This window comes from Sinosporangium siamense (genome assembly GCF_016863435.1).
GTDB classification, from domain to species: domain Bacteria; phylum Actinomycetota; class Actinomycetes; order Streptosporangiales; family Streptosporangiaceae; genus Sinosporangium; species Sinosporangium siamense.
Map to the genome: position 1 here is coordinate 1 of NZ_BOOW01000010.1, position 57,671 is coordinate 57,671.

Genomic DNA, 57,671 nt, shown 5'->3' on the forward strand with positions numbered 1-57,671 from the left:
TCAGAGACCCGCCCGCGTCGTCGGGTACGGCGCGGCCTCGTCGGCCGGTCTCTGCCACCCTGCAGCGGTGGTCGCGGGCCTCTGACGCCCGCGCCCCGGTGGGGTGGCCGGGGCGCGGCCGGCTCCAGGATCAGGGGGGTGGGACTGCGGGGGTGAGGCGTTCCAGGACGGGGACGGCGCGGTGGGCGTAGACGGGGTCTACGGGGAGGACGTGGGCGCCCCACCAGCGGGCGCGCTGGGGGGAGGGGGAGGCTTCGGCGAAGCCGGGGGCGTAGTCGTCGTAGGGCGGGTCGTAGAGGTAGCCGGTGGAGACGCCGCGGCGTTCCAGGTCGGCGATGGCGCGGTCGCGGTCCTCGACCAGGAGGGGGACACGGAACAGCGGCTGGTTCAGATTGGCGCGCACGCCTTTGGCGACGCTCGGTAGGGTGGCGAGTGTCTGGACGCCGGCCAGGCGGGCGTCGCGCTGCTTGGGGAGAGCGGCGAGTTTGCGCCGGTGATACCAGCGGGCGAGGCGGCTCCGGTCGGCCGCGTAGTCGTGCAGGTCGGCGCGGATCCACGAGTTGAAGGGGCTGAGGGCGGGCGCGTGCGGGAGGGCCGACCGGAGTTCGGCGGCGCGCAGCGCGATGCGGTAACCCTCGCGTTCCTCCTCCATGCCGAGCATGCGTGCGATGCGCAGCGCGGGGCGGACCATGTTGAGGCGCAAAGCCGCGTGGCGGGCCATCGAGGTGGCGATGCTCCACAGTTCGCGCCGGAAAGAGCCGGGCTGGAGCAGGCGGTCACGTTCTGCGGCCAGCGCCTTGGCGTCGGCGGCGCTGTCGACGGCGAGCACGCCGCCCGACCCGGCCGCCGCGTGCTTGGACAGGCTGAACACCCCGGCCAGCCCGAAGGTGCCGATGGGGCGGCCGTCGACCGTCGTCTCGGCGGCGTGCGCGACGTCCTCGATGAGGACCTTGTGGCGGAAGGCGTGGACGTCGTCGGGCAGGCCGTACAGGTTGGTGGTGAGTATGGCGTCGACCGCCCCGAGGTTGGTGCGCGCGGTGTCGATGTTGCCCGTCGCGGGGGACAGCGGCGCGATAACCGGCCGCAGCCCGGCGGCGATGACGAGGAAGAGGATCTCGTCGGCGGAGATCGGCGACATCAGCAGGCGCTGCCCGGGGGAGCACCAGTAGCGCAGCGCGATGTAGAGCCCGAGCCGGTTGGAGGGCAGGTAGACGCAGTGACGGCCGGTGCGGGCGGCGATCAGGGCCTCGGGGCTGCCGTCACCTTGGGCTCCACCGGGCGCCGCCGTACGCCCGGGCGTCACGGCTTGAGCACCGAACGTACGCGGGCGAATGTCTTGAGCACGCGGTCGGCGGTTCTGAACAGCGCCGGGTTGGCCATGACCGTGCCGCGTGCGGTGCGGATCGGCACCCGCAACACCCAGTGCACGCCCGCGGACGCGCCCACGCGGGCGAGGCGGCCCTCACTCACCAGGTATTCGCCGTTCTTCAGCTTCTCCTTGTATTCCTTCTCACCTCGCCCCATGTCGATCACATTGATCCCGGCCTTGGCCGCGCGTTCGGCCATCGCCAGGTGGTGGATCAAACCGGGGGAGTACTTCGAGAACTCGGTGTCGTAGGCGGGGAACCATCCCGCGAGGGTGGTGGCGGTGCGCAGGCCGAAGTGCCCGGCGAGGGGGCGCCCGTCGACGTAGAGCATGTCCAGTACACCGCCGAACGCCGGGTTGTCGATGTGCAGCAGGCGCTGCACGAGTTCGACGATCCACGGCTGGGCGAAGCGGTCGGTGCGTCCGGTGCGGCGGTATTGCTCGGTCTTCCAGCCGAGCAGCGTCTTCATGGCCTCGGCGTCGACGGTGCCGTAGTCGTGGTGGAGCGGCCCGATGTCCCGCTCGATCTTGCGGCCCTTGTAGACCGTGCTCTTGTACGTCTTGGCGGAGTTGGCCTTGATCGTCGCGACGTAGGAGTCGTATCCCTCGCTGAGGTCCATGATGGGCGAGGAGTGGTAGTCGCCCTTGCCGTCCTCCAGGGGCTGGCCGCCGACCAGGTGGTCGAACTCGTAGACCGACAGCCGGCAGGCACGCAGGAGCCGGAGCGGGGAGAACTCCAGGCCTTTGGCGTAGACCATGCCTTGTGCGTCCGTGAGGCCGGCGCCCACGGGTTTGCCGATGCCTAGCGGGTGACGCTCGAAGGGGAAGAACCCCGCGATGGACCCACCGTCCTCGATCACGGCCACGCGAATGTGGTCGCGGACCGTTCCAACCGCGAGAGTGAACTCCGGGGAGAGGAACGGATTGTCGAAAGAGGGGTTGGCCGCCTGGAGGGCCCGCCACCGGGCCACCTCCGGCTCCCCGAGGTCACGGGGATGAACCACTGAGACGCGCATGGGCTCCTACCGTCGAGTGGAAGCTGACTTGCCCCCGCCTGCCTTCTGCCGTTGGCTGAGCGTCTCCCGCCCCCAGTCGCAGGTGTGTTCCATCCGGAGCGGCGGAGCCGTACCGGCGGATCGCATCTGCTGATCAGGGAGCGCTCAGGCGGAGAGAACCGTCTTGATTATCCCGCCTGTCAGAATGGCGTCGAGTATGTAATGCCATGGTAAGGGATCTCGTCTACCGTTACGGTTGGGCGTGCCCTGATTCCGATGTCGCACTGCTGCTTAGGGCACAGAAGACCGAATCGGACTTACCCGGTCCAGAGGTACGAGTCGGTACGGTGGGCATGTTGTCGGACACTGTGGGTGTCCGGCGCGCCACGATGACGAAGGTGCGACTCGGAGGACTCGTTGATCCCCACCCAAGGACGGCACGCTCGCAGACCAGGCTGGCCACTGGTACTCGGCGGGTGCGTCGTGGTCCTGCTGCTCGTGGTCGGCATCATGATGTACGCGGGGAGATCGACCGAATCCGACGACTCGGCGATGACGGTGGTGCCGACCGAACCCGCCCCCACGCTCGACCCGCCACCGCCCACCGACGGCTGGCCGCGCTGGGGGGTGACCCACACGCAGTTCAGCGCCGCCGAGGAGGGCCACCAGGCCGAGTTGGCCGCCCGCCATCTACTAAGCCGCGTGCCGATGCTGCAAAACCAGCACATCATGGGCTGGGGCGCGGAGAATCCCGAGCCCGTCCAGGGGCGCTACGACTTCAGGTCGCTCGACCGGCGGCTGAAGTTCATGTCGTCGGCCAAGGGACTGCCGGTCATCACCCTGTGCTGCGCGCCTGACTGGATGAAGGGCGGCAAGGAGGGCAAGACCGACTGGGCGAAGAACACCCTGGCCCCTTATCCGGACTTCTTCGACGAGTACGCCAAGCTCGCCGTCACCGTCGCCAAGCGCTACCCGACGGTCAAGCACTTCATGGTCTGGAACGAGTTCAAGGGGTTCTGGAACAACGGGAGCAACAGCTGGGACGCCGCCGCCTACACCCAGCTGTACAACACGGTGTACGACGCGCTGAAGGCCGTCGACAAAGACATCCAGATCGGCGGTCCGTACATCCCGATCGACAGTGACCAGGCGGAGACCAACGCCTCCGAGCTGCGCGGCGAGTGGGGCATCGTCGATCAGCGCACTCTGGACGCGATCGACTATTGGATGAAGCACAAGCGCGGAGCCGACTTCATCGTGATCGACGGGGCGTCGGGCACCCGCGACGCCGGCATCGTGCCAGACGAGTTCACCGCGCTCAAGAAGTTCAGCGCGGTGACCAACTGGCTGCGGCAGAAGTCCGGCGACCTGCCCGTGTGGTGGGCCGAGTGGTATGTCGCCCCGGAGACCGCCGACTGGACCGAGGAGCGGCGTACGGCGGTGCAGGCCGTGGCCATGATGGAGTTCGCGAGCAGCGGGGTCCACACGGCGCTCTACTGGGATCCGCAGCGGCGGGAGGGCGCCGACTGCCCCGGCTGCCTGTGGCGGCCGGGCGAGGGCGGCGAGTTGCCCATGGCGGGGCTGCTCAGCGGCTTCACCCGGTGGTTCCACGGCGGTGTCACTCTTGAGCCGGTCACCTCGTCCGATCCCCGGGTGCGGGTGCTCGCCCAGGCCAAGCAGATGGTCGTGGTCAACACCGCCTCCACCGAGGTCACCGCGCAGGTCGACGGCAAGTCTTTCCGGCTCGCGCCGTACGAGATCAAGTGGGAGGACCGGGGGCGCTGAGGCATCCCCTTCACGCCGGAGGGGCGGGGCATCGTGCCCCGCCCCTCCGTTGTCACCTGATAGCGGTATTTATCGTCTGATAGTGGTGATTGCCGTCAGCCGCCGAAGCCCAGCACCAGGAACCGCTCGACGATCACAGCGGCCGCGATGACTGCCGAGATGAGCCCGACGCGCAGCGCCCACGCGCGTCCGCTGCTCGGCCGCCTGCGGGTGCGCATGCGCAGCACCTCGTAGAGGAACAACCCGCCCGCCATGGTGCCCAGTCCGACCAGGCCGACAGGCGTCGCCGTGGTCGTCGGGAAGCCGGAGCGGGCGAAGGCGTCGGCCTGGGCCGGGAGCACACCCTTGGGATAGGCGCGCAGGGTGTAGACCGCCGCGTCCTTGGCGGAGAAGACCTTCTTCAACTGCGTGGAGGCGTCCAGCGCGGCGCGGAACCGCTGCCCCCAGTCGGGGGCGAAGCCGTGGTTGAGCTCCAGGTAGGAGGCCTGGCCGTTCGTATAGACGAGATAGGTCTGCGGGCCCTCCTCACGCAACCGGGAGATCACCGGGTTGAGGTTCTTCGGATCCGGCGTGACCAGGGCCTCAAGGTAGTTGACTGTCTCGATGTCCCTCTCACGCCAGGGGATGGTCGGCGTGATCTCTCTGCCGAGCTCGGGGACCATGTAGAGCACCCGGGCACTCGGTTTGTTCTTGGTGTAGACGTAGTGCATCGCCGCGACCTCGTCCTTGCTGACCCGCTCGAACTTCTCGTTGCCGTAGCGGGCGACCAGGAAGGCCATCGACAACACCAGCGCCGTGCAGACCGCGAGCACGAGCGACCACCTGCGGGTGAGCTCGGGCTTGAGGCGGAACCGCGTGTAGCGCTTCCTGAGCGGCACCGCCTCGTCCCCCGAGTCCGGCGTGCCCGCCGGCAGGTTGGGGAAGAAGGCATAGGCCGCCAGGATGCAGACGCCCGGCAGCGCGAACAGGTAGATGCGCAGGCCGATCTCGCCGCCGTAGCTCTGCAGGCCGAGCGCGAGGATCGGGATGCAGAGCATCACCACGGCGGCCCGGTCGGTCACCCCGCGCCTGATGCGGCGGAACAGACCGGTCGCGGCCAGCATGAGGATCAGGCCGAGGATGCCGAGCCGTATCCGCAGCACGAGGGTGTGCTGCGCGTCGCGGCCCACCAGGCGGTCGCCGGTGTTCTCCTGGAGGTTGTCGAAGATGCGGCCGAGGCCGCCGAAGATGCGGTCCAGGCTGCCCGCCCAGTAAGGCGTGGCCGAGTAGTTGATCCACGCCAGCACGAGGAGCCCGAGCATCAGCGGCAGGGCCCAGGACAGGGTGGTGCGCCTGGTGATGAGCAGACCGGCCAGGGCGCCGAGCATCATGAACGGCGTGATCTGGTGCGAGGCGGTCGCCGCCACGAAGACGCTGATCAGCACCAGCAGCATGATCACCCGGTCGCCGAGCGACGTGCTCGACTGGGGGATCTCGCCGGGGGTGAGCCGGTTCAGCCACGCCAGCAGGGCGCGGATGCGGCCCTTGCCGGTCGGCGAGGTGGGGCCGCCGCTGGCCCGGCCGAACCACCGCAGCAGGATCGCGACGAAGGCCAGATAGAGGAAGAAGGTGAAGCCCTGCGGGGAGAAGTAGTCCTGTCCGATCCACTGGGTGAGGACGAACAGCATGGCCGCGAACCAGCGGGCCCGTGTCGTCGCCACGAGCAGCCGCAGGATCATCACGAAGGGCAGCAGGTAGAGCAGGTTCGACAGCAGCGGTGTCCACTGCAGGATGGGCGCCAGGTCGGTGATCCCCGCGGCGCGTGAGATGAAGGCGAACAGCGCGAAGAAACCCGGCCAGGCGAAACGCGCGTCCAAGCTGGGAAGCGCCTCGCCGGCCCTGGCGATGTACTCGACGAAGCCCGCGTGAGCCCAGGCGGTGTGGAACCTCGGCTCGTCGTGGATGAGCGCCGAGGCGCCGTGCAGGGCGAACACCACCGAGGCGAGCTGGAAGAGCAGCAGGCCCTTGCGGTCGATGTTGGCGGCCAGCGTCACGAAGAACGCGGCGATCAGCACGATGATCGCGGCGAATGCGGTGACGGGGAGGGCGGAGATCAGGCCGAGGCCGTCGATGTCGGCCTGGTCGACCCCCGCCAACGGGCCTGGGGCGGCACGCAGGGCCAGGATGTACATCACCAGGCCCTCGATCGTCAGCATGGGCGGCACCCAGCGTGGGGCGCTGCCCAGCAGCCGGTCGAGTAGACGGGGCTTGGCGGGCGGGGGAGGCGGAGGTGCGGGGCTCTGAGGGGCTTCGGCGGCGCTCGGCTGGTCTCCTCGCCCGGCGGCGACGGCGGCGAGCGTCTCCGTGGAGATCTCGGGCACGGTTCCTGGGGGCGCCTCGGGCGCACGGACGCGGGCCCAGGCGTCGCGAGGGGAGTCCTGGAGCGGCCCAGGGGAGCGGACGGGGGTAAAGGCGCCGCGGGGGCCGTCCGGGCCGGGGAGATCGGCGCTGAGGTCTTCGGCCGTGGACTCGGCTGATGCGACGGCATGCTCGGCGGCGGGCGCGTGCGGGGGCCCGCCGGCGGACCTCTCGCCGGAGGGCCGGCCGGCGCCGGGCTCCTCCCAGGAGGCGTCGTCCCATGCCTGGTCGTCCCATGCCTGGTCGTCCCAAGCGTGGTCGTCCCATGCCTGGTCGTCCGAGGCGGCGTCGTCGGTCGTGTCGTCGGTTGCGGGCTCGACCACGGGCTCCGGCTCGCGCGCCTGCCGATCCGGGGTGGAAGTGATCTTGGGGAACACGACGGTGTCCTTGGCGCTGTCCGGGACGGCGCCCGTCTCCGGGGCCTCCGGGGTGTCGCTCCGGCGGTCGCCTGTCGTGTCCGCCGGGGGGGCGGTGGACGTCATGTGGGTCTCGTCAACCTCGGGAGGCTCGGTTGTCTTGGGGTCGAGCTGGGAGGACTCGCTGGTCTCCATTGCCGTCTCATCGTCTTCCCGTTGCCTCACACAGACCATCATGCGGCCTGGTGGGGGCCTTCCGTGACGATCGGCTGGGGCGTTTGAGGAAATTTGAGAAGATTGCGAAGTCCTTTGAAGATCAGGAGAGCGACCAGCACTTCGCTGAACAGCAAGCCATATCCAACCGCATTGATCCCGGCAATTGGGAACAGAAGCATCGAGGAGGCGAGCACCAAAACGGCCAGCCCTCCCTGCACCAGCATCAGTTGGCCGGCCTGGCTACGCGCCCGCAGACCACTCAGATAGATCTCGATCAGCACCCTCGGCAGCACCGCTAGCGCCATCAGCCGCAGCAGTGTGGTGCCGTGGTCGGCGAAGGCCGGGCCGAACACGCTGAGGATCAGCGGCGCGGCCAGAATTGTGACGAGAACCACCGGGGTGATGATCATAAAGGCTCTTCTGAGCGCGTTGCGCGCGTTCTCAGCGAGCTGCGACCGGTCGAAGGCCCCCTCCACGGTGAGCGAGGTCGCCATGTTGATCGCCAGCAGCTCGATCATCGAGCCGAGGGTGTGCGCCATGGAGAAGTAGCCGAACGTCGCGGTGCCGACCTGGGCCGCCACCAGTACCGGGACCAAATAGACGATCGCCAGCATGGACAACGTGCCCGGGTAGTCCCCGGCCAGGAAACGGCCGATCTCCCGCATGGGGAGCGGTCCTCCCGGCGCCGAGCCCGCGGTGTCCTTCACGTGTTTCGGGATCAGGAAGCCGAAGATCAGGATGTTGATCGGGATCAGCGCCATCGCCGTCGGTACGATCCACGACACGAAGATGCCGTCCCCCGGCAGCGCCCCTGCCAGGGCCGCCAGGAGCACCATCTTGACCAGCCCGAAGCCCAGGCTGTTCACCGGCACCCAGGTGGCCTTGCGCAGTCCCGCCAGCGTCACGTCCTGCAAGGTGAAGATCGACCACACCAGCACAGAGGCGAGGAAGAACAGACCGGGGCCGAATCCGCCAAGCGAGGCATAGGTGTCGCCCCACACCGGCAGGGTCAGCAGGAACCCGAGCGCCGCGGTCACACCCGTGGCGCCCGTGAGGAAGTAGGCCCGCCGGATCAGCATCGGCGTCCTTCGCCCGGCGACCGGGATGAACCTCGCGAGCGCTCCGACGAACCCCAGCGCGACGAGCGAGGCGAACAACCGCATCGCGGTGATCAGCGCCTGCCCGGCCCCGAAGTCCTCCACTGTGTAGAGCCGCGCGGCGATCAGCCAGTAGCCCATCCCCAGCACCGCGGTGATCGCGGTGTTGGCCATCAGGGCGTAGCCGTTCCGGAAGAGCGGGTTTCTGAGGTCGCGGAGGACCTTGTCCCGCAACGCGGAGAAGCGGCCGGACGCGGATCCCGCCTCCGGCCGCTTGCTCGCCGCCGTTTTCATGGTGTGGGCCCCTCTCCCCGCGCTCCTCTTCCCGTTCTCCTCAGACCCTGCCACGGGCCTTGTGCCAGCCGTACCTGGTGCGGCGCACCACCGCGTAACCCTTGGTGAGGGCACGTTCCTTCAGATAGATCAGGGGGATGCCGCTGCCCTCGACCGCGCGCAGGAACTTGCCCATGGTGGTGTTCGCCGCCACGGTCAGCCGGGGCAGTGCTAATCGGTCGTGGACCGCCGAGGTGAGCGCGTTGGCCACGGCGCAGGCGGTGCTGTAGCCCGCGCGGGCCACCTCGCGGCGCACCCTGGCGCTGGAATATCCGTACGGATAAGCCATGGTGACCACCGGCCGGCCCGTCTCGTCCTCCAGCAGGGCCTTGTTGGTGCGCAGTTCGCCGGCGAGGTCGCGGTCCGGGAGCTGGTCGAGCTGGGGGTGGCTGTGGCTGTGCCCCCCGATCTCGACCCCGCAGGAGACCGCCTCGCGCACCTGGCTCCACGACAACATCGTGTCGAGCGGACGCCCCGCCGCGTGCCGCCCTGCGTCGGCGAGCCACCCGCTGGTCACGAACACCGTGGCGGGGATGCCGTGCCGTTCGAGCACGGGTAACGCGTCGGAGTGGAAGTCTGCATAACCGTCGTCGAAGGTGACGACGATCGGCTTCCCGGGCACCGTACCGCTGTGGAACGCCTCGGTGAGCCCCCCGAGCGACAGCGGGGAGAACCCGCGGTCGCGCAGGAGGCTCATCTGCTCGGCGAACACACTCGTCCGTACCGCCAGCGGGCGGGTCTCGGGGTTCGGGCGTTCGGTGACCGAGTGGTACATCAGGATGGGGACACGGGTCACGTTCGGCGCATCCTCAATCTCGCCGTGCCTAGGGCGTAGCCCCAGGCGGTCCAGAGCAGGCCGACGGCGATCGCGCCGGCCCTGCCGAATCCGCCGGTGTCGCCGCGCAGCGCCTCCCCGACACTACGCAGCGCGCCTTTGGGCAACGCCTTGAGCGCGTGCGCCCGTTCGGCGGCGAGCCCGTCGCCCGATCCGACGCTGTTCGTCACCATGGCCTTGGACAGGCCCTCGGCGAAGCAGCGCGATCTGAAGTAGGCGAAGGTCGCGCGGGCGGCCGGCACCTTGTGGCCGATGACGGCGCTCGGCTCGTACAGGATCACCGAGCCGGGCTTGCGCTGGGTGAGCCTGATGCAGAACTCCGTCTCCTCACACCCGAGAGGACGGCTCTTGCGGCCCTGCACGCTTCGCCCGATGCCCGAAGAGAACCCGCCGATCTCCGTGACGGCCTCCCTGCGGAACGCCGCATTGCCCCCCATGACATTGCGGATCGGCGAACGGACCTCCGGCATGCCCCGGTAGGAGCATCCGACGGTCCAGTCGAACTCGTAGGGAAACCAGCGGGGCCGCACACCGCCGGCCCACAGCGGGCGGGTCAGCCCGCCCACACCCATGACGGCGGGGTCGTGGAACCCCTCCTCAAGCGCCTCCAGCCAGCCGGGGTCGGCGACCGCGTCGTCGTCGAGGAACGCGACGATGTCCCCCACGGCGGTCGCCGCTCCGGTGTTCTTGCCGCCGGAGAGGCCCTTGGCGTGGGTGTTCTCGACCACGATCGCATCGGGGTATTCCCGCTTGAGTCTGAGGTGGAGATCGGGGTTGTAGTCGACGACGAGGATCAGTTCGCGCGGCGTGCGCCGCTGTGTGCGGACCGATTCGACGGCGGCTCCGATGTCCTCCCAGCGCTCTTCGGTGTAGACGCAGATGACGACCGAAGTCCTCATGCCGCGCCCTGGTCCGCCCGGGGCGCGGCGTGTGGCTTGGCGGTGGTCACGGTGGGCTGGCGGCGCCACTCCTGGAAGATGGTGCGGAGCACACGCAGGCCGTCGCGGACCGCGTGCAGGTTGCTCTCACCGTGAATCCGGTTGCGCTCGTGGCTCGGCACCTCGTGGATCCGCAGGCCGGACTTGGCGGCCCGGATGTTCATCAGGGTCTCGACCTCGAAACCGTCGCAGTCCAGGTCAAGCGCGGGCAGGTGGCGGGCCCAGAAGGCGTTGTAGCCGTAGCACAGGTCGGTGTACTTCGTGCCGTACATCCAGTTCACCAGGGTCGTGAAGACCTTGTTGCCCATGCGGCGGTTGAAGGTGATGTCATCGCTTCCGCCGCCGGACGCGTACCGCGACCCCTTGGCGAAGTCCGCACCGGTGACGAGCGCGCCCACAAAGTTGATGATCTCGCGTCCGTCGGTGGAGCCGTCGGCGTCGATCATCACGATGATGTCGCTGGTGCAGGCCGCGAATCCGGCCGCGAGAGCGTTGCCCTTGCCCTTGCCCTTCTGCGTCACAATTCGCACGTTCGGCCGCAGCCGCCGTGCGACGGCCACGGTGTCGTCCTTGGAATTGCCGTCCACGAGCACGATTTCGTCAATCCAGTGCGGCAACGTGGCGAACACGTGCGGCAGGTTTTCGGCCTCGTTCATCGCGGGAACGACAACGCTGACGGTCGGGGTGACCGCCACGTACGGCGTGAGCGGGGTGAACCGTTCCACCGGTGGGATGGAGCGCAAGGCTGTGATCTTGGCCTTGCTGTTGAACTTCGTGATGTCGGGACTCATCTGGGGAACGTCCTTCCGGAGCCTGGGAGCGGTCGTACGGGCCCGGACCCTCTCCCGGCCCGGGCGACCGGGAAGAAGAGCAGATGGTGCAAAGAGTGCATTTCGGGTCCTGGGGGTGAAACGTGGGGGTCTGAAGTGATTAGAGGGAACTATTCTCGCGGGTCTCGCGCGTAGGTACCAGCAGGTTCGTCCCGGCAAGGTCGGGCAAGTGCCCGTTTGACCGGCCGTTGGTATGCGGAGACCCCGAACAGGTCCTCATCACGTCAGGCGTCTGACGATCCATCTGATTGGAGTGCGAAGACCGCCCCGAGGTTCGGAGACGGCCGAAGCCCTTTAAGAGGCGGTCCGCGGCCCGATAGAGCGACGGTCGGCTGGTGACCACATCCCGGGCACGCGAGAGCGGTGCCCTGCTCAGAAAATGAACCGCGGCGGCCGCCGACGGACGCACGACACGTCCGGCGATGACCTCGAGATCCCCGTTCTTCAACCAGTTCTTGTACTGCTTGCCACCCCGCCCCATGTCGATCCGGTGAAGCCCGGCGGAGGCGGCGTGCTCGGCCATGTGCAGGTGGTGCACAATGCCCGGGGAGTATTTGAGGTAGGCCGTGTTGTAGGCGGGGAACCAGCCCACGAGGGTCGTCGCCGTGCGCAGCCCGAAGTGGCCCGCGACCGGCTCACCGTCCGCGTAGATCATGGTCAGCACCCCGCCGAAGTGCGGGGAGTCGCTCGCCTGCAGGCGCTCGACGAGTTCGACGATCCACGGCTGGGCGAATCTGTCCGTCCGTCCCGTCCTGCGGTATTGATCGGACTTCCAGCCGGTCAACGTGCGTAGGGTGCCGACCTCGCCGGAGCACCAGTCGAAGTGGAGTGCGCCCACCTCCCTGGCCAGTTTGCGCTCCTTGTAACGCACGGTCTTGTAGTTCTTGGAGGAATTGGCCCGGACCTGAGCGATGTAGGGCTCGAACCCCGCACTGAGGTCCATGATCGGCACGGGGTGCGCGCTGGACCGGTAGGGGGTGAACGTCGCCTGGTCGGAGACCATGTGGTCGAAGTCGAACACGCTCATGCGGCAGGCGCGCATGAGCACGCGGGCGGGGAGGCGGAGGGCGGGGTTTGCGATCACTCCGTGCCAGGTGGTCAGGAAGCCCCCCAGTGGCTTCCCGACACCGAACTTGTGCCGCTCAAAAGGGAAAAATCCCGCGATCTTCCCCTCGTCCTCGATCACGGCCACATTCACGTAAGAACGAAGTTCCCCCATGACCTGGGTGAACTCGACCGAGAGGAAAGGGTTGTCGAGGGACGAAGACGATTGTTGGAGCTCGCGCCAGCGGGCGGCCTCGGCGGGGCCGAGTTCCCCGGGGCGGACAACGGTGATCCTCACCTCGTCTTCGCCCCCTGCTCCGCACGCATGACAGCAGCCCCCCGATAAAGCACCTGCAGGACGTACATGAACCCGCCCAGCACCGCGATGGTCGCCACCCCGGCGCGCGGCGACCACGAACTGAAGACCAGCATCGCCTGCGCGAGAAGAACGTTGATGACCAGGCTCGCGGCAACGCCTACGGCCAGGGACTCGACCGGGTCACGATCGCGCAACAGTCCCGAGATGCCGGCCGCCGGCACGACGATCATGAAGAGTGGAGTGAGGACTACCCGCAAGGGCGTGTCGATGTCGATGAGGGCGATGAGGGCCCCCGCGACGCACGCAAGAGCGAGTGTCCAACGGATCACTCGCCGGTTCGTAGGCATGTCCTGGCTCCTGGCTGGGCAAACATCCGGTTGATCGCACTTTTATGGGACCAACCCCACTTGAGACCCGTCAATGCCGACGTTTGGCAGTGGTTCCTGGTTTACGCCATCTCAAAGCGCGCCTGATCTGTTATTAAACACAAAGTCACGCACCACTTGTCCCACTACTACCGCCGGGATCGCCTGTCTGCCGTGACATTGTGAGTATTTTCACCCAATATGTCGCATCTGATCAACGCGCGGGCGACGTCGGCCGCCGCGGCCGGCGCATGATCGGCGGCCCGTTGTTGATCAGGTGACGAGGATCTCACCGTGAGGACGCATGCCGACCAGCCGGTCGGCGGCGCTCCCGCGCCCTCCGCCGCGTTGTCGTCCGGCCGGGCTCTGCCGTACGACGGGCTCCGTGTGGTTCCGCCGGGCCGCGCCGTGCGGGCTGTCCTGGTGTCAGCTGTCGCAGTTGGGTGAGCAGAGGCGGCGCTGCATCGCCTTGAGGAAGATCTCCTCCACGTTGAGGATGTTCTTGGCGACGAACGCCTCGCCGCCGGTCGCCTGGGCGAGCCGGTCCATCTCCCGCTTGCCCTTGGCCGCGTCCGGGCCGAACGCGATAAGCAGGATGTTGACCGGGCGGTCCTGGTCGAACTCGCGCGACAGCTTGCGGAGGATTTGCGCGTTGGAGATGCCGCCGCCGGGGTCGTCGTTGCCCGCGCCGTCGGTGAGCACCAAGATCGTGTTGATCTTGTCGGGCTGGTATTCCCTCTTCATCCGGGTGAAGGCGGCGGCCAGAGTGTCGTTCAGACCGGTGTCACCCGTCGCCTTCGCCCCGATCGCGCCGATGCGCTGCTTGAGCAGGTCCCTGCGGAGCACGCCGTCGACCGTCTCGGTGAGCGGGCCGACCGGCACCACCTCGCGATAGTCACGGCCGATGCCCACGAGGTCGGTGGCGAACTCCCACACCCCGATCTCGCTGTCGGCGGGGAACAGGCGGATGCCCTCGGTGGCGATCTTCGCGATCACCCCCATCCGGGTCGAGCCGGTGCCCTGCACGGGCAGGGCCATCGTGCCCGAGATGTCGATCAGGGTGAGCAGGCGGGTGCCGAGGTTCAGCCGCGACCACGACTGCGAGAGCCGGGCCACCGCGCTCGCGGTCGGTTTGGGCAGTGTGCGCGGTGCCTGCTCGGCGAACCCGTCGTCTGGGTCGAGTGACACGCCGGCCCGGCCGTCCGCCGTACGGAATCCCTGGTCGCGCACGATCCGCTTGGCGGACTCGCTGGAGAACTCCCGCTGGAACTCCTGGGCGGCCTTCACGATCGCCGGGTCCCCGGACAGCGACACCAGGGGATAGTCGAGGTTGAGCGTGCCCTCCGCGGGATAGAGCGGGGAGAGCTGCGCCTCGGACTGCTTGTTGTGCGCCCAGATGCTCTGCTCGGACGACACGCCGAGCGGCACGCGGCCCGACTTCACCGTGAGGCTGGACAACATCGCCTCGGGGCTCCTGACGGTCGAGCCGGCGAGCTGCCGCAGCGCCCCGACGAGCCGCTGGCCGGTGACCCCGGACTGGCCCGCGACGGTCGAGGCCGCCATCAGCGCGCCGAGCCCCGCGGAGTTCTGATGCGGGTCGAGCACGAGCACGCGCACCTTGCGCCCGACGTCCTTGGGGCCGGCGACGTTGGCCGCCCCGATCAGCCCGCCCCAGCTCGCCTCCCCGAGGGTCTTGCGCAGCGAGGGTACGGCGGAGCGGGCCGCGACCAGCACCACGGGCGAACTGGCCACCGAGCCCACGGACTTGACGGTGGGCACCTGCCGGGGGCCCCCGGAAAGCCGGTTGAGCGAGAGGCTGGAGTCGGGAATCCACAGCTTGGGGGCGGGCTTGCCCGCTCTGATCGCCGCCACGACCGAGGCGGTGCTCGCCTTCTCCACGGTCAGGACCACACAGCGGTCGTCCACGACCCGCCCGGTCCTGTTGAACATCGCGGCGATCTTCGCGGCGGCGGGCTGGATGTCGGGGGAGGCGCTGACGGTCAGATCGAGGCGGTCGCCGCCGTCGCAGCTCCGGTCCCGAGTGAAGATCACATATGCGGCGACGCCGGCGAGCACGGCCAGCGCGACGGCCCCGGCCAACGGGACGAGCACCCTGCCGTGCCCGGCGGCACGTCGTGACTTCGGCTCATGGAGGCGCACCCTCCCGTCATCGAAGTCGTCTGTGCGGTGCCGTCCCACGGTGCCGGTCCTCTCGCTCGTGCCTTCCCTAATGCGACGCTTCAGGTCGCGATGAGGAGGGCTTCGATCCCCATACTTTCTTGGCTGCGTGTGACGTGTTCCGCGTCGTGGGCCCGTTGTTCTCTCCCGGCCCGAGTGGATCGGGAAGCCGGCCGCGCAGCGTGCCTGACCTGGGGTGTTCCCCGGGGTCGGGCGGTTGTTCGCCCGCCATCCGGGCGAGCTTGTCCGTGTTGTCCAATCTCGAACGATAGTGGCAGTTTTTTGGGGCGCCCATCATAACCGTTGGTGCGGCGATTACGTTACGCGCTGGTAACTTACTGCTGCGTTTAGCCTCGCGATACATCTTGACTGCCGGTGGGGCTGGGGTATCGTGATCCGTACAACGCGATATGTCGCGATTGGCAGGGCTATCCCACAAGGAAGTGCGTATGCCGCTGATGGTCGAGGTGCGCGACGTGCGGTTGGCCGCCCGCGGCCACCGCGCCGAGGCGGAGCCAAGGGCTGAAGCCGACGATTTGCTCGTCATGGACGTGGCCACGGGCCACGCCGATGTGCGCGACACGCTCCGCCGGCTCGACTGCGTGCGCGAGGTCACCGTGGTCAGGGGCGTCTTCTGGGTGTGGGCGGAGATCGGCGCGGCCTCCCGCGTGGTCGAGGCCCTGCGGGCACGCGACCTGCCGCTCGTCGTCATCGGCGTCTTCGCCGCCCGGCGCGGCGATCAATGCCGGCACACATGCCCGCCCCACGCCCGCCACCCCTCGCGGGCGGCCACCGCGGCGAGCACCGTCGCGACCATCGGGTCGACCCACCACCAGCCGATCGTGTTGAAGCCCAGGCCGATGAGCACACCGGCCGCGAGCGACGCGCACAGGAGGTTCTGCGTGCCCTCGCCCGCCGTCGCCGGCGACGCGAGCCGTGCGCCGAGACGGCGTTTGGCGACGCCGAGGACCGGCATGCTGATCAAGCTGATCGTCGTCACCGCGATGCCCAGCGGCGACGGCGCGGACCTGTGGCCCTCGGCCAGGTCGTGCGCCACGTGCAGCACCACATAGGGCGCCAGCAGCCAGAAGCTCAACGCCACCGCCCGCTGCGCCTTGCGCTCGGCGTCGCCCGCGAACACGCGGCTGCCTGTGAAGCGCCACAACACGATCAGGCTCGCGAGCGCCTCCACCATGGAGGTCAGCCCCCACCCGATCAGCGCCACCGAGTGCGCCCGCAGCCCCGCGACCAGCCCGAGCACACTCTCCAGGCCCAGCCATCCCAGCGTGACCAGGGACAACAGCCGCGCCCGCCGCGCGTCCCGCAACCAGGCGGCGGAGAGGGCAGGGTGCGAGTCGGCAAAGGGCGATTCTGATGGTGTTGAGACAGCTCGTGGTGAGACGGCCGGACGGGCGCAGGTCTCGTGGACAGTCACCGTGACCCCCGATCGACGACAGCGCCACGTACTCTACCGCTTACTCTCGGTGATGGCCTGGGCTTCGGCCGACTGATCTTGATCGGCCGCGGCGGCGTGACCTCGGCATCGCACGTATCGTGGGCGATCTTGCGGAGCCTGCAGAAGAGGGTGAAGGGTGCCGTTCACACCAAGTCATATCGCGGCGGTGGTGCCGCTGATGGCCTCGGCGCGGCTGCGGCGAGTGGTGGACCCGTGGGCGCTCGCCGTCGGAGCCATGGTCCCGGACATTCCGATCTTCCTCCCCTTCCTCCCGGAGTACGGCGACTGGCACTCGTTGCCGGGCATCCTCACCCTGGACCTGTTCTCGGCGCTGGTGCTCCTCTTCGTCTTCCACACCCTCCTGCGCGACCCCCTCATCGCTCTCCTGCCCCCCGGTCTCGCCGCCCGCGCCGCCACCGTGGCGTCCGGCGGTGAGTACGGCTGGCGCCGCCTCCCCGCCGTCGTGCTGGGCGCGGTGGTCGGCTCGGCGACCCACGTGTTCTGGGACTCCTTCACCCACTCCTACAGCGCCGGCGTCTGGGGCCTCGCCTTCCTGGCGGAGCCGCTCGCCGGGCGGCTGACGGTCTTCCGGCTCCTGCAGTACACCTCGACGGTGGCCGGCGGCGCCGTGGTGGTGTGGTGGGCCCTGCGGGGCCTCGGCCGCGTGGACCCGAGGCCCCTGCCCGCGCGGCTCGGCCTGCCGGGGCCGGTGCGGGTCACCGTACTCGCCGGTGTGGCCGCCTCGTCGGTCGCCGGCTTGTTCCTGTGGCCGCTCGTCGACCCGCCGGATCCGGTCTACGGCTGGCCCGGCATGCTCACCAAGGTCGGCGCGGGCACCGTCGTGGGGGCCGCTCTGGCGCTCCTGGCCTACGCGGTGACGTGGCGGGTCACCCGCCTGCTCGTGGCACCATCGGAAAGTGGCTGAAATCCTCGATGTGACCGGGGCGGACGATCCCCGCTTGAGCGACTACACCCGGTTGCGCGACGTCGAACTCCGTAAAAGCCTCGAAGCCGAGCGCGGGTTGTTCCTGGCGGAGGGGGAGAAGGTCATCCGCCGGGCGATCGCCGCAGGCTATCCAGTGCGGTCGGTCCTCACCACGCCACGCAGGCTTGCCGGCCTCGCCGACGTGCTCGACCCGCTGGAGGCACCCGTCTACGTCGTCTCCGACGAGATCGTCGAGGGCATCGCGGGCTTCCCCGTGCACCGGGGCGCCCTGGCCTCCCTCGCCCGCGTGGCGCTGCCCACCCCGCTCGACCTGCTCGCCCGCCCAGGCGTGCGCCGCGTGCTGGTGCTGGAGGACCTCGTCGACCACGGCAACGTCGGTTCGATCTTCCGCTGCGCCGCCGCCCTCGGCGTCGACGCGGTGATCCTCTCCCCGCGCTGCGCCGATCCCCTTTACAGACGCGCGGTGAAGGTCTCCATGGGCGCGGTCTTCGCGATCCCCTACGCGCGGATGACGGAGTGGTACAACGGCCTGGCCGAGCTGCGGTCGGCGGGCTTCCAGACCCTGGCCCTCACCCCAGACCAGTCGGCGGCCCCCATCGGCAAACTCGACCTCGGGCCGCGCGCGGCGCTGCTCCTCGGCTCGGAGGGCGACGGCCTGTCTTCCCGGTGGCTGCACGAGGCCGACCAGAATGTGTGCATCCCCATGAGCGCCACCGCCATGGACCTCGGGGTCGACTCGCTCAACGTGGTGGCCGCCGCGGCGATCGCCTGCCACGCCCTCATGCGCCCGTAGGGCCACCGGCATGAAGCGGGGCGGGGTGGGCGCAGGGAGCCCGGCTACGAGCTTGAGGCCCAGTTGATCAGTTTGGTGGCGGTGCTGAAGCGGCGCTGGGCGCCGGTGTCGCCGAGGACCACGCCGATGTAGCGTTTGCCGCCGCGGTCGACCGCGAAGGACAGGCACCAGCCGGCCGGGTTGGTGTAGCCGGTCTTCATGCCGACGGCGCCGGACACGGTGCCGAGCAGTTTGTTGGTGTTGGTCAGTGCGCGGCCGCGGGTGTGGCTGCTCTTGCGGATGGTGTACTTCCGCGTGGCGGCGATCTTCGCGAGCTGGGGGTGCGCCAGGGCGATCTTCGTGAGGGCGGCCTGGTCGCGGGCGGTGGAATAGTTGCCCTTGGCCGGCTTGGGCATGCCGTCGGGGTTGACGTAGTGGGTGTTGGCGAGGCCGAGGGTGTGGGCGGCGTTGTTCATCTTGGCGACGAACGCCGACCTGCCGGGGCCGTACCTCCGGATCAGTGCCTGTGAGGCGTCGGCGCCCGAGCTCAGCATGAGGCCGTGCAGGAGGTCGCGCACCGTGGGCCGCTCGCCCTTGCGGAAGCCGCTCCCGGCGGCGCCGGTGGCCGCGGGATAGCGCGCGTCGGCCGCGGTGATCCTGATGCGCTCGTTGAGGTCGGCCCCCTCCGACAGCACCACGTAGGCGGTCATGACCTTGGTGAGGCTGGCGACCGGGCGCCGCCGGTCCGCCCCCTTCTGGTAGTGGACGGTCCCCGTCGCACCGTCGATCAGGATCGCCGACTTCGCGCTCACAGCGGGGGCGACCCGGGTCGCGGCGGCGGGCGGTACGGCATGAGCCGGCGCGGCGTGGCCCGGCGCAGAGTGAGCCGGTGAGGCCGGGGCCGGTGCGGCAAGAGACGCGGCGTGGGCGGGCGTGACGGGCGCGGCGCCGGTGAGCCCTGCCACGACGGCTAGGAGGCCACTGCACAGCACCGCTGAGAAACGTCCGGTATGCATGCGGACCATCGTGACACGGATGGCTCACACCATATGTGGATCTTTGAGCTATGCCAGATGAAGAGTTATGCCAGATATAGAGCTATGCCTCTCCAGGCTTCCCAGACTGATATCAGGAACTCCTGGAAGGACCAGTGGAAAGGGATGAGAACGACAGATAACGCGGGGTTAGACACCCGCCATGGCATCCGGCGACACCGCCGCCTGCTTTGCCCGGCGTCTGCGCCGCCACATGACGAACCCCGCGATCAGCGCGGCGGCCACCACGGCGACCCCGGCCGCGATGAGGGGCGACTCCGCCGCGAGCAGCAGCCACCCCCACAGCACCGAGTAGAGGCCGAAAAGCGTGACCGGCACCCAGGTGAGGCAGCCGAGCGCGCTGGCCACGACATACCACGGATAGGAGATGCGCAGCACTCCGGCGACCCAGGGCAGGGTGTGCCGCAGGACGGGCACCCAGAAGCACCCGTAGACCGCGAGCGCGCCCCAACGCCTGACGGCGTTCTCCACCTTGAGGATGGCCGCCTGGTCGATCCTCCTGCCGAGACGGGACTTGTAGACACGCTCGCCGACGGTGTAGCCGACCCAGTAGTAGACCTGGAAGGCGGCGAACAGCCCGGCCCCGCCCACGAGGGCCCATAGCCACAGCGGCATGCCGAACACCGATGCGGATGTGGGGTCGGGGATCAATGCCTGAAGTGGCCGCATGGAAGCTCATCACCGCCCGTCCGTCATATGCATCTTAGGTCAGCCTTGCCTTAGCCCTCGCATGGGCCGGTCACGACGTTTCCCCGCCTCGATCCAAGCACCTGACCTGGCCGTCTGGCACTGCAAGCGGATGTCAACCATAGATCAAGCCCAGGGGCGTAAACCTGAGGGGAATGAAAGGGGTAAACCTCAATGGATGTGCGAAGGAGGGTGGGACCGGCGGTCGTCAGAGGTACGGCGACCGCGGCCAAGCTCCTGATCGCCACTCTCGCGTTCACCGGCGTGTACGTCGGCGCCGCTGGAAACGGCACCGGGCCGCCGGCCGCCGGACCCAGCGTGCTCATGGTGACCTTGAGCTCGCACGTCTCGCCGATCGACGCCGATGGCGCCGCACCCGCCCCGGCCGTCGCATCGGCCACGGAGGAGCGGCTCACGACGAAGTGATGCCGGGCACGTTGCCGATCGCCCGCCGGGCGGCCTCGACCCAGCGCGGCACACCCACGCGTTCGGCCACCGCGAGCGCCTTGTCGTAGTGCGCCCGTGCGTCGCCCGCGCGGCCGAGCCGCAGCGCCAGATCGCCCAGCGTCAGCGCCACCGGCCACAGCGCGACCACCCCTGTGCCCGCGCCCGCGATGCGGTCGGAGAACGGCGTGAGCGTGTCATAGGCCTCCCGCATGCGGTCGAGGTCGCCCAGCAGCATGCCCGCGAGCGCCCGCCAGATCATGACCAGCTCGTAGAGGAAGTCCGGCCGCACCGGGGCGCGCGAGGCCGCGACCGCCGCCGCGTCGCGCGGGTGCCCGGCGGAGGCCAGCGCCAGCGCGTAGGCGTCGGTGGTCCACTTCGCCCCCCGCTGATGCGCCTCGGCCAGCGGCTCCACCATGTCGGCCGCCCTGCCGTCCACCAAGTGCAGGCAGAACGTCGTGATCAACGGGAGGTCCTGGCGGCCCTCCAGCATGCCCGCCCGCGCCGTCATCCGCGCCGCCTCGCGGTAGGCGACGCCGGCCCGCGGATAGTCACCCGCGATCATGTGCCGCTGCCCGGCGTACCACGCTCCGACCGCCATCGGGGCGGGCAGGCCGTACTTCCTGGCGAGCCGCTCGGCGGCGGCCACATGCGCGTCGGCGGCGGCGAAATCTCCTCTGGCCGCCGAACACTCCAGCAGCACCAGATGCGCCAGCGCCTGCACGGACACCTGACCCGACCGCTCGGCCACCTCAAGCAGCTCACGCCCGATGGCCTCGCGCTCGTCCACCGCGGGTATTCCGTATGACTGGCGCAGCCGCCCGCTCAGCGCCACCGCGAGCAGCGCCGGGTCGCCGCTCAGCCGGGCCAGCTCCTCGGCCTCCAGCGACGCCTGGTGGCCCCGGCCGCCGGCCGAGCCCTCCAGCTCAAGCGCGAGGGTCGCGAGCAGGCTGGCCCGCAGCGCCTGCTCGTCGGTCGGCAGCTCGACCAGTGCCTTCTCGGTGACATCGACGATCTCCCAGGCGGTGCGGGTGAAGTCGCGCGCCATGCCCTTGTGCGGCACCGCCAGCGAGGCCGCGACCCGGGCGGTCAACTCAAGATCGCCGAGGGGCAGCGCCGCGTCCATCGCCTCCCTGCGGTGCCTGCGCGCCGCGGCCATGTCGCCGCAAAGCGCCAGCGCCTTGATCAGGTGCAAGGTCAGCAGCAGCCGCTCCCGGGTGCGCTCACGTCCGTCGGCCCGCCCCGAGCGGTCGAACGCCGCGATGCCCCGCTGCCAGAGCGTCGCCGCCTCGCGATGCGCGAAGCGCCGCTCGGCCTGCTCGGCCGCGAGCCCCGCATAATGCACCGCCTTGGCCGCGGTCTCCGCGGTGCCCGCCGCGTCGTAGTGATGGGCCAGCGCCGCCACGTCGGCGGGCGTGCGCCGCTCCACCACCGCCGCCACCGCGGCGTGCAGCCGGGAACGGCGAAGCCTCGACGCGTCGGAGTAGATCGTGTCCCGCACCAGATCGTGGTCGAACCGCAGCGACCCGGGGCCGGGCTCGGTCACCAGGCCCGCCAGCAGGGCCGCCTCCACGGCCTCTACCACCGCGTCCTCGTTGCCCGCCACGTCGACCAGCACGTCCACGTCGACGTCGCGGCCGATCACCGCGGCCTGGAGCAGGATCTGCTGAGCCGCTGCGGGCAGCCGCGAGATGCGCCGCCGTAACACGTCGCGCACACCCGACGGCACCCCGAGCACGACCTGCTCGGGCGTCGCCCGGGTGGTCGCCGTCTCGGAGTCGAGCAGCCGCACGGTCTCGCGCACGAAGAACGGGTTGCCACCGGTGCGTTCGACTATGCCGAGCACCGCCTCCTCCGGCACCTCACGCACACAGGTCGCCCGCACGAGCTCGGCCACAGCGGCCGGATCGAGTCCCGACAGCCCCACCCGCACCGGCTCCAGCCTGGCCAGCGCGGCGAGCACCTCGGCCTGCCGGTCGTCCAGCTCGCTGTCCCGGCAGGTCACCACCAGCAGCACCCGGCTGGTGGCGAGCAGGCTGGGTAACGCGCGCAGCAGCGCCAGCGTCTGATCGTCGGCCCAGTGGAGATCCTCTAGCGTGATCAGCATGCGGGACTGCCTGGTTATGCCGTTCAGATAGCCGCCGACCGCCCTGTGCAGCCGGAAACCGCCCGTGACCTGGTCGTCATCGGGGTCGGGGGCGGCATCGTCGAGCAGCGGCGCCAGCAATTGACCGTATTCGCCCGGGCCTGCCGCCGTGACCAGTGTCCGCAGGATCTCGACCCACGCCCACCCCGGAGGGGTCGCACTGGAGTCGGGGCAGGCGCCCGACGTGGTGATCCACCCCTCCGTCGCCAGCCGGTCGGCCAGCCTGCGCACCAGGGTCGTCTTGCCCTCGCCGGCGTCGCCGCTGACGATCGCCGACGTGAAGCGCCCCGTGCGGGCCGCGGCGGCGAGCAGGTGCGACAACTCGGCGTCGCGGCCGACGAACGGCTCGGGCTCCAGCGGAGGCGGCTCGACCGCAGGCGCCGACGGGCGCGGCGGCCACGTGTCGGCCACCGCCGCCAGCGGCGAGGGGCGGCTGTGGCGCGCCGGGGTGGTGGTGAGCTCAAGGCCCGGGTCCTGGGACAGGATGTCCGACTCCAGCTTGCGCAGCGCGGGCCCCGGGTCGATGCCCAGTTCGTCGGCGAGCATCGCCCGTGCCCGCCGCAGCGCCGCCAGCGCGTCGCCCTGCCGCCCGCACCTGTAGAGGCCGAGCGCCAGCAGGCGCCAGCCCTCCTCGCGCAGCGGATGCTCGGTGGTCAGCGCCTCAAGGTCGGGCACGGTCTCCGCGGGCAGCCCCAGCCGCAGACCCGTGTCCGCGTGCCGCTCACGGGCCACCAGCCGCAGCTCCGTGAGCCGGTTGACCTCCGCCTCCGCCCACGGCTGGTCGGCGAAATCGGAGTACGGTGTGCCCTGCCACAGCCCGAGCGCCTTCTCGAGCCTCGTCCGCGCGGCCAGCGGGTCCTCAGACTCCAGATGCTCGCCCGCGGCCCGCACCATCGCCGCGAAACGCAGCGCGTCGACCTGGTCGGGCGCCACCCGCAGCGCATATCCCGACGCGACGGTCACCAGCAGCCGGTTGGGGCCTCCGCGTGGTCTGCCCGGCTCAAGCACACGGCGCAGACGCGAGATGTAGACCTGGAGGCCCGACTGCGCCCCCTTGGCCGTGTCGTCGGCCCACAGGTCGTAGAGGAGCGAGTCGACGGGGACCACCTGGCCTCGCGCCACCAGCAGCCGGGCGAGCACGGCCCGCTGGCGTAAGCCGCCGAGATCGAGCTCCCTCTCGCCCTCACAGGCCCCGACCGGCCCGAGAACTCGAAACGCCACCATGTCAGCCGCCACGCTATGTGGACCTTCGAATCACGCACAAGGTATTTGCCACTCTCGGGTCGGGGGGTCTTGCTCTCGATCGTGTCACGCGCGCGTGCGGGGCTGTCCCGAGCCGGTGTCCTTCCTGCCGGCTCGCGACGGGGTGCCGGCGGACGGGGCGCCCGGCGGCGAGGTGTTGGACGGCGGGGTATCGGGTGGCCGGCTGTCGGGTGACGGGGCATCGGGTGACAGGGCGTCGGACGGCGGTGTGCCGGGTGACGCGGGGTCGGATGGCGCGGTGTCGGATGGCGCGGTGTCAGATGGCGCGGCGTCGGATGGCAGGGACTCTCCTCGGGACGGCGAACCGGCGGCCGTGGCGCGGTCGCGCTTGCGGAGCAGAGCCCACGCGCCCAACGCCAGCCCGCCGAAGGGGATCTCGATAGTGTAGGTCCAGAACCCGAACAGCAGTGCTGCGGCTATCGCTCCCTCGGGCGCGGCCCCGAAGGCGATCAGCAGCGCGCTTGTGCCGGCCTCCATGATGCCGGTGCCGCTCGGGGTCACCACCGCGGTGGTGAGCACCCTCGACAGGGCGAAGACCGCGATCGACTGGGCGAGCCCCGGATAGACCCCCGCCGCGTGCAGGCAGCACACGAGGATCAGCCACTGGAGCCCCAGGAAGGCGATCATGCCGAGGGACAGGCCCGGCCAGCGCCGCCGTACGACGTCGGCGGTGTCGGCGCGCAGCCGCTCCAGCGCCGCCGACGCGGCGTTGGGCGACCGGCGCAGCCGCGCGGGCAGCAGCCTCATCAGCGCGTCGAGCCCCCGGCCGAGCAGCTCGGCGGCCCGTGTCCAGTAGAGCGCGACCGCCACGACCGCGACCAGCACCAGGATCGACACCGCGCCCACCCAGCCGGCCCGCGCCACCGCCGGGTTGGGGACCTCGCCCGCCGATAGCAGGGCGACGATGCCCACGGCCGGGAGGATGAACCTGAACAGGGTGTTCCACACCCCGCTGACCAGCATGGACACCACGACCGAGCGGATCTGGAAACCCCACCCCCTCGTCATGGCGACCGTCATGGCCATGCCCGCCGCCCCGCCGAACGGCAGCAGGTTGCTCACGGCGCTGCCCGCCGCGTTGAGCGTCAGCGCCTGCGCGTGGTTCAACCCGGGAAGGGAGGCCGTCAACACGAACGTGTAAGCGATCAGGCTGGCCAGCCAGACCGCCGCCATCAGCCCGATCATGCCGGGGGAGATGCCGGCGAACTCCGCGGCGATCTGCGACCACGACACGTCCCTGCCGGTGAGCAACTTCACAATCGACGGGAGGAACACCACCAAGATGGCCGCGAGGGCCAGGGATGCGACCGATAGGCCGATCTGAAGCCACCGGTTCTTCATCTGGTCTCCTCGTCCGGCTCAGCCGTGGCCGGTCGGCCAATGGTCGAATGGATGTGTCAGGCGGGTGCCCTCGGGGAGATCACGCCTTACATACCACTCCGTGCCGAAGATCAACCTGTAGAGCACAGCCGGCACCTTGAGCATGACCGCCAACGTTCGCGGCCCCTCCCCGCCGGCCGCCTGCGTCACATGGGCGGCCATGCTGGCCCGCTTCTGCCCGGCGAACCGCCGCACGTTGATCCGGTGGGTGATTGTCTCACCCGGGGAGTAGGCCCGCTCGAAGGTTCGGATGTCGAACTCCGGGGGGAATTTATAGAAACGGCTGGCCAGCCGCAAACCCTTGAGCAGCGGATCCCTGTTGACGGTGGCCTCCAGCAGCACCGGCGTGCCCGCGATCTCCGCTGCGCGGGCCCCCACCCTGTGCACCTGCACATGATCGGGATGCCCGTAGCCGCCCGCCGGATCGTAGATCGTCAGCAGGTCGGCCCCCTCGTCTGTGAGCACCTTCGCCAGCCGCTCCGCCGCCTCCTCCGAGTCGGCGTCGATGAACGCGTTGTCCGGTCGCTCCTCGGCCACCCCGCCGCTGCTGCTGAGCCCGGAATCCCCGTAACCCAGCAACACCACCCGAGCGCATCCGAGGGCCGCGGCCGACTTATACAACTCGGCCATGCGCGTCTTGCCGAGGTCCTCCCCGGGCTCCACGTCGGCGAGCCCCCGCTCACCGGCCGTCGCCACCACCAGCACCACACGATGGCCCTCGGCGGCCAACATCGCCATGGTGCCCGCGGTCAGCAGAGCCTCGTCGTCTGGATGGGCGTGGAAGAACACAGCGGTACGCGACACACATCCATTGTCGCGCCTGAACCCCTCCTCATGCCGCCTCACGCACGAGCTGGACGGTTGTGCCTCCAGTGTCCTTCCTCACCCTCGGCCTTCGGCCCCGGCGGAGCCGCCGATGAGCGCCGCTCCGGCCGCGGGGTGGATTTGGGGGGAGGGGATTTTCTCTGGGAGGCTGGCGGGGTGAGGATCCTCCATGTCAGTGACTGTTACCTGCCCCGGCTGGGCGGCATCGAGGTGCAGGTCGCGGATCTGGTCCGGATGCAGCGGGCGGCGGGACACGTGGCCGAGGTGGCCACGGCGACCGGTGGCGATCGGCTGACGGGGGTCTACAGGATTGTCTCGCGCATGCCGTTCGATCTGCCTGTGCATCCGTTCGGGGTGGGGCACCTGATGCGGCTGATGGCGGCGAGACGGCCCGAGGTGGTTCATGTCCACGCGGGAGCGGTGTCACCCTTCGCGTGGATGGGCGTGCGGGCGGCGGTGCGGGTGGGGTTGCCGGTGGTGGTGACGGTTCACAGCATGTGGGATCCGGTCACGCAGGGGCTTTACCGGGCGCTGCGGCTGGCGTTCGAGTGGCAGCGCTGGGGGCTGGTGGCGACCACGGTGAGTGAGGCGGCGGCGCGGCCGATCCGTTCCGTGGCGGGGCGGCGGGTGCCGGTGCGCGTGGTGGCCAACGGGCTGGACTTCACCGATTGGCGCCCCACCGAGGTCAATCCGCCCCGGGCGGGGGACGGCGTGCATGTCGTGGCGGTGGGGCGGCTGGCCCCGCGGAAACACCCGGTGCGGCTCTTGAAGCTGCTTGAGGTGGTGCGCCGGCGCCTTCCGGCCTCGGTGCCGCTGCGGGCCACGATCGTGGGCGACGGCCCGGCTCGGGGGTCGATGAGGCGGTTCCTGGAGTCACACGGCATGGCCGAGTGGGTGGGTCTTCCCGGCCGGCTGACCCGGGAGGAGATCCGCAAGGTGCTGGCGGAGGCCGACGTGTTCGTGGCCCCGGCACCGCGGGAGTCGTTCGGCATCGCGGCCCTTGAGGCGCGGTCGGCGGGGGTGCCGGTGGTGGCGCGGGCGGAAAGCGGGGTGGCCGACTTCATCCGGCCGGGCAAGGAGGGGCTGCTGGGCGGCAGCTCCGAGGAGCTGGCCGCGGCGGTGGTGCGTCTGGCCCGCGACGAGGACCTGCGCGGGCGGATCGCCGCGCACAACCGCACCACCGAGCCGGTGGAGTGCTCGTGGCCGGCGGTCCTTGAGGGCTTCGACCGGGCCTATGAGCAGGCCGTCGGCCTGGCCCCGCCCGGGCGGCCCTAGCTCAGCGGTTGAGGAGGATGAAGCCCTCGCGCTCGAAGACCTTGCGATAGCCGTTGCGGAGCAGGTCGTCGACGCGGGCGCGCTGTTCGTCGACGGAGCCGAACGGATATTCCCACCGGGCCACGTCGGCCACTACCCACGGTGAGTTGTAAGGCGTGTTGCCCCACATGAGCACGGTGGTGCGGTCGGTGACGGCGGGGCCGAGGGAGTTGACGGTCTCGACGACCACCCCGGAGGGGACCTTGCTCACGACCTCGGCGGCGGCGAAGACACGGGCGTCCTTGCTGTAGAAGTCGCTCCGCACGAGTTGCCCGAAGGCGAACTGCGGCAACAAGGTGATCGCGACGGCGCAGACGGCCGCGCCGTATCCGAACTTGAGCGCCCTGTCGTCCTGGAGTTTGAGCCATTTGAGCAGCCGGGCGGCCCCGTCGACCCCGGCGCAGAACAGAATCATCACCACGAAGGCGTTGTATTGATAGTCGGCGGCCCACCACAACACGCGGTCGGCCAGCATGCGCTCCAGGACGAGCGGCAGGGCCATCAGCACCATGGGGGAGAGGAAACAGAGCATCAAGGCCGGCCACGCGAGCAGGAACATCGTGTCGATCTTGGTCTCTTCGCTGAAGAGCACACTCAGTGTGTTGATCGGGTCGCTGAGCATGGCGGCCACGGTGGATCCCACCGACGGCCCGAAATGGGCATATGCCCAGAAGTCCTGAATATCCCCGCCGAAGAGCGGCATCAGCCAGCCCCGCAGCATGACCGCCCACCCGGCGCCGAGCAGGATGCACCCGAGCCCGATGAGGCGCCGGCCCAGCACGAACACGCAGGCCCCGGCCCCGATGACCAGCAGCCCCATGTCCTCCTTGACGAACAGCAGCCCGAACATCGCGAGCCCGGCCGGCAGCAGCCTGCCCGCGTGGAACCGCTCGATCATGATCGCGGTCAGGATGGGCACGAACATGACCTCGTGCGCGTCGAAGTTGACCGCCTGAGCCACCGGCCACGACAGGGCGTAGGCGATCGAGACGAGATAGGCCGGCCCGGTGCCGAGCACCCGCCGCGTGAACATCCACAGGAAGGGGATCGCGCCCGCGAAAAGCAGGGCCTGCCCGATGATCAGCGACGCCGGGCCGTCGTGGATCCAGTAGAGCGGCGCGAGCAACGCGTAGATCGGCGAGAAGTGGTCCGCCACCTGGAGGTAATCCATCCCCCGGCCGTGGACCATTCCCACCGTGGGGATGTACGGCGGAGCGAACTTCGCGTAAGCCCTGACGGCCTGGTCGACGATCACCAGGTCGAACGTGGTGGCCCGGAAGTTCGCGAGTTTGGTGAGCCCGAGCAGCGAGTAGACCGCGGTGGCCACCGCGGTCAGCATGCCCACCTCGACGGCGTGGGCCGGGAGCCGGAACCGCGCGGGGCGGTCTGGCTCGTCGGTCTCGGGGCGGGCCGTGGTCTCAGCGGTCACGGGCGACAGGGTAGAGGAGATTCCTCCCCCGGAGCGCTCGAACGACCAATCGGCCCGGCGGCCTTTTCAGGCCGCCGGGCCGTCAGGACCGGATCAGACGCACGCCTTGGTCAGGGCGGCACCGGCCTCCTGGGCCTTGGTGGTGACATCGGTCAGCTGGGTCATGGCCGCCTGGGGGTTGTTCATGTCGACCTTGAGCGAGGAGTAGATCTCCGCGAACTTGTTGAGTGCGCCGGCGAGCTCGCCGTCGGCCTTGGCGGCGAGGTCCTTGTACTGGCCGGACAACTTCTCGAAGGTCGTGTTGAGTGCGGTGGGGTCGGACATGAGCTTCTGCATGTCGCCCATGGAATCGGTGCCGATCCGCATGGCGTCACGGCAGATCTGCTTGGTGTCGCCGCCCCCACTGCCGGACGCGGGCTCGGCAGCCTTGTTCTCGACCGGGGCCTCAGCGGCCGGCTTGGCCGAGGTGTCCTCCCCGGAGCCGCCGCAGGCGGCCGTGAAGAGGACGAGGACGGACGCCGCGGCGAAGGTGAGGAGGCCACGGCGGTAGGACACGGGGAACATCAAAAGCCTTTCCTTGCTGACGGCAACATCCGGCACCCTAGGGGGACGCCCTTGCGGATCGCTTTCACGCCGCCAACAGCCTCACCTGGGATGATTCACCAGTACATGAGCGCTGCGCGGCCTGAATCCCAGGACGAGTAGAGCCGGACGCGGACCACATACGTGCGGTCCTTCACCAGTCTGACAGGAATCTGGGCGTTCCGGGGCTGGGCCGAGTCATCGTCACCCGCCACGAATCGCAGTTCCCCCTCGATTTCCTCGAACAACACGAGGACAACGTCGGAGGAGCCGAATGTCGAGATCTTGTACTCCCGGCTCTCCCCCGGGCGGAGCGTGAAGTCGACCTGCTCCCCGTCGCGGAGCTGGAAGGGGGCGGACTCAAATGGCCTGATCTCCGTGGCGTCGCCCGGGTCGAGCGGCGGATACCACTGCCGGACATACGCCGCGTCGGCCTCGGAGATCTTGAGGTTGGAGGCGATGCCGTCCCGGTAGCGCTCGGGGGAGATGATGAGACCGCGCCCGAAGCCGTAGTGCATGACCGACAGCGGGTCCCAGTCCGAGCCGATCACCTCGTTCCGGTCGAGCTTCCTGATGATGTTGTAGAAGGTCTGCTCCCTCGGCCAATTGTTGGGCGGTCCGCCGAACCACTCGTAGACGGCTTCCTCGTCCCACACGATGCCGGCGTTGGGGTTCTGGTGCTCGTGCGGCATGCCGAGGGTGTGGCCGATCTCATGGCGGACCGCGGCTCTGCCGTACGCGGTGGAGATGTCGGAGCCGAGGTTCATGGTGCGGGCGTTGACGCCCTGGCGCAGCACGTCGCGGCCGAGGTAGGACCACAGGCCGTCGCCGCGCATGAACCCGATCCGGATCTCCGCCTCCGACCGGGAGGTCACCTCGCGGAACTCGAGTCCGATGCCGAGGCTCTTCCACTCCTGGAACGCCTCCCGCACGATGTCCTGCTGCTCGGGGGTGCCCACCCACGAGACGAATTCGCTGCCGCCGGATTTCCTGACGAACGAGCCGTCGGCCGCCCCGTCGAAGAAGTAGTAGTGCAGGACGGTGCCGTTGGCCCACTGCTTGTGGTGTGCCAGGATCGCCGCGAGCCGGTCGTGATTGAGTTCCGCGGGGAAAGCGGGAGGCGGGACCGAGGGGAGAGCGCAGTAGGAGTACTCATGCTCTTGCGCGGTGGTCATAGTCCTCTCCTGGAGGATCAGGGGATTCTTTGACCACCTTGCGCCTTTGACCCCTATGCGGGCATGAGTAGCCCCTACCCAATTCCACCTATTCGAGGTAGAAAGTCAGCGCCTAACTACATGGAGGACACTGGCGATGCGCTCGGCGGCCGTGGTCACGTCCTCGGCCTGGCCGATGCGGCCGGCCCAGGACAGCCAGAACCACCACTCACCCTCGTCCTCGCAGGCGAGGACGTCCTCGGTGACCGACGGGGCCGCCGGGTTGACGACGTGGAGCTGAGGAAAGAGCCCGGTGCGCGATTTGAGCTCGACCTTGAAGGAGTGGGCCTCCAGTTGCATGGCGAGACGCTGAAGGTGATCCACGGCCTCCGCGGTCATCGCGTAACTCTGTGCCGTCATACTGATCACTCCTGGAGCGGAACGGTGAAGACGGTTGGGTGTCATCAGCAGACTGAGGTCTTCCGACGTGACGGGCAAACACCTTCCTGCCTCCGATTACGTGGACTCCGTTGGATACTCGCAGGTACTCCGTGGAATCCGCGCGGAAATGGGTAATGTTTCGCACCAGGACGTCCTCGCGGTGGTGCGCCGTCATTAACCTGTGAGAAAAGCGTTGCGGAGCAGCCGGAGAGAGCGGTGTTCCATAAGGGGGCGGGGGAGAACGCGGAGGGGCGTACATGGCCCGAGGAGAACACTCGCCCGCATGTGCGCGGCGATGGCGCGAACAAGCCGGACACCGGCAGTGGAGCCTATGGCAGACGGCCCAGGCGATCCACGGCTGCTGCTGCGTGAGCCTGCTGAAGGCCCATCGGCTGGCCCGAGGGTGGTCGGCGCGCAAAGCCGTGCAAGAGCTGGAAGACCTCTGCGAGCGCGACGAGCTCGGTTCGCCGAGGGCCAGCATCGACCTGCTCAACGCCTGGGAGAACAACCGGGCCAGACCTCGCCCGCAGACCATCGACCTATTGGCCCGCCTCTACCGGGCCAATGCCGTACGCCTCGGTCTCGCGGGCGACTACTGTGACGACAGCGGCGGCGCCAAGGTCATGGTCGTCTCCCGTCAGGACGGGCAGGAGGACCTGCCCTACCCGGTGACCCAATGGGAGCGCGAGGGGGACACCGAGCGGCGGGCACTGTTCCACCAGGCGTTGCTCGGCGGCGGCATGGTGCTCAACGGCCGCCTGCTGGTCGAGGTCGACAACACCCGCCAGGCCATCGACCGGGCGCTCGCCGGGTCGACGGTGTCGGAGGAGCAGCTCGATGGGCTGGACGAGCAGGTGCTTAACTACCGTCGGCAATACATCAAGAGCGCTCCCCTGCCCATGCTCTACCGGCTCATGCTGGAGATCTCCGACGTGCGGCGCATGACCGTCGTCCGCCAGCCCGCCGTCGCGCAGCGCCGGCTCCTCAACGCCACCACCATGCTCGCCCTCCTGTCGGCCGACGCGCTGATGAAGCTCGGCGACACCCGCCTCGCCCACGCGTGGTACGCCACCGCGCGCACAGCCTCCGACGACCTCGGCGACCTGCGGCTGCGCGCGCTGGTGCGGGCGCAGCACGCGATGTTGCCCTACCACTACGGCGACCTGGCCGAGACGCTGCGACTGGCCCGCGAGGCGCGCATGCTGGCGGGGAGCGCTCCAAGCTCACCCGCCGCCCTCGGCGCCGCGGCCGAGGCGCGGGCACTGGCCAAACTCGGCGACCACCGCGCCGCGCGGGTCGCTCTGGCAGAGGCCGAGCAGATCTTCGCAAGGATGCCGCGCAGCGGCCTCGACCACCTGGCCTTCGTCTTCTCCGAGCGCCGGCTGGAGTTCTACCGCACCGGCACCCTCATCGAACTGGGCGAGCTCACCTGCATCCCCGACCCCGAGGCACTCGGCCCCTACACCATCGATCCCGTGCTCATCTTGCTTGAGCAGGCCTCACACATATTCAGGGAGGGACATGCCGAGGAAGCATGCGGGCTGGCTCTTCAAGCGATGCTCCAGGTGCCACCCGAGCATCGCACGTCCATCGTGGTGACACGGGCGCGGGCGCTCCTTGGAGCACTGCCGGTCGAGCGGCGCCGCAGCGGGGCGGCCAGGAAATTGGCCGAAGTGCTCGCCGACACCGCCTCCCAACCCGCCCTGACCCGCCCATGAGAGGCAACCCGCTGGCTGAGCGGGCCTGGGTCACCCTTCGTGACATCTGCGACGACTACGGAATGCGCGCCGACGGGGCCGAACTGCTCCGGGTGCGCAGCAACGCGGTGTTCAAGCTCCGCAACCAGATCGTGGTGCGCATCGCGACCGCGCCCGACGCCCTGACCAGGCTGCCCGCGGTCCTGGCCGTGGCCCGCTGGCTCGGCGAGCGCGGTTTCCCCGCGGTGCGTCCCGCCGACGAGATCTCCAAACAACCGGTCGTGCACGAGGGGAGGGTCGTCACCTTCTGGCACTACGTCCCGGCCAGCGGGCGCCCGACCACCAACGAGCTCGGCAAGATCCTCCGCAGGCTGCACCGGCTGCCCGTGCCCCCCGTCAAGCTCAAGCGGTTTCGCGACCCGCTCGGCGAGGTCCGCGACGCGGTGCTGCGTTCGGAGGTGCTGCCCGCGCGCCGGCAGGTCTGGCTCACCGACCGCATCGACGAGCTCACCGAGCTCTGGACGGGCATGACCGGGGAGGAGCCTCCGGTGCTGCTCCACGGCGACGCCTGGATCGACAACCTGCTGCGCCGTTCGGACGGCCGCGTCGTGCTCTGCGACTGGGATGGCGTCGCCGTCGGACCGCGCCAGTGGGACTTGATCCACACCTATCACGGTCAGCGGAGGTTCGGCCTCACCCGAGGTGATGTCGATGCCTTCGCCGCCTCCTACGGCAGCGACCTGCGGGCATGGCCGGGCTACGGCACCCTGATGGAGGTGCGCGACATGTACGCCATCGGGATCCACATCCGCAACGCCGCGTCCGACCCCTTCTCATACCGCGAGTTGTCCCGCCGCCTCGACTCCCTCATCCGCGGCGACGGCCACGCCCGCTGGTATATGGCAGAACCGGCCTGACCGGCCCCGCCCCCTGCGCGGGCACCGGCCCTACTGCTCGATAGACGACATGTCCACATAACGCTGCCCCCACACCGCCCCGGCGGGTACGGCGGAAGCCAACGCGGCCAGTTGTTCCGTTGTCAGGGTGATGTGGGCCGCCGCGAGGTTCTCCTCCAGATAGCCCAGCCGCTTTGTGCCGGGGATGGGCACGATGTCGTTCCCCTGCGCCAGCAGCCACGCGAGTGAGAGTTGCGCGGGCGTGCAGCCGGCCTCGCCGGCGATCGCGCGCACCTCGTCGACGAGCGCCTGGTTGTGCGCGGCGTTCTCCGCGGAGAGCCGGGGGAGGTTGCGCCGGAAGTCGTCCTCGGCCAACGCGTCGGTGGCCGGGAGCGCGCCGCTCAAGATGCCCCGGCTGATCGGCGAATAGGCCACGATGCCCACACCGAGCTCCCTGGCGGCCGGGATGATCTCGGCTTCGAGCTCCCGGGTGAACAGCGAGTACTCGCTCTGCAGCGCCGCGATCGGGTGCACGCCCGCCGCCCGGCGCAACGTCCCCGCGCTCACCTCGGACAGGCCGAGGTGGCCCACCTTCCCGGCCTTCACCAGCTCCGACATCGCTCCCACGGTGTCCTCGATCGGCACGTCGGGGTCGCGGCGGTGCAGGTAGTAAAGGTCGATGTGGTCGACGCCGAGCCGCCGGAGAGAGTCGTCGCACGCCTGCCGTACATATTCCGGCCTGCCGTCGATGCCCCGGCTCCGCGGGTCGTCGCCGCGCACGATGCCGAACTTGGTGGCGAGCACCACCTCGTCGCGGCGGCCCGCGATCGCCCTGCCGACCAGCTCTTCGTTGGCGCCTTTGCCGTACATATCGGCTGTGTCGAGGAAACCGGCGCCGTGGTCGAGCGCGCGATGGATGACCGCGATCGACTCGCTCTCGCCGGCTGCGCCGTAGAACTCGGACATGCCCATGCAGCCGAGGCCGATGGCAGAGACCTGCGGTCCGGTTGCCCCCAAAGCCCGCTTCATCATGCTTAGCCCCAAATGTCGTGATCTCTGAATTAGTGTGGCACGGTGGCGCCTGCTGCCATGTCAGGCTGGTCCCAGCGCCACCTCCCTGAGGGCCTACCCTGAGGCAGGCTGCACCCCTAGAGCCTGATGTCTGCGCAGATGGGCGGGGTCGCGGGGGAGGATTCCCCTGGGTGCCGGCGGTAATCTCCCCCTCCCCCCCTCGGGGATCGATCAGGGCCGGTTAAGGATGATCTCCGATGCGCTAAACGGACATTTCTCGCGAGCCTTGACGCATGGCAAGAAGTACGGGAAGGGCGCTCACCACCGTCGGTTTCACTGCGATAGCCACCGGTGGCGTCGCGATGTTGACGCTTCACGCAGGCACCGATCTGAGCCCGCTGCACAACCTCATCAGTGAATACGCCTTCGAGGCGGAGGGGTGGCTCCTCGAAGCCTCACTCACACTCCTCGGCCTGGGTGCGGTGTTGTTCGGCCTCGTCGCCTTCCGCCGGGGCACCGACACCCCGGTCGCCCTTCTCGTCTCCCTGTGGGGCCTGTGTATGTTCCTCGTGGGATTGTTCCCCACGGACGCTCCCGGACTGCCGCTGTCGTTCTCCGGGGGAGTGCACAGATATGCCGCCCTCGTGGCGTTCCTCGCCATGCCCGTCGCCGGTTTGCTCATCGCCTACCGCTACCGCGATGCCCCCATGGCGAAGGGTGTGCGACGCCTGAGCGTGGCAGCCCTCGCGTGTCTGCTTCTCGTGGTCGTTCCGTACATCTTCAGGATGGTCGGCATCGAGGTGAGCAACGACGACATCCCCGCGGGCCTGACCCAGCGGCTCGTCGTGATCACCGAGGTCGGCGTGCTGGCCTTGACAGGCCTCTGGCTGCGAGCCGGCGGGACGGGCGTCAGGCCGGTCGAGTGCGCCGTCAGGGACGCGGCCTGACCGCGCGGCGTACGGCGACGCCGCCGAAGCCGAGCGAGGCGCCGAGCAGCAGGCCGGCTTCTGTCCCCTGGAACCGCCAGTGCGAAGAGCGCCTCCAGGTCCTCCTGATCGAGCCCCGCGCCCCGGTGGTGGTTGCCGGGCATTTCCGGGATCTTGTTGATCGAAGCGCGGTAGCGTCCCTGGGATGAGCCTCGACACGGTGCCGTTCTTCACCCGGCTGGCGGGGGTGCGGCGTGTGCTGATCGCGGGAGCGGGCGGCGGGCACGACGTCTATGCCGGGCTTCCCGTCGCGTTGACGCTGATGGAGCGGGGTGTGGCCGTGACCTTCGCCAACCTCACCTTCAGCCCGCTGACCGAGCCCGGCCTCGACTGGATGGCGCCGGGGCTGGCCAGAGTCCACCCCGATCTGGAGCCGGACGGGCCCTACTTCCCCGAGTTGCGCCTCTCGCGGTGGCTGCGGAGCAGAGATCGCGACGCCGAGGTCTACGCGCTGGAGAAGACCGGGGTGCGCCCGCTGACGAGGGCCTACCGGCAGCTCGTCGAGGCCCTCGGCGGTGTCGACGCCGTCGTGCTGGTCGACGGGGGCACGGACATCCTGATGCGGGGCGACGAGGCCGGCCTCGGCACCCCCGGGGAGGATCTGGCCAGTGTCGCCGCCGTCGCGGCCCTGCCCGAGGCGGTGATCAAGCTGGTGCTCAGCATCGGCTTCGGCGTGGACACCTATCACGGCGTCTGCCACGCCCACGTCCTGGAGAACCTCGCCGCCCTGTCCCGGGACGGCGGATATCTCGGGGCGTTCTCCGTGCCGGGGGACAGCCCCGAGGGCCTGGCCTTCCTCGACGCGGTGAACGACGCCGCGGCGGTCATCCCCGAGCGGGCCTCCATCCCGAGCGGCTCCATCGCCGCCGCGGTGCGGGGCGAGGCCGGACATGTGGCCACAGGGGCGCGGGAGCTTAAGGGCGAGGTGTTCGTCAATCCGCTTATGGCGCTTTATTTCGCGGTCGAGTTGGATGTGCTGGTGCGTCACTGTCTTTACATGGATCTTATCGGCCCGACGGAGACCGCATGGCAGGTGCACGCGGTCATCGAAGGGTTCAGGAAAACGATAAGCCTGCGCCCCCGCCGTGCACTGCCTTTTTGACAGGCCTCCCGCGGGGTAAGGAGGGGCGCAACTGGCTTACGATGTGCGGGCGTTCAACGATTGGGTGAACTTTTGCGGTTCACCGTTGCCCTGCCTTTGCTTATTAAAGCGCAATCAGGGGGATGTTTGTGGTGGCTTGAAGGATAAGGACTTCGGCGGCTGATATATCTGAAAAGGCTCGGCGGAAAAGCTGATCGAAGGAGGATAGGAATGTACTTCTCGCTGCCCTCCAACTTCTTCCCGGACCGCAGAAGAAAGAAGAAGAAGGGGAAGAAGCACTACAAGAAGCACTACAAGAAGCGCTGCCATTGACGCTCATGTCGCTGCAAGAATAGGGCCGTGAACGGTCGGTTCATCTTGCGGATGAGAGCCGGAGTCCTGCGCTTCGGCTCTCATCCGTTTTTATGTCCGGGCGCGCAGTGACTTGGGGGCTGTTCCACGCCCTGCCCGGCTCGTCGCCGACGGGTGGGGAGTGTGCACCTCTATATAGGGGGTCCGCCGGCCGGGGCGGCAGGCGTCGAGGGGACGTTCAGTGCTCGATCTCTCCTCTCGGTCTCGTGTTCGCATCGCGGCCCGCTTCGCGCCTTCGTGCCTGTTCGCCCACCTCCGGTGGGTGCTGCGATCCCCGGCCTGGACTGTACGGCGGAAGCCGCCGGAAGGTACACCGTACGTATCTAAGTGAAGTACACCGTACGTATCCCGGATAAGTACGGCGTACGTATCCGCTGACCAGCGGAAATGTCTCTGGGTTGGCCGTCGGCCAGATGTTCTGCAGGTCCGGCGATGCCGTACGGAATTCAACTTTGACGCCGCTTGGAGAGTGTGCCCGGCGCGGCAGAGATTCGGCTTTGTCCGGCCAGGCAGGGCTTTCGTAAAGATCGCAATAGACCCTGGGCCAACAAATAAGTTCGAGATAAAGGTTTGAGCTTGCCATTATTTTACCGATTAATCCATCTCTAGGGGACGTTGAAGTGGACTTGGGGGACGGTGTCGCAAATGGTGATATATCTGGACTGAGTCCGAAAAACGATCCTTTAGGGGGGGTCTCCATGATTGGTTCCGTGGTCAAGTGGCACGGATGGTGGGACGACGACGACTGGGACTTCGGTTGGGGATGGGGCGGCTGCGGCTGTCACCGCCGCCGCCACCACTGCGGCGGAGGCGGGTGGGGCTGGTAACAGCCACCCACGCCAGGATGAGAGCCCTGGCCCAGTCCGGCGGCTCTCACCCGGTCTGACCCACAGGTGAATATGCGACCCTCGCCGCGAGTCGCCGATGACCTGCGGCGAGGGCGCTCACACCGGCCTCGGCCCAGCGATCCCTGCGGCCCGCGGGCCGGTTGATAATGCCCGCGGGCGATTCCGGTCGCCTGCGGGTTACCGACGCATTTTTGCCGTGCGGTTTCGCGGTGTGCGCGAGACCCTGTGAAAGCGGAGCTGACTGCTATGCGTATTCCTCATGTCGCCCCGATTGTGTCGATCAGGCATGTGTTCCGTGCGTTCTGGCCGCATATGCAGGGCTATCGACGCTACCTGGTCATCGGAATATGCGTGGCCGTCTTCGCAGCCGGCTGCGAGGTGGTGGCCATTTGGCTGTTCGGCCGCATCACCGACGAGGTGCTGGCCAAACAGGACCTCGGCGCTTTCTGGGCTCCTGCCATACTCTGGCTCGGGCTCGCCGTAGTGGCGGGCATAGCCGCATTCATCGGCGGATGGCTCACGGCCCTCGCGGGGGAGCGGTTTCTGCTGAGATTGCGTGACCACGTCTACGACCACATGCAGAAACTGTCGCCCGACTACTTCGAGAATCGCCGGCTCGGCGACCTCATGGCACGGCTGACCGACGACATCGAGGCCATCGAGGAACTCGTGGCCTCCGGACTCGTGCGGCTCGTCACCGTGCTGATCAGCATCGTCTTCTTCGCCGGGGCGGCCTTCTACATCAGATGGGACCTCGCGCTCATCACCGTGCTGCTGGTCCCGTCGTTCCTGTTCGTCTCCAAGCTGTTCGCCTCACGCTTCAGAAGCGCGGCCGGCCGCGAACGTCTCAGCAACGGCAGCATGAACAGCGTGGTGGAGGAGAGCCTCTCCAACCAGGCACTCGTGCAGTCCTACAACCGCCAGCAGACCGAGGCGGTCCGCCTCCACAAGGTGGGACGCACCTGGATGACGGCCAAACTCTCCGAGGCCCGGCTCGCGGTCGGATATGGACCCGTCGTCCAGGTTCTGGAGACCATCTGCCTGCTCGTCATCATCGGCGTGGGCGCGTGGCAGATCGTCCAGGGCCGACTCACCATCGGCGGTCTGATCGCCTTCGCGGCCTACCTCGGCTACCTCTACCCGACGATCCAGAACCTCGGCCAGATCGCCCTCACCGTCTCCGAGGCAGGGGCGGGCGCGGACCGGGTCATCGAGGTCCTCAAGTCCAAGCCCAGCGTCGCCGACAAACCCGGCGCCATCGAGATCGGCAGAGGGCAGGGGCGCGTCGAGTTCGCCAACGTGTGCTTCACCTACGACGGGCGCGCCAACGCCACCCTCACCGACCTGTCCTTCGCCGTCGGACCGGGCGACGTGCTCGTGTGCACCGGCCCCAGCGGCTCCGGCAAGTCGACCATGGCCAAACTGCTGCTGCGGTTCTACGACCCAGCCGAGGGCTCGATCACGATCGACGGTCACGACCTGCGCGACCTCACCCTCAGATCACTGCGGGAGAACATCACCGTCCTGCACCAGGAAAGCCTGCTCTTCTCCGGCACCGTGCGCGAGAACATCGCCTACGGCCGCCCCGGCGCCACCCTGGAGGAGATCGTGGAGGCCGCGATCGTCGCCGACGCCCACGAGTTCATCGAGGAACTCCCACAGGGTTACGAGACCCCGATGGGCCAGCGAGGCCGCCTCGTCTCCGGCGGCCAGCGCCAGCGCGTCGCCATCGCCCGAGCCCTCCTCAGGGACGCGCCCATCCTCATCCTCGACGAACCCATGACCGGCCTCGACCCGGCCGGCGCCGCCCGCGTCATGACGCCCCTGCGGCGCCTCATGGACGGGCGCACGACCATACTCATCACCCACGACCTGCGACTCGTCCCGCATTCGACGCACACCATCGTCTTCGGCACCGCAGGGGAGGAGGTGCCCTTGTCCGTCAACGGCCACCACGAGCCCCTCCCCCTGGCCGACACCGCCTGCGGCTGCAAGGACCACCGCCGCCACCGCACCACCGTGGAGGCCCACCGCCTGGCGTGACGTTCGATCCGAGATCCGCGGGGGCGGGTGCCTATCGGGGCACCCGCCCCCACGGCCACGCCGGGGCGCCGTTGGACCATGCTCGCCTTCACGGCCAGGCTGGGGCGGTGTTGGACCATGCTCGCCTTCATGGGCCAGGCTGGGGCGGTGTTGGACCATGCTCGCCTTCATGGCGAGGCTGGGGCGGTGTTGGACCATGCTCGCCTTCACGCCCAGGCTGGGGCGGTGTTGGACCATGCTGCCTCCATGCTCGCCACGGCGACTGCGCTGGTCGACCGGACCGGTCGACCGCACCGGCTGACTGCGCTGGTCGACTGCAGCGGCTGACTGCACCGGCTGACTGCGCTGGTCGACTGCGCCGGCCGGCTGGCCGCGCCGGTCGGCCGAACTGCGCGACATCGCCCTGGCCGGCGTGCCGCTCCAGATCACCGGCTTCGGCAAGCCCTACCGCAACGGGGATCCTTGCTCTCGGCGACCTTGGGTTCCGCGTGGATCGAGGCCGGGCGCGCTCGGCCTGCTCGGTCGCCCGAACAGCGCCGGCAAGGCCGTGACCGTGCGCACTTGGAGGGTCCGCCGGTTCACATGGTGTTCTGTGCGGTGTGAACAGTGTGGCTCATGGGGTCTGTGAGGCGCCTGATAGCCGTCGCTGTGGTGGAGGGTGTTGTTGGCGGTCTGGTGGTTGGCGTGGTGTTCCGTACGGTGTGGGCCAGGTTGTCGATCTGGGGTCTGTGGGGCATCCGCCCACCCTCCGCTGTGGTGGATGGTGTTGTTGGCGGTCTGGTGGTTCACGTGGTGTTCCGTACGGCGTGGTGGTCTGCTGGCTTGCGTGGTGTTTCGTACGGAGTGAGCCAGTTGTTGGCCTGGTCCCTTGGGGCTCATTTCTCTTGGTTTCTCCTGATGGGGGTGGATTGTGTGGGTGGTCCGGGGCCGCTGGGGAGGGCGCCGGGGATTGTCGGTGGCGGGCGGTAAGGTCCCCGCGAGCGTTGGGGACGTGGTGGGCGTCCCCGGCGCGGTCGTCGTGGGGTTTCTCTGTCGCCGTGGGAGGTGTGCGCCGTGGATGCCTGGCAGGTTGTTCGCGACTGCATCGATGCTCAAGACCGGGCACGTCTGATCAAGGCGGTGTCCGCGTTGAGTGAGGACGAGCGGCGGGAGGTGGGGGCGTGGCTGCCCGGTTATCTCAAGGAGAAACGGGCCGAGGGGGAGCGGGCGAGGCGGTGGTTGTGGCGGGGCGCCGCCGTCTGGCGGATCGCCGGGGCGGCGTGCCTCAGCGGTGCCGCTCAGGTCGCGGCCTGGCTCAACCGCCGCGATCTTCCCGAGGAGTTTCCCCGGGGCAAGGGGAATGAGCACACCGTGCTCACGCGGGTGCTTCTCGCCCGCCCGGAGAAGTGGCGGCGCGACCTCGCGGTCCGTCTTGTGTCCGGCCTGCGGCTCCCGAGGGGCGGCCGGGGGGCGGTCGCGGGATGGGATCTCGCCGTCGCGCTGGTGCGTGCCACCGGCGTCGAGCCTCCGGAGAACGACGCGTTCGTGGCCGAGTGGGTGCTGCGGCTCGGAGACCGTCACGGCTTCAAAAGCGGCGTGGCCCAGGGGCAGGCGGGCGGCCAGGAGTCCTTCGAGCGGTTCGCCGTCGAGCGTGCCCTCCGCGACCCGCTGCTCGATCACATGGTCGAGCGGCTGTTCCGGGCCGACGGCGTGGCGGCGGGGCTCGAAGAGCAGATATGGGGGGCGGAGACCGGCTCCTCGATCTCGATCTTGACGGCTCTCTCCGCGATCGGGCGCCTCAAGCGGCAGGCCCTGCTTGACGGGTGTGTCGGCCGGATGCTGGGTGGGGGAGAGCGTTCCGAGGTCGAGCCGTTCGGCAGATTGTGGGAGGCGCTTGAGCCCTCGACCGCCGAGATCCCCGCACGTGACCTCGTGCGTCTGCTCCCGGCGTCCCCCGTCTCCGTGGCCGAGATCGCCGTGACCGCGCTTCGCCGCCTCGACGACGAGCGTTCCCTGGACGACGACTTCTTCGCCGAGGCCGTCGCCGCCCTCGCCTTCCGTCCCGAGCGCAAGCTCGTCGGCCTCGCCTTGACGTGGGTCGGCCACGCCGTGCGCATGGCGCCGAGGCGGGCCGACGCGGGGCTCGCGGCGGTGGCCGCCGTTCTCGGCCACGAGATGATCAACGTGCAGGAGCGCGCGGTGAAACTCGCGGTCAGGCTCGCCAAGATCGCGGGGGAGTCCGGGCGGGCCGCGATCCGTGAGGCCGCCCCCATGGTGCCGGGGGAGATGCGCGCCCGGTTGGCCGCCGCCTATGGCGACATTCCCGTGGAGACGGGCCGGGAGACGGCCCTTGAGTCCGTGGCGGTCCCGGCGCCCGTCCTTATGGTGACCGCGCCGCCCGCCCTCGGCCCGCCGCTCGGCTCACCCGACGAGGTGGTGCGCGAGTTGACCTCCCTCAGCTGGGATTCGACGTGGTCGACGATGGAGAGGGTGCTCGCCGGCCTGGTCGAGTGGACCCACCGCGACCGTCCCGCCATGTGCGAGGCTCTCCGTCCGTGGCGCGCCACGGCGTGGCCCGAGCCGGTCGCGGGCTATCCCTACTCGGATTACACGCTGATCGGCCTGGACGAGGGCTGGCACTCCCTTTTGAGAAGGCTGGCGCTCGCGATCGTCTCGCCCGCCGACAGCGCCCATGTGACGGCGACGGTGCCCGACGTGCGCCTGAGGCGTTCGGAACGTTTGCCGTTCGACGTGTTCGGAGATCGGCGGGTGCGTGAGCTCGTCCTTCTGGTCGAGAGCGGGGGCACAATGCCGCTCCTGCTCGCCACCCCAACCTCCGGCACCGGCCACATCGACCCCGACACCCTGGTCGCCCGCATGCGGGCGCTGGAGGCGGCGGGCGCCGACCCGCTTGAGGCCGACTTCCACCAGGCCCTGCTGCGCCTGCCCCGCTCAATCGCCCCGGCCGCCCTCACCCGCGCCTCGGCCTTGACCTCGCCCCGGGGCCGAGAGCTGGCCTCCTGGCTGGCGGCGGGCGGCATCCCCGACCCGGAGGTGCGCTGCCTCATCAAGCAGCACAACAACTCCTGGCACCGAGGCATCCGCTCCCGAGTCGTGTCGCCCGAGGCCGCCCTGCCCGACCCGATCAGACAGGTGCTGACCTTCCACTCCAGTGATGAGTCAGGCATCCCCATCCAATCGGTGTATTCCTGGCCCGCGATGGCTCCGTCCCACCGTGAGGTCGTCGCGGCCTACCCCGCCCAGTTCCTCACGGCGTTCACCGACTACAGCGATCCGCACACCGCCGTCTTGCTGTCGCTGGCGCAGACCGACGGTCCCGTGGGGCAGGCCATGGCGACGGCCCTCGTGGCAGGCATGGGCCACGCCCGCCACGAGGAGCGTGCCTGGGCAGTCGAGGCGCTCGTCACCCTCGTGGCCCGCGACCAGGCCCCCACCCGTGAGATCGCCGAGGCGGTCGTCACCCTGGTGGAGGCCGACTTCGTCAAACTCAACCGGGTCGCCGCCGCCCTCGACGCCGCCATCGACGGTGGGGCCGCCGTTGTCGTCTGGGAGATCCTCGCCGAGGTGCTGACACGTTTCCTCCCTCAGCCGGGCACCAAACCGCGCACCGCCCTCTCCGATCTCCTGGCGGTCGCCACCCGCGCCGTCACCCAAACCGGCCCGTCCACCGCCCCGGCGCCTCCCGCCCTCGCCACCGCGGCCGGCCGCCCCGCCACCAGCCGCTTCGCCCAGGAGGCTCGCCGTTTACACCACACTCTCGCCGGCTTCGCCGTGGAGTGAGGGGCTCTGGCCTCGCTTTCGGGGGTAGCGGAGTTCGTTTAGGGGCTGGGGTTTCTCGGTTGCGTCGGCTCCGCCGCTAGTTGTTTCGCTCAGGAGGTTTGTCGTTTACGCCACACTCTCATCGGCTTCGCCGTGGAGTGAGGGGCTCTGGCCTCGCTTTCGGGGGTAGCGGAGTTTGTCCAGGGGCTGGGGTTTCTCGGTTGCGTCGGCTCCGCCGCTAGTTGTTTCGCTCAGGAGGTTTGTCGTTTACGCCACACTCTCATCGGCTTCGCCGTGGAGTGAGGGGCTCTGGCCTCGCTTTCGGGGGTAGCGGAGTTTGTCCAGGCGGTGGGGTTTCTCGGCTGCGCCGGCCCCGCCCGTCTGGGGGGCGGCGTGCCCTGTCCCACCCGACACCGGGACGAGGCGTCCCGTCGCGGCGGGTCCTGCCACGGCGGGTCCGTCCGCGCGGCGATGGTGCGCTGGTAGAGGTTCTCGATCTCGTCGAGGGGGTCGGCTACCGGGGTGCCGTCTGGCGGCGGGCTTGGATTTCCGGCGCTATATCTCCCGGCAGCTCAACAAGGGCGCATCTACGCACGCCCTGCGCCGGGATCTGCGCTACACCTGTCAAGGCGCGCTCGTCCGCGCCCGTTCGCAGGAACAGGCCGGGGAGGCTTCGCAGGAACAGGCCGAGGAGGCATGGTGTCTCACAATCTTGACGAACGCACCGGGACGCACCAGGGAGTGTCTGATGTTTCCGCCTGACGGAGCCAGAGCTTCAGCGAAGCGCTGGTGACTTCTGCCGGACAGCGGGTGGCGAGCTTGTCGAACCGAGTGGGGATCGCCCGCCATTGCTTGAGCTTGGCGAAGCAGGGTTCGACCGGGTTGCGCCGCTTGCAGGCCCCGGAGTCGAAGGTGTAGGGGCGGCCTCCGCCACTGCCCTTGCGCCGGCGGTTGGCGATCTGGTCCCGGTGCTCGGAGATGATGGCCCTGGTGCCACGTCGCCGGAGCTGGGAGCGGATCGCCTCGGAGGAGTGGCCCCTGTCCGCGGTCAGCCGGTCGGGAGTGGTGCGGGGGCCAGCGCTCGTGCAGGGCCGACAGCGTGAGGCCCCTGTCCGCGGTCAGCCGGTCGGGGGTGGTGCGGGGGTGTCCCGGGCCGCTGTGGGGGAGTCGCAGGGCGGCTGTGACCGCGTCGAACGCGGTGCGGCCGACCGTGTTCGCGGTGGTGAGGTGTGCGGTCACGGGCAGGCCGCGGGCTTCGCTGATCAGGTGGAGTTTGGTGGTGAGTCCTCCCCGGGGCCGGCCGGGCGCCTGACGCCTTTGATTGTCGGCGTCAGGGGATGACGGCCCTGGTGCCACGTCGCCGGAGCTGGGAGCGGATCGTCTTGGAGGGGTGGCCCTTGTCCGCGATCAGCTCCCGTGGCGGCACGCATCCCTGGAGTCAACGTAACCGCGGGGCGAAGACAGGTTCTTTGGGCTTTTCGCGCTAGCCGTGGAGGCCCTGTGGATGGGGGTGAAGGTGGTTCCCGGGGAGGGCTGCGGTGCTTGAGGCAGGGGAGCGGGGGGTATGGTTTTGGATCTTCGCCGTGGGGGTTGAAAGTGATCAGGGGCGGGTAAGTGGCTATGCCAATTCTATTGACAACCGGCATGGCCGATCGTAGGTTGCGGGTGTCGCAATGAATTGTGATCGCACTGTGCCCCCGACCAGGCAATTCCCGAGTTCAGCGAGGGGCTTGCAGGGGTGCGGTGGTCCACTGACGCCGCGTGGGATCAGGGCCGGGGACTGAGACCGCGGGTGTCGCCGTGACACGGCGAATGATCATTAAGGATCAGGCATGACGCGAAAGCTTCTCCGGGGCCTTGTGGGGCTCTCCCTGGCAGCCGCACTGACTGTGGGTTGCGCCGCCAACGAGACGGCGGGCGGTGAGCAGACGGCGGCCGGCCAGGACCAGGCGGGCGGCCCGAAGGGCACGCTCAAGTTCGGGACCAACCAGAAGCTCGACGACTGGGAGCCTCTGACCAAGGCCAACGAGTCCTATCTCTCCCTCGTTTACGAGGGACTGCTCGAGCTCGCCCCCGACGGCATCACTCTGAAGCCTCGTCTTGCGACCGAGTGGAAGCAGGACAACACCTCGGTCGAGTTCACCCTCCGCGAGGGTGTGGTCTTCCACGACGGCACGCCGTTCGACGCGGACGCCGTGGTGACCAACCTGGAGCGTATTCGCAGCACGCCCAGCCAATGGCAGTCGATCATGAACACCGTCGACAAGATCACCGCTGTGGACAAGACCCACGTTCGGGTGGATCTCAAGCGGGCGGCGCCGAACTTCCTGCCGAACATCGCCCGCCGTGGCGCCTACATCGTGTCGCCGAAGGCGCTCAAGGACGGCACCTGGAAGACCGCGCCGAGCGGCACCGGGCCGTGGGTGCTGCAGGCGAAGGAGTCGGTGGCGGGCTTCAAGACCGTGGCGGCGTTCTTCGACAAGTACTACGCGCCGCAGGAGGTCGGTCCCCGCCGCATCGAGATGTCGTTCGTCAACGACCCCGACTCGCTCTACAACTCGCTGCGCAGCGGTCAGTTCGACATCGCGTGGACGAACGCGACGATCGCCAAGCGCGCGGAGACCGAGGGCTTCAAGACGAGCCACTTCCCCTCGGTGATGTGGAGCTACCTGATGATGGATCAGGGTAAGGGTGGAACGTTCCAGGATCCGAAGCTCCGCCAGGCCATGTGCTACGCGCTCAACCCGAAGGACTTCATCGACACCCAGCTCGGCGGCATCAGCACGATCCACACGCAGCGTCTGCGTGAGGGCCAGGTGGGATACAGCGCCGACATCAAGGGTTATCCGCACGATGTGGCCAAGGCCAAGGCGCTGATGGCCGAGATCGGCAACCCGAAGCCGTCGTTCACCTTCGTGACCTACGACTCCCAGCGTCAGATCGCGGACCTGTTCCGCAGCCAGATGGCCGAGATCGGGGTGGACGTCAAGATCGAGGTGATGCAGTTCGCCCAGTTCTTCAGCGTCTACCGCAGCGGTAAGTACCCGGCGGCGCTCCTGTCCGGTTCGGCCGACACCGGCGCGTACGACTACTACCTGTTCCGCTTCGCCAAGAACGGCCCCGGCAACCCCTACAAGGTGGAATACCCCGAGCTCGACAAGATCGTCGACAACGCTCTCAAGGCCACCGACCCCAAGGTCGAGGAGGCCGAGTGGGTGAAGATGATGAAGACGATCAACGACCAGGCCTTCGACTGCGGCTTCTTCGAGTACACCGGCTTCTGGGCCTACAACCCCAAGAAGATCGACAACATCGTCAACACCGTGGGCAACGTGGCGACCTTCCGCTACAAGGACGCCCGGATTCTGAACTAGCCCGGATTCAGAACCAGCCCGGATTCTGAACCAGCAGAGCCCGGAACTCATCAGGATGGAGCAAGACTTGTCTGAGGGACGCATTCTGCTCAAGGGCGGGACCGTCGTCACGATGGACCCCGAACTCGGCGACATCCCGAACGGCGACGTGCTCATCGGTAACGGGCGCATCGAGCAGGTGGCGGCCGGCATCGAGGCCCCGGACGCCGAGGTGGTGGACGCGAGCGGGACGCTGGTCATCCCCGGGCTGATCGACACGCATCTGCACATGTGGCAGCACCCGATCCGTGGTCTGGGCGCAGGTTTGTGGGGCCTTGAGGACTACGTCACGAAGGTGTTCCCGGTGCGGGAGCGTTTCGGCCCGCGCGACATGCACGACGCGACCTACACCTGCGCGGTGGAGGCCCTGGCCAACGGCACCACGACGGTCCTCGACTTCTGCCACAACATCCTGACCCACGAGCACGCCGAGGAGTCACTGCGCGCGCACCGGTCGACCGGCCAGCGGGTGCTGTTCGCATACGGCATGCTCGGTTACGAGGACCGGCTGGCGGCCGAGCGCCAGAGCCGCCTCGCGCACGTCAGCGCGCTGCACGAGGAGCTCGGGTCCGACCCGGCCGCCCTGGTGCGGCTGGGCATGGCCGTCACGACGCTGACCTACGCGTCGATCGACGAGGTGCGCGCGGAGGTCGAGCACGCTCGCGGGCTCGGGTTGCCGATGAGCATCCACCAGAACGTCGCGGGAGAGATCACCAGGCTGCACGAGGCGGGTCTGCTCGGCGCGGACCTGCTGCCGGTGCACTCCAACAACGCGACGGACACCGAGCTCGGCCTGCTGGCCGGCTGCGGGTGCGCGATCTCCTTCACCACCGAGGGGGAGTGGGGCGGCGGGCGGCCCATGAGCGTCGTGGGGCGTGCCGACCGGGCCGGCGTGCTGCCGACGCTGGGCGTGGACGTGCCGTCCAGGGTGGCGGTCGACATGCTGAGCCAGCTGCGCATCACCTTCAACATCATGCGGGCCGCCGAGGCGCAGGCCGAGCGGGACCAGGGCCGCTGGCCGCTCAGGCGCCACGGGGACACCCCCTACGCGACACCGCGGCGGGTGCTTGAGTACGCCACGGTCAACGGGGCCAAGGCCGTCGGCCTCGGCGACCACCTGGGCACGCTCACACCGGGCAAACAGGCCGACGTCGTGGTGCTCCGTACCGGACCCTTCGGCGTGGCGGTGGGTGACCCGGCCGCGCACGTGGTGTTGCAGAGCACCGTCGGCGACATCGACGCGGTGCTCGTCGCCGGGCGGTTCCGCAAACGGGACGGGCGACTCGTCGACGTCGACACCGGCAGGCTTTCGAGCCTGGTCGCCGGTGTGCGCGAACGAGTCGGCGTTTCGTAGCAAGGCCGAGAACATCGGCAAGATCTAAGTGGATGGAGCACAACTTGTCTGACCGACGCATCCTGCTCAAAGGCGGGACAGTCATCACGCTGGACCCCGAACTCGGTGACCTTCCGGGGGGAGACGTCCTCATCAGTGACGGCCGCATCGAGAGGGTGGCGGCCGGGATCGAGGCGCCCGACGCCGAGGTGGTGGAGGCCCGCGGCATGATCGTCATGCCCGGCCTCATCGACACCCACCTGCACATGTGGCAGCACCCACTGCGCGGGCTCGGCGGGAACGTCTGGGGCTTCGACGACTACAGCTCGCATGTGTTCCCGCTCCGGGAGCGCTTCGGGCCGCAGGAGATGCACGACGCGACCTACACCTGCGCGCTGCAGTCCATGTCCTACGGCACCACGACGGCGCTGGACTTCTGCCACAACGTCCTCACCCAGGAGCACGCGGAGGGGTCGCTGCGCGCGCACCTCACCACCGGCCAGCGGGTGATGTACGCCTACGGCATGCTGGGCTACGACGACCGTCTTGAGCAGGAACGGCAGAGCCGCCTCGCCCACGTGACCAAGCTCCACGGTGAGCTGGGGGCGGACCCGACCCAGCTTGTGCGGCTGGGCCTGGCGCTCACGACCCTCACCTACGCCAAGGTCGAAGAGGTGCGGGTGGAGGCCGACCACGGCCGCAGCCTCGGCCTGCCGATGACGATCCACCAGAACGGCGCCGGCGAGGTCTCGCGTCTTCACGAGGGTGGTGTGCTCGGCGCCGACCTGCTGCCGGTGCACTCCAACAACCTGAGCGACCACGAGATCGGGCTGCTCGCCTCCTGCGGGTGCGCGATCTCCTTCACCCCCGAGAGCGAGCACAGCGGCGGCCTCTCGATGAGTGTGATCGGCCGTTCGGACCGTGCGGGTGTGCTGCCGACGATCGGGGTGGACGCCCCGTCGTTCACCGATGTGGACATGTTCCTGCAGCTCCGCGCGACCTATAACATCATGCGGGCGACCGAGGCGCAGCACGAGCGTCACGAGGGCCGCTGGCCGCTGCGCCGCCACCATGGCTCGCCGTTCGTGACCGCGCGGCGTGTGCTCGAGTACGCCACGGTGAACGCCGCCAAGGCCATCGGCCTCGGCGACCACCTGGGCTCGCTGACTCCCGGCAAGCAGGCCGACGTCGTGCTGCTGCGCACCGAGCCGTTCGCCCCGGCGACGGGTGACCCCGCCAACCACATCGTCAACTACGCCTCCGGGCGCGACGTCGACTCTGTGCTGGTGGGCGGCACCTTCCGCAAGCGGGACGGTCACCTGGTGGACGTCGACACCGAGCGCGTGTCGGCCATGGCCCACGATGTGCGCCGGAGGGTGCTCGGCGACGCCTGACGCCGCGCTCCCTACCGGGACGGGGGCTCCGCTCAAGCTTCGGGCTTGGGCGGAGCCCCTTCGTCTGTGCCCCGGCAAATTGGCGTATGTCTGCGCTGCCTGCCGATACGCACGGCTGTGCCGTACGGCAATGTCGCCGGCAAGCCCGCCGTACGGCACAGCCGTCGCGAAGCCCGCCGTACGGCACAGCCGTCGCGAAGTCCGCCGTACGGCACAGCCGTCGCGAACGTTCCACGGCAATCCATGGCGATACCGATGGGAGCGTCGTGACGGGTATCCACGAGCCCTCGTTCACCTCGTGCATGCGTCCCCTCGCCGCCGCGGTGGGCGGCGACCATATTCACCACGGCACCCTCTCACCAACATGTTCATGGTGCTATCCCATGCGGAGCGCGACTCACCGTATTCGCGAGGAGGGCCGGCTTTCCGTCTTGGAAAGCCTGCGGGTCGCCTCGTTGGGCTGTTAGCACGCCACTGACAAACCGGTAGTGAACCATCGTCGACCCTCGGGATTCGCCGGCAGGCGGCGGCACCTCAGAAAGCGACAAACGGACATCCACCGGCACCCGCTGACTTCCGGTAACACCGGTAAAACGATGTTTCTCTATAAAGCTGGCAAACGTCGGCGATCTTGTTAAGATCCGCACATGTGGCGCCGACCACGGGGGGCGGCCAGGATGGAGGAACATGGTGAATGAGGGTCCTGGGCATGTCGATCTTAAGGTGCACCTCGCACATCCCGCTCGAATGTATGACTACTACCTCGGCGGCAAAGATAATTTCGCCGCGGACCGGGAGGCCGCGGAAAAGGCGCTAGCGGCGGCTCCCGAGATCCGCGCCATCGCCCGGGAGAACCGCGCCTTCATGCAGCGGGCCGTCACCCACATAGTGTCCGCGGGCATTCGCCAGTTCCTCGACATCGGCACGGGGTTGCCGACCGGACGCAACGTGCACGAGGTCGCCCAGGACTACGCACCCGACGCACGCGTGGCATATGTCGACAACGACAGGATCGTCCAGGTGCACGCGCGAGCCCTCCTCTCCGGGCAGGGGAGAGGGGAGACCCGCGTCATCGCGGCCGACATACGCGAACCCGACGTGATCCTCAACCACCCCGACGTGCGCGAGATGATCGACTTCACCGCGCCGGTCGCGATCATGCTGGTCTCGGTGCTGCAATTCGTCCCCGACCGCGACCCCGAGGAACTCGTCGCCCCCCTCCGCGAAGCCATGGCTCCCGGCAGCTACCTGGTTCTCTCCCACCCCACCCACGACTTCCGCCGGGAACAGGTGCACCAGGTCGTCGACACCTACAACAAGGCCAAAGCCCCCGCCATCACCCGCACGCGGCCCGAGATCGAGCGGCTCTTCGGCGACCTGGAGATGATCGAACCGGGTCTGGTGCAGGTCCCGCTCTGGCGCCCGGAACCCGGCAGCGTGTGCAAGGACCTCGGCCTCATCTGGATGTACGGCGGCGTCGCCCGCAAACCCGCCTGAACCCCGCGTAGGCCCCGCCCGGACCCGGCCCGAACCTTCCTGCTCCTTCTCCACGTGACCGCACAGCAAGCCAGCACAAGGGGTGTGCACATGAACGTCGCCGAGGCGATGACCACGACGGGAACCTGCCGTTACTTCCGCCCCGACCCCGTGCCCGACGAGGTCCTCATGTCCGCCTTCTCCGCGGCCAGATTCGCCCCCCAGGGGGGCAACCGGCAACCCGTCCGCTGGGTCGTCGTCCGCGACGCCCAGCGCAAACGCACCCTGCGCGACTGGTACCTCGAACCCTGGAAGGCCTACCTCGCCGCCGTCGGCACCGGCGACATCGAGGTCGCCGCCCTGCCCAAAACCGTGATCGACGCCGACCACTTCGCCGAACACCTCCACGAGGTGCCCGCGATCGTCGTCGCCTGCGCCGAACTCGACTCCATCCACCCCACCGACCTCGACCTCGGCCGCACCAGCGTCGTCGGCGGCGCCTCCATCTACCCGACCGTGCAGAACCTCTGCCTCGCCCTGCGCGCCCACGGTGTAGCCAGCGCCCTCACCACCCTGCTCTGCCACGCCGAACCCCAGGTCAAAGAACTCCTCGGCATCCCCGAGGGCATCATCACCGCCGCCCACATCGCCGTCGGCTACCCCGCCCGCGGCTTCCCCACCACCCTGTCCCGCCTCCCCGCCGAGGACATCGTGTTCTCCGAGGAGTACGGCACACGCCTGAGCTCTTAACCCCGTCGATACGCACCGCCCCCGGGCACCGTACCGGCCCCCTTGTGCCGCATCGGCCGGCGCCTGGGGCCGCCGCTCGCGCTGGATTCCGCTCCCCGCCCGATGCCGGGCGAGGAGCGATCGCAGATCCTGGACGGCTCCCCGGTCCGTGACCGGACGGTGGGAGCCCCGGTCACGGGCCCGGCGAATGCGCAGGCCGTCGGCGAAGCCGGGACACACCTGACGGTGGCGGCCGGTCCGCCTGAGCCCGGGACAGGGCCGACGCCCACCTGTAGCGGGGCCGCCGAGCGGTCCCGGTCCTCACCCTTTAGTACGGCGGGATGTCGTCCTCCGGGGTTTCGGTGAAGGAGGCGGCTATCGCGTTGGCGCGGGTGCCGGGGGCAGGGGACTCCTCAAGGACCTCGCCCGAACTGGGGTCGATGACCAGGCCGTCGACGACGAGGCGGGACGGGTCGCCGTCCGCGGTGGCGGCGCTTTCGCACCAGCGGGAGACCGGGCAGAAGCGGCACCAGGCGCCCGGGTTGGGGGCGAAGGTCGTGTCGCGGTGCCAGGCGGTGGTGACCTGGGTGAGCGCGGCGCGGGCCCTGGTCACCACGTCGGGGGCGGCGGTGTCGAAGGTGAGGAGGTCCGCCCCCGCGGGGGTGAGTTGTTCGAGCTCCACGAGGCCGCCCCCGGGGCCGAAGGCGCCGTCGGCGACGAGGCAGACGGCGAGGGCGAGCTGGGGGACGAGCTCCAGGGCGTTGTCCTCGGTGATGCCGCGGAAGGTGGCGGCGCTCTTCTGCTCGCGGTAGACGAGCCTGCCGTTCACCCGGCGCAGCAGGTCGGGGTAGGAGACGACCACGACGTCCGACGACGGGTCGTAGACGGCGACCTTGGGTTCGGGCCGCACATCGGTGACCAGGTCCGGCCCGCGCAGCGGGCACACGTCGAGGTGCCGCAGGAGGTATGGCCGGGCCTCGCGGTAGTCCTCCCTGCTCAGGATGGCGCCCGCCAGGCCGAGGTCGGGGGCGCCCGGGTCGGGGAGGTCCTCGGGGGTGCACGCTCGCGCGGGCCGCCGGGCGTGGGCGGCCTCCAGCCACCGGTGCACGACGAGCCCGCGTTTGGCCGCCACACTGTGCGGCTCCTCGGTGGGAAGGTAGAGGTCGTGCATGTGCTCCTGGGCGGGGCAGATCTGATAGCGCCGCGCCGTCGTCACCGACCACACCCTGCGGTGGGTGCCGCGGTCGCGCAGGCCCAGCAGCCCGGGGAGATGAACGAGGTCGTCGCACGAGTCGCGCAGCTTGCACTCGGCGCAGTCGTGCCCGGGGGCCCGCCGCGCGCCGGCGAGCAGCCCGCTCGCGACGGGGCGCACCGTGGTCAGATATGCCTGGCGCACCTCGCCGGGCGCCAGGTCGATGAGGACCTTCGCCCCGCCGTCGGTCAAGCCCACCTCGACGACGCGCACCCGGTCGACACGCGGGAGGTCCCGGTGCACGGGCACGGGGATCTCGCGGTAGACGTCGCGCGGGTTGAGCGCCTGCCCGCCGGTCGCCGCGACATAGGCCATGGCGATGGTGGCGGCGCCGTCGGGGCGGCCGGTGGAACGGCGGGTGCGCATGCGGCGAAACTCGACGAGGTGACCGTCGGGTGTGGAATACCACCTGCCCCAGGCGGTCATGGCGCGCAACTCGGTGCTGGAGACGCTCTGGACGATGCGCGGATTGCGCTCGGGAAGCAGCTCGACGCCGCTGTGGGCGAGCTCGGCGGCGAGGCTTTCCGCGGTCTCGGCGTAGGTGCGGCAGGCATGCCGGATCCACCGCGCGGCGCCGGGGTGGACGGGGGAGCGGTTGTCGTCGAGCACACGTGTGACGGTGGCGTCGACGTCGGCGTCTTCGAACTCGACCGCGTCGAGCACGGCCATGACCAGACCGAGGGGGAACGCCTCCCACGGGGTGTAGCGCCGCCGCTCCCAGACCCGCTGCCGGATCTCCGGACGGGACTTGATCGCGACGAACTCGTGGCAGTCGGACTCCCGGCGGTCGAGCATGCTCGCTGAGAGCCGGATGATGTCCGGGTTTCCGGTGAGTTCGGACCGGACGGTCCAGCTCATATCGCCTCCCGCTGCCTGGCTGTAGGCATGCCTCCCTAGGTTAGAAGATCGCTAGGCCCGATGGGAACGCCTGTTCGTCATGCGTGTCGGGGCATTTGCCGTGGACGGTGCCCCGGCCCGGTGGATCGACGTCGGGGGTGATAGCGGATAAATGCCTCCATTTTCGACAGGAGGGTCTGGGTGTGATGGAAAATGCTTGATCTAGACATGGGGTCTGTTTCATGCCATAAGTGATTTACACCTGATCATTTCGGGCATGACGGTGAGTGTCGTCAATGGGATCGCCGAGCTTTAACGAGACGACATCAGGTGCCGGCCGTTAATGCAGCGGCAATGCCAAGAAATCCGCTTATTTCGTGGTGTGGCACTCAATAGGAGCATGACAACCGCGTTGGCGGACTCGTGCGTCGTATGTCCGCTTGAGGGGGAGACATGGGCGAGCACGAGGTACGGATGGCTCCGGAGATATCCGCCTTTCAAATCATCAGCTCTGAACCGGACCGCCGCCCCGGCAAACGCCTCCCCGTCCCCTGGAACGCCGGAGGGGGCCACGGTGTACGGCCTGCCCCCGTGGCGACGGGCGGCGAACACGGCGGCTGGGTGCGGATCGACAACCAGCTACGCGTCGGCGGCACCCTGGCCTGGCGCAACAACAATCCCGGCAATCTGCTGCCGGGGCGTCTGCCGTACCGCGGGGCCGTGGGGCTCGATCGGCGCGGGTATGCGATCTTCCGGGACTACGAGGACGGGTGGCAGGCTTTGCGCGGCCTGCTGCACACCCGCCTCTACAGTTCGTCGACCATCGCATCCGCCCTGCGGAGATATGCCCCGCGGCACGCCGGCAACGACCCCGAACGCTATGCCTCGCGGGTGCGCCGCCTCACCGGTCTCGACGTCTCCCGCCGGATCGGCGGGCTGAACGACCACGAGCTGGAGGGTTTCATGCGGGCGATCCGGGTGCTGGAGGGTTTCCGGGGCGGACGCGCCTTCCATCGGGACGATCCCGGTCTAGCCGCCAGGTTCACCGGTCTGTTCCACCGGAAAACCGCCCCCCACCGGCCGGTCCGTCACCGGCCCGCCCGCACGGAATCCGGAGATTAAGCCGATCTCAGTACGTGTCCTGATGCCACAGGTGGGTGCAGGACGGGCACTGGAGGTGGACGACGCGCCCCCGGTTGCCGAGCAGGTAGCGCCAGTGCACGCCGCAGTTGCGCCTGGCGAGGCAGTCGGGGCAGTCGTGACCGTCGTCGCAGTTCGGGCAGGCGAGCCAGGCACGGCGGGCGATGTCGGCCGTGGGGTCGAGGGGAATCATGCCCCCTGCTCCCGGTGGGGGAGGACGCCGGCGGCCACGAGCATGTCGTAGGTGGCCTGCTGATCGGCGTCCAGGCCGGAGTAGAGCAGGGCGTATGCCTCTTCCTCGGCGCGCAGTGTGGTGAGCGGATCCCATGAGGGGCCCATCGCGGCCAGCACCGCGGCGCGGCGGCGGGTCTCGTCCAGGGTGAGGTCGTACTCGAAGGGCTCGAAGGGGGTCTGGTTCACGGTTCGCGGCTCTCGGAAGGGGGCGGGGCCCGCGGAGTTGACAGTGCTGTGGGGAGGCACCCAGCGAAGTAGGAAGATTCATACCTTATGTCGGCTTTGCCGTACTGGCCAAGTGACGCGGGTCACGACGGGGCAGTCTTTACCTTGGACGGCCGTGAACTCGAAACGGGGTGAGTGGCAATACATCGCGACATGACCCTGCGGAAAGGTCGGCTCCCATGCCTTGGTGCCCCCCATGACAGCCCCACCCGCCGCCGGAGTCAGCGACAGCCACCGCATCCGGGAGTCGCTGACCAGGCCTGAGGCGTTCGCAGAGCTCTTCGACGAATACGCCGCCATGCTCTACCGATATATCTCCAAACGGGTAGGCCCGGAGGCCGCGGAAGATCTCGTGGGGGAGACGTTCCTGATCGCCTTCGCCCGCCGTGCCCAGTTCGACCACGGGTACGGCGACGCCCGCCCCTGGTTGTTCGGCATCGCGACCAAGCTCCTGTCCCGCCATCACCGGACCGAGGCCGCCCGCTACCGCGCGATCCAGCGTGCCCCGCACGAGGTCGCCGTCCCGAGCCCGGCTGACCTCGTGGCCGATCAGGTGTCGGCCGAGGCGGTGCGGCCGGCGCTGGCGCGGGCCCTGTCGAAGCTGCCCAGGCGGGACCGCGACGTGCTGCTGCTGATCGCCTGGGGCGATCTGTCGTACGAGGAGGTGGCGCGGAGCCTCGGCATCCCCATCGGGACCGTGCGATCCCGCATGCACCGGGCACGGCGGACGCTCCGCTCGATGCTCGAACCCGACGTACGCAAGGAGGCGCAGCCGTGGACGATCTGAAACTTCTCCGCGAGCTCGGGCACACCCTGGAGCACGAACCTCCTGCGAGCCTCGTACGGCAGCGCCGGCGCCTGCTCGACGCGGCGGCGGGCAAGAGCGGGAAAAGCCGGGGAGCGTGGCTCAAACGGCGAGCAGGTCTCTGGGCGGTGGCCGCCGCGCTTGGAACCGCCGTGGTCACGGCGGTCGTGACGGTCGTGCCGACGCTGATGTTCAGCGGGGGCTCGACCAGCGTCTCCGCCCCGCTGGGCGGCGACCGGCCGGAGAAGGCTCCTGGCGCGCTCAACGTGCTGCTGGTCGGCACCGACCCCGGGGCCGGCACGCAGAAGCCCTCCCCCGCCGAGTCGATCACGCTGGTCCACCTGCCGGAGAACCGGGAGAAGCCGCTGCTCATATCCGTCCCCCTGGACCTGCATGTGTCCCAACCCGAATGCCGGTCCGGTTCCGGCGCGGTGTCACCGCCCCGCACGGGCATGATCAACGCAGCCTTCACCGCAGGAGGGCTGCCGTGTCTGTGGCGCGCGGTCGAGTCGATCACGAGGGTGCGAATCGACCACGCGCTGGAACTGGACTATTCCGCCTTCAGAGGGGTCGTGGACGCTCTGGGCGGCGTGGACATCACCCTGCCTCGGGCGATCGACGCCCCCCAGGTGAAACTGGTCCTGCCCGCCGGCGAGCACCGGATGAACGGCGAACAGGCACTCGGCTACATCCGCCTGCGCCAGGAGGGCGGCGGGTCCGACGCCGAGCGCGTCAAGCGGCAGCAGGTGCTGATCAGATCCCTTGTCGCACGGGCCAAGGAGCGGATTTTGCGGCCCGCGCAGCTCACCGCCCTCGTCGAGGGGATCAGGGAGCACGTCAAGACCGACTCCTTCGACGCCCTCGTGGAGGTCGCGACGAGCCTGGCGGACCTGGAGCCCAAGAACATCGTGTCCATCACGCTGCCCTGGGAGCCCCATCCGAGCGAGCCGGGCGCTCTCATCCCGAGTATCAAGCAGATGGACGAGCTGCTCGCCCCGCTGCGGGGTGGCCGTCCGGCGTCCCCGCTGCCGACCATCACGATCACCCGCAAACCCCAGGCGACCACAACCATCACGGTCCGCCCTGAAGCGCCACGCTGACGGGCGGCTCCGCCGTATGCCGCCTATCCGCCGATGATCCGCAGCCGCCGCGGCGCCGAGCTCAAGGGCTCCGGCAGCCGCAGCGGCCCGCG

The 57,671-nt window shown here is 69.0% G+C and carries 46 protein-coding genes (1 of these 46 running past the window's edge); 20 read left to right on the forward strand and 26 right to left on the reverse strand.

The annotated features are described in order from the left end of the window. Positions 1-130: 130 nt before the first annotated feature. Together Ssi02_RS08380 and Ssi02_RS08385 are read right to left on the reverse strand one after the other, a co-directional pair. Positions 131-1,303: a DegT/DnrJ/EryC1/StrS family aminotransferase gene (locus Ssi02_RS08380; protein ID WP_204023029.1), complete on the reverse strand. Its 1,173-nt coding sequence runs from the start codon at positions 1,301-1,303 to the stop codon at positions 131-133. Next, positions 1,300-2,382 carry a GNAT family N-acetyltransferase gene (locus tag Ssi02_RS08385; RefSeq protein ID WP_204023031.1) on the reverse strand — a complete coding sequence of 361 codons (1,083 nt, stop codon included), beginning with the start codon at positions 2,380-2,382 and terminating at the stop codon, positions 1,300-1,302. Before Ssi02_RS08385 ends, Ssi02_RS08380 begins: the two co-directional genes overlap by 4 nt. Positions 2,383-2,778: 396 nt before the next feature. Between Ssi02_RS08385 and Ssi02_RS08390 the strand changes: the two genes are divergently transcribed. Continuing rightward, the gene (locus tag Ssi02_RS08390) at positions 2,779-4,146 is read left to right on the forward strand and encodes a GH39 family glycosyl hydrolase (protein WP_204023034.1); all 1,368 of its coding nucleotides are present in this window, start codon (positions 2,779-2,781) and stop codon (positions 4,144-4,146) included. A gap of 95 nt (positions 4,147-4,241) precedes the next feature. Here Ssi02_RS08390 and Ssi02_RS08395 read toward each other — a convergent pair whose 3' ends face one another. The 10 genes from Ssi02_RS08395 to Ssi02_RS08440 form a co-directional block, all read right to left on the reverse strand. Continuing rightward, positions 4,242-7,094, reverse strand: coding sequence for a hypothetical protein (locus tag Ssi02_RS08395; protein WP_204023036.1), 2,853 nt, complete (start codon positions 7,092-7,094; stop codon positions 4,242-4,244). 38 nt (positions 7,095-7,132) lie between these two features. Next, on the reverse strand, positions 7,133-8,506 hold the full coding sequence (locus Ssi02_RS08400; RefSeq protein ID WP_204023039.1) for a lipopolysaccharide biosynthesis protein: 1,374 nt from the start codon (positions 8,504-8,506) through the stop codon (positions 7,133-7,135). Positions 8,507-8,546: 40 nt separating this feature from the next. Beyond that, a complete protein-coding gene (locus tag Ssi02_RS08405) occupies positions 8,547-9,341 on the reverse strand; it encodes a polysaccharide deacetylase family protein (RefSeq protein ID WP_204023041.1) in 795 nt (264 codons plus the stop codon). Then, complete coding sequence (locus Ssi02_RS08410; RefSeq protein ID WP_204023044.1) at positions 9,338-10,279, reverse strand: glycosyltransferase family 2 protein; 942 nt, start codon at positions 10,277-10,279, stop codon at positions 9,338-9,340. The genes Ssi02_RS08405 and Ssi02_RS08410 overlap by 4 nt, the downstream gene beginning before the upstream one ends. Beyond that, positions 10,276-11,109 carry a glycosyltransferase family 2 protein gene (locus Ssi02_RS08415; RefSeq protein WP_204023046.1) on the reverse strand — a complete coding sequence of 278 codons (834 nt, stop codon included), beginning with the start codon at positions 11,107-11,109 and terminating at the stop codon, positions 10,276-10,278. Before Ssi02_RS08415 ends, Ssi02_RS08410 begins: the two co-directional genes overlap by 4 nt. A gap of 139 nt (positions 11,110-11,248) precedes the next feature. After that, positions 11,249-12,490 carry a GNAT family N-acetyltransferase gene (locus tag Ssi02_RS08420; protein WP_204023048.1) on the reverse strand — a complete coding sequence of 414 codons (1,242 nt, stop codon included), beginning with the start codon at positions 12,488-12,490 and terminating at the stop codon, positions 11,249-11,251. Then, positions 12,487-12,858: a hypothetical protein gene (locus Ssi02_RS08425; protein WP_204023051.1), complete on the reverse strand. Its 372-nt coding sequence runs from the start codon at positions 12,856-12,858 to the stop codon at positions 12,487-12,489. The genes Ssi02_RS08420 and Ssi02_RS08425 overlap by 4 nt, the downstream gene beginning before the upstream one ends. A gap of 444 nt (positions 12,859-13,302) precedes the next feature. After that, positions 13,303-15,075: a substrate-binding and VWA domain-containing protein gene (locus Ssi02_RS08430; RefSeq protein WP_239128714.1), complete on the reverse strand. Its 1,773-nt coding sequence runs from the start codon at positions 15,073-15,075 to the stop codon at positions 13,303-13,305. Between the two features lie 407 nt (positions 15,076-15,482). Continuing rightward, on the reverse strand, positions 15,483-15,806 hold the full coding sequence (locus Ssi02_RS08435) for a hypothetical protein (RefSeq protein ID WP_204023053.1): 324 nt from the start codon (positions 15,804-15,806) through the stop codon (positions 15,483-15,485). Further along, positions 15,794-16,354, reverse strand: coding sequence for a cation efflux transmembrane domain-containing protein (locus Ssi02_RS08440; RefSeq protein ID WP_239128715.1), 561 nt, complete (start codon positions 16,352-16,354; stop codon positions 15,794-15,796). Before Ssi02_RS08440 ends, Ssi02_RS08435 begins: the two co-directional genes overlap by 13 nt. A 292-nt stretch (positions 16,355-16,646) precedes the next feature. On the opposite strand from Ssi02_RS08440, the gene Ssi02_RS08445 reads away from it, so the two are divergent. Together Ssi02_RS08445 and Ssi02_RS08450 are read left to right on the forward strand one after the other, a co-directional pair. Further along, positions 16,647-17,435, forward strand: coding sequence for a DUF4184 family protein (locus Ssi02_RS08445; RefSeq protein ID WP_204023058.1), 789 nt, complete (start codon positions 16,647-16,649; stop codon positions 17,433-17,435). 34 nt (positions 17,436-17,469) lie between these two features. Further along, a complete protein-coding gene (locus tag Ssi02_RS08450; RefSeq protein WP_239128716.1) occupies positions 17,470-18,249 on the forward strand; it encodes a TrmH family RNA methyltransferase in 780 nt (259 codons plus the stop codon). A 44-nt stretch (positions 18,250-18,293) separates the two neighbouring features. Here Ssi02_RS08450 and Ssi02_RS08455 read toward each other — a convergent pair whose 3' ends face one another. Further along, positions 18,294-19,244, reverse strand: a complete 951-nt coding sequence (locus Ssi02_RS08455; RefSeq protein WP_204023060.1) for a D-alanyl-D-alanine carboxypeptidase family protein — start codon at positions 19,242-19,244, stop codon at positions 18,294-18,296. A gap of 168 nt (positions 19,245-19,412) precedes the next feature. Further along, positions 19,413-19,952: a DedA family protein gene (locus Ssi02_RS08460; RefSeq protein ID WP_204023063.1), complete on the reverse strand. Its 540-nt coding sequence runs from the start codon at positions 19,950-19,952 to the stop codon at positions 19,413-19,415. Between the two features lie 192 nt (positions 19,953-20,144). Between Ssi02_RS08460 and Ssi02_RS08465 the strand changes: the two genes are divergently transcribed. Then, positions 20,145-20,396 (forward strand): hypothetical protein, encoded by a 252-nt coding sequence (locus Ssi02_RS08465; protein ID WP_204023065.1) that lies wholly within the window; start codon positions 20,145-20,147, stop codon positions 20,394-20,396. On the opposite strand, the gene Ssi02_RS08470 is transcribed toward Ssi02_RS08465, so the two are convergent. From Ssi02_RS08470 to Ssi02_RS08480, 3 genes are all read right to left on the reverse strand, one after another. Then, a complete protein-coding gene (locus Ssi02_RS08470; protein WP_239128717.1) occupies positions 20,383-23,796 on the reverse strand; it encodes an ATP-binding protein in 3,414 nt (1,137 codons plus the stop codon). The genes Ssi02_RS08465 and Ssi02_RS08470 overlap by 14 nt on opposite strands. 72 nt (positions 23,797-23,868) lie before the next feature. Beyond that, positions 23,869-25,164 (reverse strand): lysylphosphatidylglycerol synthase domain-containing protein, encoded by a 1,296-nt coding sequence (locus tag Ssi02_RS08475; protein WP_204023076.1) that lies wholly within the window; start codon positions 25,162-25,164, stop codon positions 23,869-23,871. Between the two features lie 18 nt (positions 25,165-25,182). Then, positions 25,183-26,007, reverse strand: coding sequence for a PIG-L deacetylase family protein (locus Ssi02_RS08480; protein WP_239128718.1), 825 nt, complete (start codon positions 26,005-26,007; stop codon positions 25,183-25,185). 177 nt (positions 26,008-26,184) lie between these two features. Between Ssi02_RS08480 and Ssi02_RS08485 the strand changes: the two genes are divergently transcribed. Then, entirely contained in the window at positions 26,185-27,303 is a 1,119-nt protein-coding gene (locus Ssi02_RS08485; protein ID WP_239128719.1) for a glycosyltransferase family 4 protein, read from the forward strand. A 1-nt stretch (position 27,304) separates the two neighbouring features. Here Ssi02_RS08485 and Ssi02_RS08490 read toward each other — a convergent pair whose 3' ends face one another. The 4 genes from Ssi02_RS08490 to Ssi02_RS08505 all read right to left on the reverse strand — a co-directional run bounded on the left by Ssi02_RS08490 (position 27,305) and on the right by Ssi02_RS08505 (position 30,927). Then, a complete protein-coding gene (locus tag Ssi02_RS08490) occupies positions 27,305-28,771 on the reverse strand; it encodes a DUF2079 domain-containing protein (protein WP_239128720.1) in 1,467 nt (488 codons plus the stop codon). A 93-nt stretch (positions 28,772-28,864) separates the two neighbouring features. Continuing rightward, on the reverse strand, positions 28,865-29,335 hold the full coding sequence (locus Ssi02_RS08495; protein WP_204023080.1) for a DUF8711 family protein: 471 nt from the start codon (positions 29,333-29,335) through the stop codon (positions 28,865-28,867). A 95-nt stretch (positions 29,336-29,430) separates the two neighbouring features. Beyond that, a complete protein-coding gene (locus Ssi02_RS08500; protein ID WP_204023082.1) occupies positions 29,431-30,528 on the reverse strand; it encodes a M12 family metallopeptidase in 1,098 nt (365 codons plus the stop codon). Positions 30,529-30,633: 105 nt separating this feature from the next. Continuing rightward, positions 30,634-30,927, reverse strand: coding sequence for a hypothetical protein (locus Ssi02_RS08505; RefSeq protein ID WP_204023084.1), 294 nt, complete (start codon positions 30,925-30,927; stop codon positions 30,634-30,636). Between the two features lie 278 nt (positions 30,928-31,205). On the opposite strand from Ssi02_RS08505, the gene Ssi02_RS08510 reads away from it, so the two are divergent. Both Ssi02_RS08510 and Ssi02_RS08515 read left to right on the forward strand, forming a co-directional pair. Next, the gene (locus tag Ssi02_RS08510) at positions 31,206-32,666 is read left to right on the forward strand and encodes a helix-turn-helix domain-containing protein (RefSeq protein ID WP_204023093.1); all 1,461 of its coding nucleotides are present in this window, start codon (positions 31,206-31,208) and stop codon (positions 32,664-32,666) included. Further along, positions 32,663-33,562: a phosphotransferase enzyme family protein gene (locus Ssi02_RS08515; RefSeq protein ID WP_204023095.1), complete on the forward strand. Its 900-nt coding sequence runs from the start codon at positions 32,663-32,665 to the stop codon at positions 33,560-33,562. The genes Ssi02_RS08510 and Ssi02_RS08515 overlap by 4 nt, the downstream gene beginning before the upstream one ends. A 30-nt stretch (positions 33,563-33,592) precedes the next feature. On the opposite strand, the gene Ssi02_RS08520 is transcribed toward Ssi02_RS08515, so the two are convergent. Continuing rightward, the gene (locus Ssi02_RS08520) at positions 33,593-34,558 is read right to left on the reverse strand and encodes an aldo/keto reductase (protein ID WP_307825607.1); all 966 of its coding nucleotides are present in this window, start codon (positions 34,556-34,558) and stop codon (positions 33,593-33,595) included. A gap of 287 nt (positions 34,559-34,845) precedes the next feature. Here Ssi02_RS08520 and Ssi02_RS08525 point away from each other — a divergent pair, with 287 nt between their 5' ends. From Ssi02_RS08525 to Ssi02_RS08575, 10 genes are all read left to right on the forward strand, one after another. Then, on the forward strand, positions 34,846-35,499 hold the full coding sequence (locus Ssi02_RS08525; RefSeq protein ID WP_204023099.1) for a DUF998 domain-containing protein: 654 nt from the start codon (positions 34,846-34,848) through the stop codon (positions 35,497-35,499). A 184-nt stretch (positions 35,500-35,683) separates the two neighbouring features. Further along, positions 35,684-36,640, forward strand: coding sequence for a DUF1152 domain-containing protein (locus Ssi02_RS08530; RefSeq protein ID WP_204023102.1), 957 nt, complete (start codon positions 35,684-35,686; stop codon positions 36,638-36,640). Between the two features lie 1,445 nt (positions 36,641-38,085). Continuing rightward, a complete protein-coding gene (locus tag Ssi02_RS08535; protein WP_204023105.1) occupies positions 38,086-39,882 on the forward strand; it encodes an ABC transporter ATP-binding protein in 1,797 nt (598 codons plus the stop codon). Between the two features lie 1,053 nt (positions 39,883-40,935). Beyond that, positions 40,936-43,662, forward strand: a complete 2,727-nt coding sequence (locus Ssi02_RS08540; RefSeq protein WP_204023108.1) for a DUF7824 domain-containing protein — start codon at positions 40,936-40,938, stop codon at positions 43,660-43,662. A 1,811-nt stretch (positions 43,663-45,473) separates the two neighbouring features. After that, on the forward strand, positions 45,474-47,015 hold the full coding sequence (locus Ssi02_RS08550; protein ID WP_204023111.1) for an ABC transporter substrate-binding protein: 1,542 nt from the start codon (positions 45,474-45,476) through the stop codon (positions 47,013-47,015). A gap of 67 nt (positions 47,016-47,082) precedes the next feature. Next, entirely contained in the window at positions 47,083-48,408 is a 1,326-nt protein-coding gene (locus tag Ssi02_RS08555) for an amidohydrolase family protein (RefSeq protein WP_204023122.1), read from the forward strand. 44 nt (positions 48,409-48,452) lie between these two features. Next, positions 48,453-49,781, forward strand: a complete 1,329-nt coding sequence (locus tag Ssi02_RS08560) for an amidohydrolase family protein (protein ID WP_204023134.1) — start codon at positions 48,453-48,455, stop codon at positions 49,779-49,781. Between the two features lie 66 nt (positions 49,782-49,847). Beyond that, positions 49,848-50,051: a hypothetical protein gene (locus tag Ssi02_RS08565; protein ID WP_204023137.1), complete on the forward strand. Its 204-nt coding sequence runs from the start codon at positions 49,848-49,850 to the stop codon at positions 50,049-50,051. Between the two features lie 420 nt (positions 50,052-50,471). After that, complete coding sequence (locus Ssi02_RS08570) at positions 50,472-51,278, forward strand: SAM-dependent methyltransferase (RefSeq protein WP_373870102.1); 807 nt, start codon at positions 50,472-50,474, stop codon at positions 51,276-51,278. 90 nt (positions 51,279-51,368) lie between these two features. Further along, the gene (locus Ssi02_RS08575) at positions 51,369-52,007 is read left to right on the forward strand and encodes a nitroreductase family protein (RefSeq protein WP_204023143.1); all 639 of its coding nucleotides are present in this window, start codon (positions 51,369-51,371) and stop codon (positions 52,005-52,007) included. A gap of 307 nt (positions 52,008-52,314) precedes the next feature. On the opposite strand, the gene Ssi02_RS08580 is transcribed toward Ssi02_RS08575, so the two are convergent. Then, entirely contained in the window at positions 52,315-54,096 is a 1,782-nt protein-coding gene (locus Ssi02_RS08580) for a PD-(D/E)XK nuclease family protein (protein WP_204023146.1), read from the reverse strand. Between the two features lie 432 nt (positions 54,097-54,528). Between Ssi02_RS08580 and Ssi02_RS08585 the strand changes: the two genes are divergently transcribed. Further along, entirely contained in the window at positions 54,529-55,197 is a 669-nt protein-coding gene (locus Ssi02_RS08585; RefSeq protein ID WP_204023148.1) for a hypothetical protein, read from the forward strand. Between the two features lie 7 nt (positions 55,198-55,204). Here Ssi02_RS08585 and Ssi02_RS08590 read toward each other — a convergent pair whose 3' ends face one another. Together Ssi02_RS08590 and Ssi02_RS08595 are read right to left on the reverse strand one after the other, a co-directional pair. Then, on the reverse strand, positions 55,205-55,408 hold the full coding sequence (locus tag Ssi02_RS08590) for a hypothetical protein (protein ID WP_204023151.1): 204 nt from the start codon (positions 55,406-55,408) through the stop codon (positions 55,205-55,207). Continuing rightward, complete coding sequence (locus Ssi02_RS08595) at positions 55,405-55,635, reverse strand: DUF6400 family protein (protein WP_204023154.1); 231 nt, start codon at positions 55,633-55,635, stop codon at positions 55,405-55,407. The genes Ssi02_RS08590 and Ssi02_RS08595 overlap by 4 nt, the downstream gene beginning before the upstream one ends. A 235-nt stretch (positions 55,636-55,870) precedes the next feature. On the opposite strand from Ssi02_RS08595, the gene Ssi02_RS08600 reads away from it, so the two are divergent. Together Ssi02_RS08600 and Ssi02_RS08605 are read left to right on the forward strand one after the other, a co-directional pair. Then, positions 55,871-56,461: an RNA polymerase sigma factor gene (locus tag Ssi02_RS08600; protein ID WP_204023157.1), complete on the forward strand. Its 591-nt coding sequence runs from the start codon at positions 55,871-55,873 to the stop codon at positions 56,459-56,461. Continuing rightward, positions 56,449-57,579, forward strand: coding sequence for an LCP family protein (locus Ssi02_RS08605; RefSeq protein ID WP_204023160.1), 1,131 nt, complete (start codon positions 56,449-56,451; stop codon positions 57,577-57,579). Before Ssi02_RS08600 ends, Ssi02_RS08605 begins: the two co-directional genes overlap by 13 nt. A gap of 23 nt (positions 57,580-57,602) precedes the next feature. Here Ssi02_RS08605 and Ssi02_RS08610 read toward each other — a convergent pair whose 3' ends face one another. Beyond that, positions 57,603-57,671: the 3' end of an anhydro-N-acetylmuramic acid kinase gene (locus Ssi02_RS08610; RefSeq protein ID WP_204023163.1), read on the reverse strand. Its footprint extends 1,071 nt past the window's final position; only the last 69 of its 1,140 coding nucleotides appear in the window; its start codon lies off the right edge, out of view — the gene reads right to left on this strand; its stop codon occupies positions 57,603-57,605.

Bases quoted from the DNA above. Each gene is read 5' to 3' on its own strand.
- Ssi02_RS08385 (WP_204023031.1), bottom strand. From the start codon at position 2,382: ATGCGCGTCTCAGTGGTTCATCCCCGTGACCTCGGGGAGCCGGAGGTG.
- Ssi02_RS08395 (WP_204023036.1), bottom strand. From the start codon at position 7,094: ATGGAGACCAGCGAGTCCTCCCAGCTCGACCCCAAGACAACCGAGCCT.
- Ssi02_RS08400 (WP_204023039.1), bottom strand. From the start codon at position 8,506: ATGAAAACGGCGGCGAGCAAGCGGCCGGAGGCGGGATCCGCGTCCGGC.
- Ssi02_RS08410 (WP_204023044.1), bottom strand. From the start codon at position 10,279: ATGAGGACTTCGGTCGTCATCTGCGTCTACACCGAAGAGCGCTGGGAG.
- Ssi02_RS08415 (WP_204023046.1), bottom strand. From the start codon at position 11,109: ATGAGTCCCGACATCACGAAGTTCAACAGCAAGGCCAAGATCACAGCC.
- Ssi02_RS08425 (WP_204023051.1), bottom strand. From the start codon at position 12,858: ATGCCTACGAACCGGCGAGTGATCCGTTGGACACTCGCTCTTGCGTGC.
- Ssi02_RS08455 (WP_204023060.1), bottom strand. From the start codon at position 19,244: ATGCATACCGGACGTTTCTCAGCGGTGCTGTGCAGTGGCCTCCTAGCC.
- Ssi02_RS08460 (WP_204023063.1), bottom strand. From the start codon at position 19,952: ATGCGGCCACTTCAGGCATTGATCCCCGACCCCACATCCGCATCGGTG.
- Ssi02_RS08465 (WP_204023065.1), top strand. From the start codon at position 20,145: ATGGATGTGCGAAGGAGGGTGGGACCGGCGGTCGTCAGAGGTACGGCG.
- Ssi02_RS08475 (WP_204023076.1), bottom strand. From the start codon at position 25,164: ATGAAGAACCGGTGGCTTCAGATCGGCCTATCGGTCGCATCCCTGGCC.
- Ssi02_RS08495 (WP_204023080.1), bottom strand. From the start codon at position 29,335: ATGTTCCCCGTGTCCTACCGCCGTGGCCTCCTCACCTTCGCCGCGGCG.
- Ssi02_RS08500 (WP_204023082.1), bottom strand. From the start codon at position 30,528: ATGACCACCGCGCAAGAGCATGAGTACTCCTACTGCGCTCTCCCCTCG.
- Ssi02_RS08505 (WP_204023084.1), bottom strand. From the start codon at position 30,927: ATGACGGCACAGAGTTACGCGATGACCGCGGAGGCCGTGGATCACCTT.
- Ssi02_RS08510 (WP_204023093.1), top strand. From the start codon at position 31,206: ATGGCCCGAGGAGAACACTCGCCCGCATGTGCGCGGCGATGGCGCGAA.
- Ssi02_RS08515 (WP_204023095.1), top strand. From the start codon at position 32,663: ATGAGAGGCAACCCGCTGGCTGAGCGGGCCTGGGTCACCCTTCGTGAC.
- Ssi02_RS08525 (WP_204023099.1), top strand. From the start codon at position 34,846: ATGGCAAGAAGTACGGGAAGGGCGCTCACCACCGTCGGTTTCACTGCG.
- Ssi02_RS08530 (WP_204023102.1), top strand. From the start codon at position 35,684: ATGAGCCTCGACACGGTGCCGTTCTTCACCCGGCTGGCGGGGGTGCGG.
- Ssi02_RS08535 (WP_204023105.1), top strand. From the start codon at position 38,086: ATGCGTATTCCTCATGTCGCCCCGATTGTGTCGATCAGGCATGTGTTC.
- Ssi02_RS08550 (WP_204023111.1), top strand. From the start codon at position 45,474: ATGACGCGAAAGCTTCTCCGGGGCCTTGTGGGGCTCTCCCTGGCAGCC.
- Ssi02_RS08575 (WP_204023143.1), top strand. From the start codon at position 51,369: ATGAACGTCGCCGAGGCGATGACCACGACGGGAACCTGCCGTTACTTC.
- Ssi02_RS08580 (WP_204023146.1), bottom strand. From the start codon at position 54,096: ATGAGCTGGACCGTCCGGTCCGAACTCACCGGAAACCCGGACATCATC.
- Ssi02_RS08585 (WP_204023148.1), top strand. From the start codon at position 54,529: ATGGGCGAGCACGAGGTACGGATGGCTCCGGAGATATCCGCCTTTCAA.
- Ssi02_RS08590 (WP_204023151.1), bottom strand. From the start codon at position 55,408: ATGATTCCCCTCGACCCCACGGCCGACATCGCCCGCCGTGCCTGGCTC.
- Ssi02_RS08600 (WP_204023157.1), top strand. From the start codon at position 55,871: ATGACAGCCCCACCCGCCGCCGGAGTCAGCGACAGCCACCGCATCCGG.